This window comes from Cutibacterium sp. LaCa_89, from assembly GCF_058177555.1.
Window position 1 is genome coordinate 572,190 of record NZ_CP190889.1, and the last position, 57,436, is coordinate 629,625.

The window sequence follows — 57,436 nt, forward strand, 5'->3', positions numbered from 1 at the left end:
CTTGAGGTCGATGCCCCACAGCTGCACCTCCCCGGTGGGGATGGCCGGGGCGAGGTAGCCGCACACCGACCAGACCGGGGAGCCCTTGCCCGCCCCCGACGCGCCGACGACGAGGGTCTGGCGTCCGATCACCTGCAGGAACCAGGTGTCTCCCGACAGGGTCCGGCCGGCGGGCACCACACCCACCGTGTCGAGGCTGTCGCGGGTGGTGAGGGTGGCCTCCCGGCCGGAGGCCAGCGCGTTGCGCATCATGAGCTGCACCTCGATGTGTACGTCGTTGACGGGCTGGGTGCGGGCGCTGCTGGCGCCGGCGGCGAGGCGGAGGGCTTCGAGGGCGGCTTCGATGTCCTCGAACACCTGCCCGATGCGGGGACGGACGCGGAGTACGAGGGTGTCGCCGCGAGTCTCGATCTTGGGCAGGTACGGGGCGGTCCACACGGTGACCTGGCGGGGCTCCTTGATCGTCTCAAGGTGGTCACCCACCTTGATGGTGCGGCGCACGTCCTTGGTGACGGTGCGCTGCGACGACAGGCCACACTCGCGGGCGACCTCGTCCCAGTTCTTGCGGGCCCACCTACGCCAACCCCACCGACGCCACGGTCCCGCGATGTACTTGTCGAAGGTGAACGGGTTCGCCAGGGACCACCACGCACCACCCACCAACGGCACCAGCCAGGCCGCGGCAGCAACCCACAACCCGACATGAGTGGTGTAGGAGTCGATCCCGCAGACGATGGCCACCAGGAACCAGGCCATGTAGCAGGTGGCGAACCACCAGCGGCCATGCCACATCCCGCGCAGCAGCCGCCACACGAACACCCCCGTCACCCGCACAGGGCGCCACACAGCCCCAGCCACGGCCACGACGCCAAGACGCCGACGGTCCGGGCTGGGCAGCGTTGCCACGGTCATGATCAGGCCGCCTTGCGCTCAGCGGTCGGGGCCTCGTCGGCGAAGCCAGTGGCGCGGATGGAGTACATGAGCCGCGGGCGCTGGCCGTTGTCGTCGACCCACGGGGTGATCGACAGGCCCTCGGAGACCACCGGGGTGATCGGCAGGTTGGTCTTGTTGGCCGGCGGCACCGGCTGGTGGGCGCACACCAGCTTCACCACCACCGTCTTGTCCCGGTTGCCGGCGTCCGGGTCCATGTCCAACACCGGCGCCTGCCAGATCGGCAGACCGGTCTCCTTGTCGAGCTGCTGCGGCCTGGACCCATCGGGACGCTGAACCGCCTTGTCGAAGTTCCACACCGGCTCCACCGGACCCACCAGGAACGCCCCGGCGGGGAAGACGGCCTCCATGGCCACCAGAATCTTGCGCTGCACTGTCATGACTGTCTCCTCTAGATGTACTGGTTTGAGCCAGTTGAGTCAAGGGATGCTAATGGCCAGTGGGGGGATTGATTTGGAGCTGGGCCCCCGGGCGGTCTGAGAGACTGGGAACATGGATGTCCTGACGGAGCGACAGCACCGGGCCTTGGCCTTCATCGCCGCCGCGAACCAAGGCGGGGCGACTCCAACCCCTGAAGAGCTGGAGCTCTGGCTGACTAACCCCACACCCAGGCGGACCGGGGGAGTCCTGGCTTCGATGGCACGGACGCCGGTGGAAGGGCTGACCGGCATCTTTGGGATCAGCGAGAGTATCGCTGACCATCTTGTCCATATGCGTTGGGCGCGGCGGGTTCGAGGGGGCTTGACGCTGACGTCGTTGGGACTGGCCCTCATGCGCTCGGCGGATGTCGGCGAGGAAGCAGCCGATCGTGTGGTCGTACTGAAGCCGGAAGACCCACTGGCGTATGCGCGCTTGGTCTCGCAGATCAGTGACTTGGGCGACGCTGCCCTCTTGGTTGACCCATATTTGGACGTGGACCAGTTGTTCAAACTCATTCAGAGCACGGGCATAGCGCAGATTTTGATCGGCAATCATGATCGGACCAAGAAGATGCGTACCGGTATCAAAGCGTTCCTCGAGGGGCTGGCCGAGTGTCCCTGTGAGGTGAGAACCAGTGCAGCCCTGCACGATCGGCTCGTTGTAGCAGAAGACGGTCGGGTCTGGACGCTAGGTTCTTCCTTCAGCGGTGTCGCGAACAGCAAGACCTTCACGGTCCTGACCCCCTTGCCGGATAAAGCGGCAGACGCAGTAGCTCAACACATTCGCAGACTGTGGTCAGAGGCTGAGGTTCTTGTGGAGCGCTCTGTGCAGCGAATAGGGCACGAAGGCGAAACGATGCTCGACGAGCGGAACTGCGAGGACCGCCAGAGCGACGAGAAAGCCTGACGGTAGAGACTGAAACCTGAGATGGCACAGTTGCTCAGGGGGGAACCGGGCAAGGGTCGGTTCCCTGAGGCAGGTTACCGAGCCGCGAGCAGGTGGGGTACGTCACGTTGGCCGTGGCTGGCTGTGTGATCAGATGCCGTGGTAGCGCAAGCTCCCGGACTGATACGAGCTCGTTGAGATAGTTGCCTCGTTCCGAGGGCTGGCGTGAGCCAGTTTCCGTAGACTCGTCACCATGGCAACGAGCACAGGTAAGACCGAGCCAGCCAGTCGGCGACTTGCGGCGCAGCTGCGCACTGCCATAGAGACCGGTGAGCTCGCACCTGGAGACAAGCTCCCGTCTGAGCGAAAGCTGGTCGAGACGCACGACGTTGCACGCAACACAGCCCGTGAAGCCGTGCGGCTCTTGGCTGATGAGGGGCTCGTCACTGTGGAGCACGGCAGGGGCGCCTTCGTACGGGTCAAACCTAAGCTGATGCGCTTTGGCTCCTCTCGCTACTCGCACAAGCTCCGCGAGCGAACGGGGCTGTCGCCCTTCCGGGCTGAAGTAGAAGCCCAAGGGCGCGTGCCCAGTGTCAACTGCACCAGCATTGAGCAGGTGCCGGCACCGGGCTTTGTGGTACAGCGCCTCGGTCTGGTCGAGGGGACTCACGTCGTCCGCCGGGAGAATCACTACTTCGCCGACGATGAAGCCGTCCAGATCGGCGTGACGTACATTCCTCTTCCGATTGCCCAGGGCACGCCGCTGCTCCACTCCGCGAACCTAGGCCCGGGCAGCCTGTATGCGCGGTTCGCCGAGAAGGGCCATGAAGTCGTGACCATCCGCGAGGAGATCTCGGCACGCATGGCCACCCCGAGCGAAGTGGAGCAGCTCATGATTCCCGATGGAGTGCCCGTGATCGACGTGGTGCATACGAGCATCGACCAAGATCGGCAGCCCTTCGAAGTCACCACGTTTACGATGCGCGCGGATGTTACTGGCCTCGACTACACCATGCCCGTGGAGGAATGACATGTCCGTTCTGATCCGGTCCCGCGTCGATGCGGATATCCCGGCTCTAGCTGACGTGCTGGTGCGCGTCCATGCGCAGGATGGCTATCCGGTTGAGGGCGTTGCTGATCCGGAGGCTTGGCTTCGCTCTGACCGTATGCTCGGGGCCTGGGTGGCTGAGGTGGCCAGCGAGATCGTCGGACATGTTATGGTGGCAGAACCGAGCGAGGGTGATGAAGCGGCCAAATTGCTTGCACATCGCGACGGCCTCTTGATGGAAGAAATCGCAGTACTGGGTCGACTGTTCGTGGATCCCGCAGCTCGAGGGCAGCACCTAGCTGACCACCTCATGGCCTCGGGTGTTGCTGCAGCGCACGAAGCGGGCCGGAGGGCCGCGCTCGATGTCATGCAAAAGGATCAAGCCGCTATCGCGACCTATCAGCGCCTGGGATGGGTGTCCCTAGGGCGATTCGAGCACGTAATTCCAGGCGGTAGTGAGCCGGCGCTCGCCTTCCATCTACCTGTCTGTTGAGCTCTGTGGTAAACGGGCTCATCCCAGTGAACGGTGGGTGGTGAGGTTGTAGGCAGGGGTCGAGGCCCTCGATGATGGAGGTTCCTACCCCGTCCATACCGAGAGCCTCGATGTGTTCAACGCTACCTTCTGTCGTCCGGATCTGACTACCTTCCTCGGCTTGGCCGACCTCGGCTTGGAGGCGATCGGGCTCCGTCTCGAGGCTGGTCGTGCTGTGATTGAGTGTGTCCCGATTAGCGACGACAGTTGGTGCCATCGCTGCGGATGTCGGGGTGTTCGGCATGGGGTCGTGGACCGTTGGTTGGCGCATATTCCGTTGGGTTGGCGCCCCACGATGCTGCTGGTTCGCCTGCCCAGGTATCGCTGTCGCGGGTGTGGTTGCTGTTGGCGTCACGACCTGGAGTTGGCTGCTGGGCCGCGAGCCAAGATGACTCGTGCCGCGGTCTGCTGGGGGCTGGAAGCACTGGTGGTGGATCGGCTCTCTATCTCGCGGATAGCGGCGGCGCTCGGGGTCGCTTGGGACACCGCGAACACCGCGATCCTCGACGCCGGGCAGCAGTTGCTCATTGAGCATCCTGGCCGTCTGAACGGGATCGAAGTCCTGGGTGTTGATGAGCATGTCTGGCGCCACACTCGGCTGGGCGACAAGTACGTCACGGTCATCATCGACCTCACACCGGTCCGCGATGGCAGCGGTTCGTCCCGGCTGCTCGCGATGATTCCCGGGCGCTCCAAGGCAGTGTTCAGGACTTGGCTCGATCAGCAGTCCCAAGACTTCCGTCAAGGAGTCGAGATCGTGGCGATGGACGGCTTTACTGGGTTCAAGACCGCGGCCGCTGAGGCGATCCCTGATGCGGTCACGGTCATGGACCCTTTCCATGTCGTCAAGCTCGCCGCAGACGCTTTGGACGCGACCCGACAGCGGGTCCAGCAGGAAGTCCATGGGCATCGCGGCCGCAACCATGATGCGCTCTATCAGGCCCGGCGGCTACTCCATACCGGCTTGGATCTGCTCCGACCACGACAGATCGAGCGACTCGAGGACCTGTTCGCCTGCGATGATCACGTCGGCGTCGAGGTGACATGGAGCGTCTATCAGCAGCTGGTCTCGGCTTACCGGAGCAAGGACGCCACAGCCGGGAAGGCCTCGCTCGCCCGCATCATCGAGTCGCTGGCCCACGGGGTCCCCAAGGCTCTGCCCGAGTTGGCAAGACTTGGCAGGACGCTCAACAAGCGCCGCAGCGACGTCCTGGCGTTCTTCGATCATCCCGGCACCAGCAACGGCCCTACCGAAGCGATCAACGGACGGCTCGAGCACCTCCGCGGGACCGCTCTCGGGTTCCGTAACCTGACCAACTACATCCGAAGGGCAATACTCGACACCGGCGGTTTCAGACCCGCCTTCCACCGATGATTGGGAAGAGCCGGTAAACGGGTCTATCCGCAGCGCGCTGTGAACGGCCCTACGTCAGGCTCAGGGACCCGTTCCTGAGCCTGACGTAGGGCCGTGAAGAAATGTCCAACATCAGCAGGAATGAGAACGTCGTGCTCTCGATTCTTAAGTGAATTTAAATCGTCGTGAACTAGGCGGATGGGCCTACTTGTGGGGGAGGGATAGACTGGAGCAGTTCATTGGGTAGGTCGTGATGATTCGGTGGCCCGAGTCCCGTGAAATCGCCAGTTTAGGGCAATAATTCTTGATTACGCGCCCTCGTGAGTCCTTGATTTGGATCCAGCCGCGGTAGTTGTAGACATTTCGAGCCTTATCTTCTTGGACTGATAGGGCCTTCTTGCCTGTCTCGGTGATGAACCAGTTAATGAAGTGCCAGTGATTCGGGTCTCCCGAGGGGTATGCGACAGCTTTCCAGTCCTCAGCATGCTCAGCCTGAATGTGTCGATATCCATACTTGGCGTTCCCGCACTGCAGGTTGGCGGTGTAGACAAGGCGCTCCGGGATTCTCCCCATTGTGAACGTGCTAACAATTTTAGTTTGAGAATCTCTTACGCCGCAGGCACCCATAGGCCAAGATGCTGTGACGACACGGCTCGATCGTGGAGTAATGAAACGAGCGCCTGTCTGAGGGAAAACGATAGTATAAGCCTCTTTCGCCGCGCTCTTGGAAGGCTTCGCTGCCACGGTGGAATGATTGGCTGATTTTGTGTTGCTCTGGCCTGCGGCGGAGGCCGGCAGAGGTTCTGAATTTTGAAATGCCATTGAGGCGATCGCGAAAGCCGTTGATCCTAGGATAATTCCAAAGTTTTTCATCCTCTACTCCTTTGGCGTCTAGGTATGGAGGTCTGCTGTTAGAGAGTCGATGACGATCCCGATTCATCTTTGAAAGGGTGGAACTCCAGCGAGTTGTCGACGCTCGCCAGCGACTCACATTCGTTGGGAATGTGTACGTTGGTGCCCGTCGCCAGTCTGGATTGCACAGAAGGACCCTGTCAAGGACTTGGGGGCTGTGAGAAATTTCCCTACTGACTCAAGGCGCCTTCGGCGCACGTGGCCGGCGGCGGGACCCCGCGACAGGGCCCCGCGCTTCGGTCGCTTCGCTCCCTGTGCGCACCCCATCGCACCCCACCGCTACCGGCCACGAACATGACAGGGCGCCCTGAGCCATGTGGTTCAGGGCGCCCTGGTTCTTTGTTGACTCGACCTACTCGCGCACGACCTTGATCGGGAAGACCTCCGCACGCAGCATGGCCACGGCTTCACGGCAGGCTGTCTCATACTGCTTCTCGGCCTCCGGGGGGTTCCATCTGCCATCGAAGTCTTCGCGGCCCCACAACTCGCCACACTGACGCAGCAACGCCACGAGCTCGGGGGAGAGGCCGTAGTCCTCGGGCGTCATCGCGTACTCGTCAGTGTAGTTCTCCCACAGCGGCCATGGATGGCCGTAGTCGAAGAAGAACCGGATCTCGCGCTCCTCGGCCGGGTACTCACGAGCGGGCAGCGTCGGGCTGCCATCCCACTTCATCATGTGTTGCAGTGTATGGGTCTGGCCGGCCGCGCGCACCCACATTGCGTAGTCGGCCAAGGTGCCGCCACGATCCATGCCGGAGACGCTCGCGGTGGCAAAGTTCTCACCGGCATGGACCGCGCCGGATCGAAAATCGAACACCGGCTTTGGCGCGGGCCCCCGGCGGGCCCCCGAGTTGGAATCGACGGCACCGGAGCACCCGTCGGCAGGCGTGAAACCGCCTCCAAGCGGGGCCAATCCACGGCAGGGAGGCTTTCGCAATGAGAAGGTCAGGGGTTCGAATCCCCTATGCTCCACAAGCACAAACGCCGGTCTGCACGGATCGGCGTTCTGCATTTGCGCACCCCCTACGCACCCCCGTCCTAGTTTTCGAACTCTGGCCCGACCAAGAAGGCGAGCGAATTTAGGTCGGTGAGGGTCATCGCGTAGGGGCACCGCCCAGTCCCCGGATGAACCCGGCCGAACGCGATGGCGTGAACGGGTGCAGTGTTGAACTGTGCGTGCTTGGCCGCATCCAACCAGGCGTCGGCGTCATGGAGCCGGGATGCCGCCGGGCCCTCGATCACGATGGTGAATGGGTTGCGACCGAAGTTCCCGGCATTGAGATAGAGCGTTCCGCCATCGTCAGTGGGCCGCCACTTTGCCGTCTCGACTGCGCCCCAAACGAGCATGTGTCGGTCAAGGTCTCCTTCAGTCACTTGGTTGAAATCTCTGATGAGGTCTGTCGTTCGAGCAATGCCCCGCTCGGGGACCCGCATGGTGCGACCACGGTCCTGCATGTACTGGGGATTGCGGACCAAGTTGCGTAGGAAGGCTCTGAGCTGTCCGTGGCGGACACGTCCGTCGCCTCCATCCGCTTCCCCACGATGTGGATGTGCTCGCGGGGCACGTGCATCCGCCTGCGGGTCCACAGCTACTCGCTCGCCAGCATCTTCAGGGGCGAACGGGCCAGTGAGGACCAACTCGAACTCAGTGCCGTCGTTGTCGACAGTTGGAACCTCCTCCCCCTGCTGCCCAAGTTCTTGCGTGACTTCAGTGGCGGCGGTGCATCCTTCTAGGTGCTGTCGCGACCCGAAACACGGCGCCTTGCCGTCCTTGGCCCGCGCTCGGAAGTAGGCAGGCTGCCCGCATTGCGGGCAAGTCAGCTGCCTGCGGTTGGTGGCGATCCAGTTCGGATCTTGCCGCGCAAAGTCCTCCGCCAAGATGAACTGCCCGTTGGCCAAGACTGCCTGGTGCATGGTGACTCCTTCGTCAACGTCCCTAGCAGTATCGCTGGGAATCGCTGCTACAGCGGGAGATTCAGCTCAATGGCCCATTGAGTCTCGCGAGGCCTGCTGCTTCGGCGGCGGTGCCGAGGTGATGAAGGTAGCGGTTCGTGGTGGCGATGGACTCGTGGCCCATCCACTGCTGAACGGTCCCAGGGTCGACGCTGCGGGCCAGCCAGAGGCAGGCAGCCGTGTGGCGTAGGTCGTGGATGCGGCGTCCTTGGCCAGTGGTCTGCCAGTGGACAGCGCGGAGAACTGCTGAACGGTGGAGCTGGCTCCCGGTGCTCGTCGTGAGGAGCAGGTCGGACGGGAACTTCCCACTGCTGAGCGACAGCACGATGGGAAGGACTCGGTTCGCAGGGGAACACGTCGGGACCGGCGTCCCTTGGTGGACTTCACGCCGACGCCTTCGGGGTCGGATCGTTGGACGCGCAGGGCGGGGGAGTCGCCCAGGGCGATGTCACCAACAGTGAGGGCGCGAGCTTCGGCCCAGCGGAGCCCGGTCCAGCCCATCACGACCAGGATGTCAGCCAGGCGCTCGTCGTACTTCTTCCAGGCCAGGTAGCGCGCTTCCAGTTCGGCCTCGCTCCATGGGCTCATCTCCACGCGTTCGGCCGACGACTTCGGAACCCGGACGCCCGTCACCGGGTTGGACGTGATGAACCGTTCTCGCACGCACCACGAGAAGAAGCTGGACAGGCTGGCGCGGTAGCGGACCACTGAGGACTCTGCCAAGCCCTGCTTGATGAGGCTTTCGAATGAGCGGGAGACCTCACGGGCAGAGATAGCTGCCACGCCCATGTTCTGCATCGACATCGGCATGAGGCGGAGCAAGTCCTGATCGGTCCGGTAGGTCTTATTGGCCACCGTGACCTCTCGAACTTCAAGCCACTGGGCAACCAGGGCACGGGTGCGAACGCGACCGGCACGAGGGTCGATGCCGCCGACCAGGGCGGCTCGTTCGCGGGAAAGCCACTCCGTGGCTTCGCGCTTCGTGTCAAAGGTCTTGCTGGTAACGTGCTGGCGACCCGACTTGAGGACCGCTCGGAAGCGGCCGCTGGGTTCCTTGCGGATGCTCATGCTGCGGCCTTCTGCAACCACTTTTCGACGTCCGCCGCGGCGTAGCGCGGGATGGAGCGGGACAGCCAGATCACGCGAGGACCGACACCCTGCTGACGCCAGCGGCAAAGAGTGGAAGGAGACACCTGGACGATCTTGGCGACCTCAGCGGTCGTCAGCAGTCGTTCAAACTCCTTGACGTTCACGATGCTCCTTGAAGGACGGGCGAGGTGGGTAGGGACGGCTGCGGTGACGCCCAGGGTGGCGGCGCGGGCGACTGGTCTTCCGCCAGCCCTATTCGTCCCTTGGCGAGGTGGTAGGACCGTCGCCACTCCTGCCGTTGGCGGATGCTCTCCAACATGACAAGCCGGTAAGCGTGGGCCTTGCGGGGTTCGTTCTCCCAGGTGAAGCGGCGCGCGCCGTCGTCCATCTGGGTGTCGGCCGCCAGGCGGTCGATTTCCGGAGCTGTGAACCCGGCTTCTTCGAGCACTGCTTGCACGACGGCCTGCCGGTCGGCCCGGTGCTGTTGCAGCGTCTTGCCGGACCACTTGCGGGAGACGAGCACGCGCCGTCCACCGAGCCCGAGCATTTCCCGGTCATGCGCCTTGTGTTGGCAGTGGCCGGGGACAAGACTTGGCCCAGCGTCCTTGGGCTGCACGCCGTAACGCAGCCAGTTGGCGCACCGCTCGTTGCACGGAAGGTAGCGCAGTTCCCGGTGCAGGCGGTCGATGTGCGCCGTCTGGGCGGCAGTCAACTCGTCACCGCAGGTCTCGGCCACTGACTTGGTGAGGTACTTGGTCAGGTAGCGCACGGCGCGGTCAGCGTCGGGACTCGGCGCGACGATGCCCTGGGCGTCGACCTGGGACCCGAAGCGCATGACGTGCATGGGCTTGGCTCCGGGCTCCTCCAGGGCGTCCAGAGCCTGATCCCACGTGGGCAGTAGCTCACCTGTTGTTGGATCCGCATAGCCCAAGGGAGTCCACACGGGCACCGCCGAGTCGTAGACAACGTGGTTGATCGGCGGCCACCACACTTGGAGGTAGACGGCCTTCGCCACCTGGCGCAGCGTTGCCCGGGGGATGGCCCCACGGATGGCGGCATGCAGGTGCGGAGCCAAACGCTTCTGCGGCTCGATGGCCGAGAAGTACTGCACGTTGTATCCGGCACAGCGTCGCAAGGCCTTCCAGAACTGGTCCACGAGCCTCGGGAACATCAGCGCGTCCAGGGCGGCACGCCGGTAGTTGTAGGTGCTCGGGTCTGCTGGCGTGCCGACGCCAGGGATGACCGGGCCGTAGCTCGGAAGCGTCAAGGTGACGAACATCGACGGTCGGTATTCCCGGCCATCCCTGGCAACGAAGGTCGTCCCAACGGTCCGCTGTTCCATCGGCACACGCGGCAGGTCGGGTGCATCACTGCGACGTCGCGTGGAGCGAACCCGTCGGGTGATACCGGCAGTATCAGCGTCTTCAGCGATACCGCCGGTATCAGTCTGGCTCCCGTTGGACCCTGCAGCCTCGGTGATACTGCCGGTATCAGTCGGTTCGGGTTCCTCGGTTCGGTGCCACCCTTCAGCGCACTGCTGCATGCGCAGGAGACGGGCCTTGCGGGCGCAGCTGGGGCACTGTGACTCTCGGGTACTTCCGCAAGGCAGAGCCACCACCTGACTGGTTCCGTCCTCGTGATCGGTGACCCCCTGCAGGACGGGCCGGATGCACGCGCCCTGGGCAATGCCAAGGTCACGCACCATGTCGTCGGTGATCTGGCTCAGGAGTCGTGGATCGGTCATGCGGGACACACCTCCAACAGGTCCGGATCTAGCTGTACTTCCCCGGGAGGTTGTGAACGGGTGAGGTAGCGAAGACCTCCGGGCAGGATGTGGGTTACCACACTCACTCTCCTGACCACGGAGGTCTTCGTGACTCACGCTAACGCACCCTTGACACCGGAAGGGCGTCGTCGTCTTGCTGTTCTCGTCGTGGAACAGGGCTGGTCGTTGCGGCGGGCGGCGGAACGGTTCCAGTGCTCGCCCGCGACGGTGAAGCGGTGGGCCGACAGGTACCGGGCAGGGCTGCCGTTGATCGACCGTAGTTCGAGGCCCACCTCGTCACCGAACCGGCTTTCGCGTAAGACGGAGCATCGGATCGTCGCGTTGCGGTTCACTGGCCGGTGGGGTCCGCACCGGATCGCGTATCACCTGCGGTTGCACCGTTCCACGGTCGGTCGGGTGCTCGCCCGATACAAGATGCCGAAGCTGATCAACATCGACCAGGCCACCGGGCTGCCGGTTCGCCGTCCGAAGCCGAAACGGTATGAGGTCGCCGCGCCGGGCCAGCTCGTGCACGTAGATATCAAGAAACAAGGCCGGATCCCCGACGGCGGCGGGTGGCGTGCCCACGGTCGCGGATTCATGCAGGACCGTCACGCGGGAGTGGCCCGCGACAAGGCAGCCCGTGCCGGGGCAGCCGGCTCTCGCGGCTACCGGTATCTGGACCACGCCGTGGACGACCACTCCCGGATCGCGTACTCACAGATCCTTGACGACGAGCGCAAAGAGACCGCAGCGAGGTTCTGGACCCGCGCGAACGCGTTCTTCGCAGGCCTGGGCGTCACAGTCACCGCGGTGATGACCGACAACGGTTCCTGCTACCGGTCAGGCGCCTTCGCTGACGCGCTCGGCGACGAGGTGAAGCACAAGTGGACCCGGCCATACCGGCCGCAGACCAACGGCAAGGTCGAGCGGTTCAACCGAACCCTCGCCGTCGAGTGGGCCTACGCGAAGCCCTACGCCAGCGAAGCCGAGCGCGCCGCAGCCTACGAGACCTGGCTCCATCACTACAATCACCACAGACCCCACACCGGGATCGGCGGCCAGACTCCCTCAGCCCGCGTTCACAACGTCACGGGGAAGTACAGCTAGGTCCACCCCACCACAAGGCCCGAACCCGTGCCATCCTTGATGGTTTCGGTTCGGGCCTTGTTGCTGTCTTGGGCTCAGGTGATCGTGCCCAAGCGCAAGCGCTGTCTGGATGAGATCGATCAGACCGTGCTGTTGGTGACCGCGCGGGTTGATGACTGGTGAGATCGCCACGCACTTCGACGAGGTTTGTGGGGGTGATGGCCTCCACACACCATCAGCCGGATCACGGAGAAAGTCACCGGTGAACCCACCTAATGGGCGAGCAGACCGCTGGATGCGATCTATCAGGTGATTATCGTCGACGTAATCGTGGTGACGGCCCTGACGGGGCAAGTCAGTAACGCCCCGTTCCATGCCGTGAAGGGCGTCACGGTGAATCGGGCCACGCCATCCTCGCCATCTGAGCTGGCGACGGCACAGCGGGTGCTCGGTTCTGGCTGCAGGTGCAGTTGCGCCTCGATTTGGTGCACTGTGCTTGTTAGCACGGTTCAGGGAGTGTCAGCCGCTGGCCCTGCCATCGTTTGCGCAGCCACCGGTCGTGTGAGGCAACGACGACGGTGCCAGGGTATTGGACGAGTGCATCTTCGAGCGCGGTGACGAGGCTGAGCGAAAAGTGGTTGGCCGGCTCATCCAGCAGCAGGATCTCTGGCGGGTCAGCCAGTACTACTGCGAGGGCAAGGCGACGTTGTTGGCCGACGCTGAGTTCCTGCACACGTCGGTAGTGGTCTCGACTAGTTGTAACCACCACACAGGTTAGGTACATCGGGCTGGTCAGAGACAGCTGTGGCTGGACACGGGCGAGGGCCTCTGGGTGGAGTGTGTTGCTACCACACAAAGCACGACTCCCAAGAGGCCCTCATGACCCACTGTAATGCCTCGTTGTCCGAAACCGGACGTTTGCGCCTGGCCTGCTGCATTGTCGAGGATGGCGGTTCCCTGCGTCGGGCCGCCGAACGCTTCAACGTTAGCGTCACCACGGCCCAACGCTGGGCACAGCGCTACCGCGCCCACGGGCCGGCCGGAATGCGTGATCACTCCAGCCGACCCCACCACCAGCCCCGACGGGTCTGCCGTCGCACGCAACGATGGGTGGTGGGATTGCCCATCACCCACCAGTGGGGCCCAGCACGCATCGCCTACCACCTACGCCACCAGCACCTCAGCGTCTCGACTGTCGGCAAGATCCTGCAACGCTACGGATGCCCACCCCTGACCTGGATCGACAAGGCCACCGGCGCCCGGCTACGCGCCCAGCCCACACCCGTCCGCTACGAACACGACACCCCCGGTTGGCTGGTCCACGTCGACATCAAGAAGCTGGGCCGGATCCCCGACGGCGGCGGCCACCGCATGGTCGGACGCGCCCAAGGAGTACGCAACCGTGGCTGATCCGCCAGCGGGGGTGGGTATCACTACATCTACAACGCCGTCGACGACCGCTCCTGCCTGGCCTACGTCGAGGTCCTCAGCGATGAGCGCAAGGACACCGCCGCCGGGTTGTGGACCAGGGCCCAGGCCTGGTTCGCCAGCCAGGCCATCACCGTCAAGCGGGTCCTGACCGACAACGGCTCCTGCTGCCGGTCCAAAGTCTTCAACAAGGCACTCAAAGACACCCACATCACGCACAAGTACACCCGGCCCTACACGCCCAAGACCAACGGCAGGGTCGAGCGGTTCAACAGGACCCTGGTCGCCGAGTGGGCCTACGCACGGCCCTACGCCAGCGAGACCGACCGCCTGGCCGAACTCCCCGGCTGGCTGCACCACTACAATCACCACCGCGGGCACACCGCGCTCAAAGGCACATCACCCGCCGACCGCGTACCTAACCTGTCCGGCGATTACATCTAGTTCTCGCTCACGGCGTTGACGCTAATGTCTAGAGCGCACTCCAGCTCAAGCATCCTTAGTCCACCGGAAGAGTTCCGCCCGATCAGTGGGTGCTTTGTGCTTCAGGTTGAGGCGAACGAGTCTGATCTCACCGTCACCCGGTGTGACCCATTCCTCTTTGTCACACCCGTGCCGAAGTCAGCTCACAGCCAATTCTTCTTGTGGAAGATCACGTACAGGATCACACCGCTGGCCACCATGCTGAGCAGGCAGTAGAAGTATCCGTATCTCCAGTGCAGTTCTGGCATGTAGTCGAAGTTCATGCCGTAGATCGAACCGATGAGGGTGGGCACGACGAGGATGGCCGCCCATCCGGAGATGATCTTGACGTCCTCGTTGGAGCGTTGGTCGACCAGCGTCGCATTGACCGTCAGGATCTGGGTCAGCAGTTCCCGAATGTCAGTGATCTGGGAGGAGATCCGGGCCAGGTGGTCGGCAACGTCAGCCAGATAGGCCTGCAGCTCGGGTGGCACCTGATGCTTGGCGGACCCGGCGCGCAGGGCAGCGATGATCGGGATGAGCGGGTTGGTGGCGTGCTGCAGGTCGATGGCCTCACGAGACAGGCGGTAGATACGTTCGGGGGCTGCGGAATCCCCACTGAAGACCTGCCTCTCGATCTGTTCGATGTCGAACTGGATGCCGCTGATGACGGGGAAGGTCTGGTCGACGACACCGTCGAGGATGGTGTAGAGCACCGACTCCGGACCGTGGCGCAGCAGCTCCGGGTCACTGGGAAGACGCGGGGTCCACCTCAGGCTCGACAACTCGTCAGGGATGCGCTGCACGATGACGACGACGCAGTTGCGCTGCTTGATGACCTCGGCCTCGACGAAGGCCACATCCTCCATTGAGTCGATGTAGAACGGCGGGTGCAACACCAGGAACAGGGCATCCCCGTGGCGTTCCAGCTTGGGACGCTGGTGGCCTTCCACCAGGTCCTCGGCCAGTAGTGGGTCGAGGCGCATGAGGTCGACAAGGCGCTTGATCTGGGTCCGGTTCGGACTCTGCTCGACGATGATTCCCAGTCGCTCGGGGTGGCCGTCCAGCCAGGACAGCGTCGCTTCGATGTCAGCCTGGTGTTCCGGGTCGGCCGGGACTCCCTGCTCGAACCACTTGATGTCGACGATGCCGGGTTTGGTGTCGGCGATTGGCCTGGTTGCCAATGGTGATGCGCCACCATGGGTGCGCGCACTCGTCGTGACACCCTTCCTTGGCTGAGGTGTTGCTGCCATCGATCGCCTCCTCCGTCATCTGGGCCGCAAGCCTACTGCGTACGGCGTCGATCTCCCTCACGACGACGACGGTCGTCGGGGGTATCGTCGTCAACGTACATGCCAGGAGTGTCGAGGATGATGTTCGTGCCTCCGGCCGCGTCGGACAGCTCGTTGGGTGCGAGCCACTTGGCGAGGTGATAGACGCCGACGGTGACGATGGTGCCCAGGGCGATGCCGCCCAGGGTGAAGGAGTCGCTGAACTTCAGCGAGACGTCACCGACGCCGATGATGATGCCGGCTGCCACCGGGACGAGGTTCACCGGATTGCCGAAATCGACGTTGTTCTCCTTCCAGATCTTGGCGCCCAGAAGGCCGATCATGCCGTAGAGGACGACGGTGATGCCGCCCAGTACCCCACCGGGAGTTGCTGAGATGACGGCACCGAACTTGGGGGAGAAGCCGAACAGGATCGCCACGACCGCAGCCACCACATAGGCGGCCGTGGAGTACACCCTCGTCGCTGCCATCACACCGATGTTCTCCGAATAGGTTGTCGTCGGGCCCGCGCCGAGGAAGGTGGCCAGCATGGAGGTCGCACCGTCAGCGGCGACCGCTCGTCCGACCTGGTGATCGAGGTTCGTGCCGGTCATCTCAGCAACTGCCTTGACGTGACCGGTGTTTTCGGCGATGAGGGCGATGACGACCGGTAGGGCCAGCAGGATGAAGGCCAGGTGGAAGGTCGGAAGGTGGAACCCGACGACGTTGGTGGCCGCGTAATGGGATCCGTTCTGGGCCTGGGGTAGGTACTTCCAGGTGTCCAGGTTCGTCACCGGGGGCAGGCCGATCCATGCTGATTCATGCACGGCTGACCAGTTCACTCGTGGGGCGACGGTGCCGTCGGCGTGATGAAGCGGACCGAACACCAGATCTTCGATCCACGACAACACGTAACCGATGACCAGGGCCAGGAAAATGGCGATGCGGGAGATGAATCCGCGCGGTCCCACCGACAGTGCGATGACCAGCAACATGACGATGAGCGCGGTCCACTGATCGGTGGGCCAATAGGTCTTGGCAACCACCGGGGCGAGGTTGAAGCCGATGAGCATGACGACGGCGCCAGTCACCGTCGGCGGCAGCACCTTGTGCACCACCCGCGAACCGGCTGCCTGGATGATGATGCCGCAGATGAAGAGGGTCAGGCCCACGCACAACAGGGCGCCCGAGACGTCATTGGGTTTGCCGCCGGAGGCGTAGATGGCCGTCGCCACGCCGGGGAAGGCTGCCGAGGAGCCGAGGTAGGACGGCACCTCATGCTTGGTCACGAAGATGAAGACGAGGGTCGCGACACCCGACATCATCACTGCCAGCTGCGGGTTGAGGCCCATGAGGACGGGGAAGACGAAAGTTGCCCCGAACATCGCCACCACGTGCTGGGCTCCCAGCCCGATGGTTCGTCCCCATCCGAGCCTCTCGTCGGGAGCCACCACCTCACCTGGCTCCAGTACACCGCCGTTGTGCAGCTTCCAGATCATGGGCGTCCTTCCGGGTTGGTTCCCTTCCGGACCCTCAGCGTATCTGCTCGACGAGCAAATCCCCGTCGGGCGTCCGATGACCGACTCAGATCCAGGAGCGGAACCACATCCGTGCCAGCCATGCCTTTCGGGTCATGAGGCTGTCGGTGAGGATGGGATAGATGAAGGCGAAATCGGCCGCGACCAAGGCCATGACCGTGCCAACGACGATTGCACCGATGCGGCGTCGGCTGGTGGCCTTGGCCGGGCCAAGGATCTGACCGAGCCAGATCGCCAGGATTGTCACCGTGAACGGAATGATGCAGATGGCGTAGAAGAAGAACAGCGGACGATCGTCGTAGCGGAACCACGGGATCCACGTCGACATCATGGCGATGATCGGCAGGGTGAACCGCCAGTCACGGGCGAAGATCCACCAGATCACCGCGGCCACCAGGGCGATGGCTGCGAACCACCACAGCACGGGGGTGCCGGTCGCGGAGATGACACGCAGGCAGGTGTCACCGACGGCCTCGCAACCCTGCTGGCCCGGCTTGATGTCGTTGACTGCGTCAATTCCGAGTGGTCGCTGGTTGATCAACCATCCGGATGGATTCGAGGCGTAGACGTGGGTCTGCGTCATCATGTACGAGCCGGTGTGGAAGTCGTACATCTGCTGGTGATAGTCCCACAGCGCGGCCAGGGGTTTCCCGATCACCTTGGACAGACCCGGATCAGGATTCGGGCCGGCCCAGGATTTTCCGAGAACCATGTGTGGGTAGACCGAGAGCCACCGCGCCCACGTGGCGATGTAGCTGCCCACGGCCACGACGACCATGTAGAGGAAGGCCGGTATCCCGTCGCGCAGGAAGGACCACCAGGCCTTCCTGCCAGCACCGGCCAGTCGACGCGCCGACCAGTCCCAGATGACCGAGACGATGCCCATCGTCGCCAGCACGAACACGGAATTCCACTTGGTGGCGCAGGCCAGACCGAACATGACCCCTGCCACCAGGCGCCACGGCCGCCACCCCTGGGCTGGACCGAGCACCCCGTCGAGATGGGGTTTGCCGACGGCTCTCAGATGATCAGCCAGATGATGACGGAACCAGTCCCGGTCAGCCGCCACCGCAGACACACCTGCCACCAGGAAGAAGGCCTGGAAGATGTCGAGCAGTCCGACCCGGCTCATGACGAATGCCAAGCCGTCGAGGGTGAGCAGGATGCCAGCAATGGCGCCCACCATCGTGGACCGGGAGAGACGTCGAGCCAACCGGATCGTCATGAGGACGAGCAGGGACCCGAATACCACGGAGGCGAATCGCCAACCGAAGGAATTGAAACCGAACAGTTGCTCCCCGATCGCGATGAGCCACTTTCCCATCGGGGGATGGACGACGAACTCGGCGTCGGGAGTCCAGGCGTTCGTGATCCCGTTGACGATGCCGGCATTGGCCTTCGCAGCGTCAGGCCAGGTGCCTTCGTATCCTTGTTGGAGCATCGTCCAGGCGTCCTTGGGGTAGTAGGTCTCGTCGAAGACGAGGTTCCTCGGGAAGCCGACATTCCACACCCGCAGCAGGAAAGCCACTGCGGTGATGAGGGCCGTGACGATCCAGCTCGTGTACTCATCGGTCATTCGGCCGTCGTCGAGACGCTCGATGGTCGACAAGGATCTTCTCGCTGCTGCCACATCGCCATGGTAGAGGGTTGGTGAGACGCCACCGTCGGTCCGGCGTGGGACGATGGTCAGGTGAACCAGGCACAACCGGGACGAGTCATCCTTGCGGGCACCCCCATCGGGGACCGCCGTAGCGCCTCACCTGCCCTCGTCGAGACCTTGCGTGACGCCCGCATCATCGCTGCTGAGGACACCCGACGACTGCGCGATCTGCTGCGCCGCCTTGACGTCGAGACCTCTGCCCGCGTGGTGTCCTATTTCGAGGGCAATGAATCGGCCCGAACCTCCGAGCTCATTGAGTGTCTTCGTGACGGGGACGACGTCGTTGTCGCCACCGATGCGGGGATGCCCTCGGTGTCCGACCCGGGATACCGGCTCGTCACCGCCGCCATTGAATACGACATCGCCGTCACCTCGGTCCCCGGACCCACCGCCGTGACGACAGCCCTGGCCATCTCGGGAATGCCGACCGACCGGTTCTGCTTCGAGGGATTCCTGCCGCGCAAGTCGGGGGAGAGGCGTCGTCGCCTGGCTGAACTTGCCGACGAACCGCGCACCACTGTCGTCTACGAGGCTCCCCATCGGCTCGCCGATCTGCTCGACGATGCCGCTGAGATCCTCGGCACCGACCGACGCGCTGCGGTGTGCCGGGAATTGACGAAGACCTACGAGGAGGTTCGTCGCGGCGGTCTGGCAGAGCTGGCTGAATGGGCTCGCGAGAACGCCCGCGGCGAGATCACCATCGTCATCGAGGGAGCCAGGGGGAACTCCGTGAGTCTTGACGAGGCCGTCGAGATGGTCGCCGAGCTCACCGACGACGGAATCAAGCCGTCCAAGGCCGTCGCCCAGGTGGCACGGGCCACCGGTGTCGACCGACATGAGCTCTACGACGCCGTCCAGAATGCCTCGACCGACCAGGAGGAATCGTGAACGAAGCCATCCATGAGGTACTGGCCGAGGCTGGCCTGCCGCCCCTGCCCGAGCCATTGGCCGCCCCTCTGGTGGACTCCCACACCCACCTCGACACGGTGGCCGACATCGTCCACCTCGATCCCGCCATCAGTCTGGCCGCCGCTCGTGAGGTCGGGGTAACCCACATTGCTCAAATCGGGTGCGACGTGGAGGGGTCCGAGTTCGCCGAGGAACTGGCGCGAACCCACAAGAACGTCATTGCGGCGGTGGCGATCCATCCCAATGACGCCGCCCGTCTGGGACGCAAGAAGATCGGCGATGCCCTCAAGCGCATCGATGACCTTGCCAGCGCCGGCGGCCACGTCCGGGCCATCGGCGAGACTGGCATCGACCACTTCGGCACGACTGACGACGAGGGCCAGGCCCTCCAACGGGAGGTCTTCGCCGCCCACATCGCCCTGGCCCATGAGCACGGTCTCACCCTTGCGATCCACATGCGTGATGCCCGCAACGGTGGTGAGGGAGACGGTCCGACCCAGGGCCGACAGGCCCACGAAGACGTCGTCGACGTTCTCGACTCAGAAGGTTGGCCGGAGCGGGTCATCATGCACTGCTATTCCGGTGATGCCGACCTGGCCCGGATCTGCCTGGGGCACGGGGCATACCTGTCGTTCTCCGGGACGATCACTTTCAACTCTGCCGGCCCTCAGCGCGACGCCCTGGCGATCGCTCCCGACGACCGCATCCTCGTCGAGACCGACGCACCGTTCCTGACCCCGGTGCCACGCCGCGGCAAGCGCAACGGTCCCTACCTGCTGCCGCACACCGCCCGTTTCGTGGCACAGCAGCGTGGGTGGGACGAGACGCGCGCCTGCCAACAGCTCACTGACAACGCCTTTTCCGCTTATGGAGGTGCCTGGTGACCGAAACCGGATTGCTCGATCCCGCGTCGATCCGACGCATTGCCGGTCAGATCGGCCTGAGACCGACGAAAACCCGGGGGCAGAACTTCGTCCACGACGCCAACACGGTGCGTCGTATCGTCTCCTTGGCTCAGGTGGGTCCCGACGACCGTGTCATCGAGGTCGGTCCAGGCCTGGGATCACTGACCCTCGGCCTGCTTGAGACCGGCGCCCAGGTCGTCGCTGTCGAGATCGACGAGGTACTGGCCACCCAGCTTCCCGACACGGTGGCCGAGCGGACGCCAGAGGCTGCCGACAGGCTGGAGGTCATCCTCTCCGACGCCCTCGGCGTCGATGCCGTCCCCGGTGCCGATCCGACCGCGTTGGTGGCGAACCTGCCCTACAACGTCGCTGTCCCGGTGTTGCTGCACATGCTGGCGATCTGTCCGCAGTGGTCGACGGGTGTCGTCATGGTGCAGTCGGAGGTGGCCGACCGTCTGGTGGCCGCTCCCGGATCCAAGATCTACGGGGTTCCCAGCGCCAAACTGGCCTGGTATGCCGAGGCGACCCGGGTGGGAAATGTCCCCCCGACGGTCTTCTGGCCGGTGCCCAACGTAGATTCCGGGTTGGTCCGGATCACGAGGAGACGTCCTCCCCAGATCGATGGACGAGCCCCTGAGGCCACTCGCTCCCAGGTCTTCCGCGTGGTCGATGCCGCCTTTGCGTCTCGTCGCAAGATGCTGAGATCAGCGCTGGCCGGGATGTGCGGCGGATCGGCGGCTGCCTCCGACCTCATCGGCGCTGTCGGGATCGACCCGACGGTGCGCGGAGAGGCCCTTGACATCGTGGACTTGACCCGTGTTGCGGAGGCGTTGGCCCAGGCCGGCGTCCTCGGCGATCCGGGTCAGGTGTGAACTCCTGCCGGTACGGTAAGCACATGATGATGGACGATCCGTTCGACTTGCTCCGTCCCACGACCGTGACGGTGCGGGTCAGCGCCAAGGTCAATCTGGCGCTGGGGGTCGGCAGCCTCGCGCCTGACGGTTTCCACCCGCTGGCAACGGTCTTCGAAGCGATCGGGATTCACGACGACGTAACGGTGACCCGTCGCGACGACAAACGCATCACCCTCACCGTCTCGGGAGAGGATGCCGACCAGGTTCCCACTGACGAGACCAACCTCGCCTGGCGGGCCGTGGAGATGGTGCGTGAGGAATTCGCTCTGGAGCGGGGGGAGCGCGATCATGGCGTCGATATTCACATCGACAAGTCCATTCCGGTCGCCGGAGGCATGGCAGGTGGGTCCGCTGACGCCGCCGGAGCCCTGCTTGCCGCAGCCGCCCTGTGTCGTCTTCCCGATTCTCCTGAGAGTCTGCAGCCGCTGGCCGCGCAGCTAGGCTCCGACGTGCCCTTCTGCCTCATGGGCGGGGTGGCGCTGGGCCGAGGGCGAGGGGACCGTCTGGCTCCGGTGATTTGTCGTGGCCGTCATCACTGGGTCATCGCCACCTCGAACCAGGGACTGTCCACCCCAGCCGTCTACCGACGTTTCGACGAGATGGGCGGGAACCCCGGGGGAGAGGCAGTTCCTAACGACCTCATCTCAGCCCTCACGCGGGGAGATCTCGACGCGGTCGCGGCCACCATGAGCAATGATCTTCAGGCCCCCGCTGTTGACCTGCGTCCCGAACTCGGCGAGGTGCTGGAAGTCGGGAAGGAAGCTGGAGCTCTCACCGCCCTCGTCTCGGGTTCCGGACCCACCTGCGCCTTCCTCGTGCGCGACTCCGCCGGGGCCAAGAAGGTCAGCGGGGCCGTGTCCGCCCTACCGCAGGTCAATCGCACCAGGGCGGCCCGCGGCCCGGCCTCCGGCGCTCAGGTGTTGCCGGGGCCGGTGGGGAGCTTCGCATGATGACCTCCCACCAGCACCAGGACCCGAAGGACGCCGTCGACGTCATCATCGCGGCATGGGCGAGGGAGCGACCCGACCTGCCCGTCGAGGTGATGGAGGTGTGGTCGCGCGTCACCAGGCTGGCACGTCGCCTTGATCGAGACCGGTCCAAAGCATTCTCACAATGGGACCTGGAGGGCTGGGAATTCGACGTCCTGGCAGCCCTGCGACGCTCCGGGGAGCCCTATCAGCTCAGCCCCGGACGGCTCCTCAGCGAGCTTGAGGTCGCCTCGGGGACGATGACGAATCGGATCACCAGACTGTCAGACCGTGGCCTGGTGTGTCGTCTGCCTCACCCCAAGGACGGTCGCGGGGTCATCGTCGAGCTCACCGATGCCGGACGAAATCGGGTCGACGGAGCTCTGGCAGCCTTGTTGGAATCCGAGGGACGTCTCCTCGACTCGATGGACCCGCAGGCCGTTGAGCAACTGGGCCGGGGACTGCGCGCGGTGCTGGCTCGTCAGGAAGAGCTGGACTGATCCTCTCCCCGCTCGCTGTGGCGGGTGAGACGCGGGTTTTCCGACACCCGTGTCAGCCCGTTGAAGGCCAGGTCGACGAGGTGAGCGGCGACGACTTCCTTGGCTGGTGCCCGGGTGTCGATCCAGGCCTGTCCTGCCATGCCCACCATCCCGGTGAGTGCCGGGGCATAAAGGGGTGAGAAGGAGGCGTCGAAGCCGTGACGGTTGAAGTTGTCGGCGAGAATCCCTTCCGCCCAGGAAGCGACGTCAGAAAGGATCGAGGCGTAGGAGCCGGTCGTTGATCCGACCGAGGAATCTCGGGAGATGATGCGAAATCCATCGGGGCGATCATCGATGTAGTCCAGCAGGGCCAGCACCGCGGACTCCAGGGTGCGGCGTGGTCCCTGCTTCGGGCGGGTCATCGCGGCATTGAGGGAATCCTGCAGCAGGCGCACCTCCCGATCGACGACAACGGCGTAGAGCCCGTCCTTGGACCCGAAGTGCTCGTAGACGACGGGTTTCGAAACTCCTGCGGTGGCAGCGATCTCCTCGACGGAGGTGCCCGCGACGCCGTTGTCGGCGAAGAGACGACGCGCCACGCTGATGAGCTGCTCGCGGCGCTGTCCGCTGGTCATCCGGGCCCGTGGGTGCCTGGAAGATCGGGATGCGGGCGTAGACGTCATAGCATCGAGCCTACTCAGGCCCGTTGCGTGGCCGAATCGCGGTCCATGCTCTAGGGTTGGGGGACTCGGTTTGCCGAGCGTTCCCCGGTTGGTCTGCCGGCAGGGCCCGCCTGACTTTGAATCAGGATCAGCGACGCAGGTTCGACTCCTGCCCGGGGAGCTCATCCACCCTGTCGTACCTCCTCACGGTGCGGTGCGACCGCGTGACGGCTACAGTTGGCCCTGCATGCCGCATCCGAACTGGGAGAGCACCGTGACGTCCAGCCCGTCCACTGACCGAACCGAGATCGACGGAGTGGCCGCCGTCATCGTGCTGGCTGCTGGCGGTGGCACCCGCATGAAGTCCTCGAAGTCCAAACTGCTCCACGAGGTTGCCGGTCGACCCATGCTGTCGTGGGCCGTAGGAGCGGCACGCGGACTCAACCCAGAGCATCTCGTCGTGGTCGTCGGACATCGTCGCGATCAGGTAGAGGCCCATCTGGCTGATGACGCCCCCGACGTCACCACCGCTGTTCAGGCCGAGCAGAAAGGCACCGGCCACGCCGTCGCCTGTGGTCTCGAGGGGCTGGGCCAACTTCACGGCGAGGTCGTCGTCACCTATGGTGACGTCCCGATGCTCACCGGAGAAACCCTCCAACAGATGGTCGAGGTCCACCGCGAGCGTCGCAATCTCGTCACCGTCCTCACTGCCGAGGTCGATGATCCCACTGGCTATGGGCGCATCCTCCGCGACGGAGAGACCGTCGTCGGGATCGTCGAGCACAAGGACGCCGACGAGGCTCAGAGGGCCGTTCGAGAGATCAACTCCGGCATATACGTCTTTGACGCCGAGGCCCTGCGTGACGGCGTCTCCAAACTGTCCAGCGACAACGCTCAGGGCGAGTATTACCTCACCGACGTCGTCACCATGGCTGCCGATGGCACCGTCGAGGTTCCTGGTCGCGGTCGCGTCGGTGCCTTCCGTACTGACGACGTCTGGCAGACCGAGGGAGTCAATGACCGGGTACAGCTGGCCCGCATGAATGCCGAGGTCAACCGACGCATCGTCACCGCATGGATGCGGTCCGGGGTCACCGTTATCGATCCGTCCTCCACCTGGATCCAGCCGGATGTCGATCTCGCCAATGACGTCACCTTGTATCCAGACGTTTTCCTCAGCGGAGCCACGACGATCGCCTCCGGAGCCACCATCGGACCGGATGTCACCGTCACCGACTCCGAGATTCGGGAAGGGGCCACCGTCACCCGGTCCGAGATCACCCTCGCGGTCGTCGGTGAGGGAGTACGCGTCGGCCCGTTCTCCAACATCCGCCCCGGCTCCGTCCTCGACCGCGACGCCAAGGTCGGAGCCTTCGTCGAGACCAAGAACACTCACGTCGGAACCGAGGCTGCCATACCCCACATGGCCTACGTCGGCGATTCCGAGGTGACCGCAGGATCCTCCGTCGTTGCCGGATCCGTCCTCTGCCGGGAGTGCGCCACTCCCGCCACCGACTCGGACGTCATGTCCGACAGCCAAGACGACACCCTCAACCCGGAGGCTGACCAGTGAGTGGAACCACCCGTCCGAACAACAAGCACCTCATGATCTGCTCAGGACGGGCCTATCCCGAACTTGCCGAGCAGATCGCCGCCGAACTCGGCGTCGACCTCGTCCCCTCGCGTCAGGTCACCTACGCCAACTCCGAGATCTACGTGCAGTTCCAGGAGTCCGTGCGTGGTTGCGACGCTTTCGTCATCCAGTCCCACAGCGCCCCGGTGAACGAGGCCATGATGGAGCAGCTCATCATGATCGACGCCCTCAAGAGGGCATCGGCCAAGCGCATCACCGTGGTTTCCCCGTTCTACCCCTACGCCCGCCAGGACAAGAAGCACCTGGGCCGCGAGCCCATCTCCGCTCGCCTCATGGCCGACCTCTACCAGGCCGCCGGTGCTGACCGGATCATGTCGGTGGACCTGCACGCCGCCCAGATCCAGGGGTTCTTCGATGGGCCGGTCGATCACCTGTGGGCCTTGCCGGTGCTCGCCGACTACGTCGCCTCCAAGTACGACAACTCCGACATGGTCGTCGTCTCCCCGGATGCCGGCCGTGTGCGTCTGGCCGACATGTGGACCGACAAGATTGGCTGTCAGCTGGCCATCATCCACAAGCGTCGCGACCCGAACAAGGCCAACGAGACGACCACCCATGAGGTCGTCGGCGAGGTCGAGGGCAAGACCTGCCTGCTCGTCGACGACATGGTCGACACCGCCGGCACGATGTGCCAAGCTGCCTCGGCCCTCAAGAAGCACGGTGCCAAGCGCGTCATCGCAGCCGCCACTCACCCGATCCTGTCGGATCCTGCCGCCGAGCGCATCAACAATTCCCCGATCGAGGAGCTCATCGTCACCAACACGCTCAGGATTCGTGACGACATCAACATCCCCTCGATGACGGTGTTGTCCATCGCCCCGCTCATCGCGAAGGCGATCCAGGAGGTCTTCGAGGACGGGTCGGTCACCAGCCTGTTCCGCTGACACGACAGCTCAGCCGCCCATGGCACCGCTTGTGCTGTGGGCGGCTTTGCATTTGGGAAACGACGTCGTCGTGCCGTACAGTGGCCTTGCTTGGCGAGGGACCGCAAGGTCCGTGATCGACTGGCCGCCCGATTGGGCATCCTCTCGTCGAGCCGTTTCACGTCAACGAGAAGGAGAAACTGCCATGGCAGACATCATTCACCTCAAGGCTGAAGAGCGTACCGAGTTCGGTAAGGGCGCTGCCCGTCGCATTCGTCGTGACGGCAAGGTCCCTGCCGTCATGTACAGCCACGACCACGAACCGATCCACGTGACCCTCGAGGGCCACGCCACCCTTCTCGCCCTGCGTACCGAGAACCCGCTGCTGTCGATCGAGATTGAGGGCAAGGAGCCCAAGCTCGCCCTGCCGAAGGACGTCCAGCGTGACGTCCTCAAGGGCTTCGTCCGTCACGTCGACCTGCTGTCCGTGCGTCGTGGCGAGAAGGTCGACGTCAACGTCGCCCTGCGTATCGCCGGTGAGTCTGCTCCTGGCACCATCGCCATGACCGAGTTCAACGAGATCGAGGTCGAGGCTGACCTGCTCAACATCCCGGAGTCCATCGAGATCGACGTCACCGGTCTCGAGGCCGGCACCACCATCTACCTCGGCGACGTCAAGCTGCCCGAGGGCACCACCCTCAAGGGTGACCCGGAGGCCGTTGCAGCCACCGTCGTCTTCCCGGAGACCGAACCTGTTGAGGACGCGGAGTCCGAGGGTGAGGGCGCCGAGGGCGAGGAGAAGGCCGAGGACGAGTGAGCCCTTCCTGGCTCGTGATCGGGCTCGGCAACCCGGGCCCGCGCTATGACGGCACCCGACACAACGTCGGGGCAGACGTCATCACCGAGTTGTGCCGTCGGGCCGGCGAGAAGCTCTCGTCGGCCCGCGGGCAGGGGGCCGAGCTGGCTCGCACCCGCATCGGCTCGGCTGGTCTCGGTGTTCCGGCTGCGGACGCCCAGATCGTCACCTTGATGCGCAGCCGTACCTACATGAACGAGTCGGGTATCGCCGTCCGCAAGGTTGCGGGCTTCTCAGGTATCACCCCCGACCATCTCATCGTCATCCATGACGAGATCGATCTCGACCCGGGCCGTCTGCGCCTCAAAAGCGGTGGCGGAGACAACGGACACAACGGGTTGAAGTCCATTCGCGCCCATCTCCACACCGGTGACTTCATCCGGGTGAGGGTTGGCGTCGGTCGTCCTCCGGGCCGTCAGGATCCCGCTGATTGGGTATTGGCCCGGGTTCCTGCCAAGCAGCGCGCTGACATGGATGTTCAGGTGGCTCTGGCTGCCGACGCCGTCGAGACGATCATCACCCACGGACTGACGGCGGCCCAGAACCGTTTCAATTCCTGACGCTCACCAGCTCGACGGAGGCTGGATCTGCGGAAACTGCGGCATGAAGGGCAGCTGGCCCAACTTGTCGGGGCGTGCCCGCAACCATTCCGAGAGCTGATCACGTCGGCGCACCAACTCGGGGCCTCCCTCGCCCCTGGCGATGCGGTGCTGCGCGAGCGCGGCTTCCGTGACAGCAGTGATGGTCCGTTCCTGACTGCGCTTCGCAGCCTTGCCGTGCTTGCCCGAATCAGCGAGCACGGCGCGACGCTTGCCCGGATCCGCGATCATGTCCGCCTCGGCGGGAGTCAGCAGGCCGGCCTCGACCATGAGCGGAAGCTGGGAGCGCACTGCCTCGGACTCCTTGCGACGGTTACGAGTCGTCATGACGACAGTGCCGATGAACACGGGGACGAAGAGCACCACGTAGATGAGGACCATCGCCGTCAGTTCGCCGTTGACGCCCAGCCCCATGGCACTTGCCACCAGCGTCGGACCACCGTTCCACAGACCATGCATCAGGCAGGCGACGAGATAGCCCAGAACGACCTTCCAGAATCCGCCCTTGTTGCGCCAGGCCCACACGCCGACCGCCGTCGCGGTGGTGTAGAGCGGGTGGCCGAAGACACCGAACCCGGTGCGCACCAGGGCCATGACGACGATGTCGCCCGTCCCCTCAGCGGTCGCGAAATATCCCAAGTTCTCCACGAAGGCGAAGCCCAGGGCACACACCCCGGCGTAGAAGATGTGGTCGGTGAGAGAGGTGAGTTCCAGCTTGCGCAGTCCAGTGACGAGCAGCACGAAGACTGAGGCCTTGGCGAACTCCTCGACGAGTGGCGCGACGACGGCGGCGGTGCCGAATTCGCTGGCAGGAATGGCTGCCTCGACGAGCATGGAGAAGATGACGGCTGCTGACCCTCCCCAGATCAGTGCCATCACGGTGAGACGGGCGGGTTCTGGCTCCCACTTGTCGAGCCATCGGTAGCACAGCAGGCACACGATGAGGGCAGCAGTCGACGGGATCGCGCCGAGGATGAAGTATGGCGGCGATCCGGCGCCGATGACGGCCACCATGAGGAGGATGACGAACGCTCCCAGAATGGTGATGACGATCGGCAGGATTCCGCCGCGTCGAACTGGTTTGGGGGCAAGTGGATACTGCATGGGTGGGGTGCTCACGTCGACATGCTATGGGTTGGCGAGTCAGGGAGACCAGCGCAGAACGTGACGGTCGGGCAGCCGTCGGTGCCATCACGTACCCTGTCTTGGTGACTTCTGGCGGATTGACCTCCCTTCTTTCCCGCGAGCCGGTGCTCTCCCATTCCGTGGAGGACGCTCTGACCCGGCGTATCCCCACTCTCGACCTGCATGTGGCTCCGTCTGCCCGTCCGGCCGTGGCGGCTGTGCTCAGCCAGGCGCTCACTGGTTCCGGACGGTTGCCGGTGCTGTTGGTGACGAGCACCTTCCGGGAGGCTGAAGAGTCGGTGGCCACCCTGGAGACGTGGCTCGGCCCCGATGACGTCTGTTACTACCCATCCTGGGAGACACTGCCCCACGAGAGGTTGAGCCCCCGCACTGACACCGTTGGTCGACGGATGGAGGTGCTGCGCCGATTGTGCGGCACAGAAGGAGAGGTGCCGCAAGTCGTCGTCGCCCCGGTGCGATCCCTGCTTCAGCCCCAGGTGGCCGGGCTGGGCCGCATCAAGCCCGTCCGTCTGGCTGTGGGGGAGGAGCATGATCTCACCGATCTGGCGGCAGAGCTCGTCAATGCCGCCTACAGCCGGGTCGACATGGTGGAACGCCGAGGCGAATTCGCGGTACGCGGCGGCATCGTCGATGTCTTCCCGCCGGTGCTGGAGCACCCGGTTCGTATCGATTTCTTCGGTGACGAGATCGAGGAGATGACCTCCTTCGCGGTGGCCGATCAGCGATCCACCGACGAAACCCACCAGGAGCTCATCTGCGCTCCGTGTCGTGAGCTCACCCTCACCGACGAGGTCCGATCCAGGGCCAGGACCCTGTTACCGGACCACCCCGAGCTGGCGGACATGCTGGAGAGGATCGCCGACGGTCAGGCTGTCGAGGGGATGGAAGCTCTCATGTCCGCACTCGTTGACGAGATGGAGCTTCTCGTTGACGTCCTCCCTGAGAACGCCATGGTCGTCCTCTCGGACCCCGAAATGGTGCGATCCCGAGCCGCAGACCTGGTTCGCACCTCCGAGGAGTTCCTGGGGGCTGGGTGGGCGGCAGCCGCAGGGGGTGGTCAGGCCCCCATCGACCTGGCAGCCTCCGGCTACCGCAGCTTGGCTCACGTGAGGGCCCACTGCCTGGAGCGCGGCATGGCATGGTGGTCGATGTCCTCCTTCGCCCTGGACGCCCCCGCTACGGATGCCCTTGCTGACGACGACGTGGTCACGAGTGCCCCGCACACCGTCAACCCGCATCTGGAGGCCGTCGAGCCGTGGCGTGGAGACGTCGAGGCAGCCATCAAGGATCTGACCGGCAGACTCAATGAGGGCTGGACGGTCGTGTTGTGCGCCGAGGGTGAAGGCATCGCCAAGCGCATGACGGAGTTGCTCGGTGAACACGACGTGGCAGCCAAGATCGTTGACGAGGTCGATGCCGAGATCACCGAGCCGTGTGTCCAGGTCGTCCGGCTGCATCAGCGTCACGGTTTCGCCGCGGATTCCCTCAAACTGTTGGTGGCCTCCACCGGGGACCTTGCTGATTCCCAGGCTCCAGCCGTCAGTGGCGAGCGGCGCATGCCCCGACGCCGTCGCAATCAGATCCAGCCGCTTGAGCTTAAGTCCGGCGACCTCGTCGTCCATGAGCAGCACGGTGTGGGCCGATACGTGGAGATGGTGCAGCGCACCGTCGGTGGTGCTACCCGCGAGTACCTCGTCATCGAGTACGCCCCCTCCAAGAAGGGTCAGCCCGGCGACCGTCTCTTCGTCCCCGTCAACTCTCTGGACCAGGTGACCCGCTACGTCGGTGGTGATGCCCCCAGCCTGGACCGGATGGGTGGCACCGACTGGCGCAAGCGCAAGTCCCGAGCCCGCAAGGCAGTCCGTGAGATCGCCGCTGAACTCATCAAACTCTATGCCGCCCGGCAGGCCACCAAGGGCCACGCCTTCGGCCCCGACACCGCCTGGCAGCGGGAGCTGGAGGACGCCTTCGCCTACGTCGAGACCCCTGATCAGCTCACCACCATCGCCGACGTCAAGCACGACATGGAACAGGTCGTCCCGATGGACCGCCTGGTCTGTGGCGACGTCGGTTACGGCAAGACTGAGATCGCGGTGCGCGCTGCCTTCAAGGCCGTCCAGGACGGCAAACAGGTGGCCGTGCTGGTGCCAACTACCCTTTTGGTGCAGCAGCACTTCCAGACCTTCACCGAGCGATACGCGGGGTTCCCGGTCAAGGTCGCGGCCCTGTCTCGATTCCAGACCGATGCCGAGGCTCGCGAGACCTTGGAGGGGATCAAGCGCGGCACGGTTGACGTCGTCGTCGGCACCCATCGCCTACTGGCCAAGGAGGTCGAGTTCAAGGATCTCGGCCTGGTCATCGTCGACGAGGAACAGCGCTTCGGTGTCGAGCACAAGGAGGCCCTCAAGCGCATGAGGGTCAACGTCGACGTGCTGGCGATGAGCGCCACCCCGATCCCGCGCACCCTGGAAATGGCGGTGACCGGTATCCGTGAGATGAGCACGATCGCCACGCCGCCGGAGGAGCGTCATCCGGTGCTCACCTTCGCCGGCCCCTACGACGAGGGTCAGGTGGTTGCGGCCATCCGTCGCGAGTTGGCTCGTGAGGGTCAGGTCTTCTACATCCACAACCGGGTGCAGTCCATCGAGAAGACGGCGGCCAAACTGCGCGAGCTCGTCCCGGAGGCACGGATCGTCACCGCCCACGGCCAGATGAACGAGAAGCAGCTCGAGCAGATCATGGTGGACTTCTGGGAGCGTCGCGCCGATGTGCTGGTCTGCACCACCATCGTCGAGTCGGGTATCGACATCTCCACGGCCAACACCCTGCTCATCGATCGCGCCGACCGTATGGGCCTGTCTCAGCTGCACCAGTTGCGCGGTCGTGTTGGTCGCTCCCGGGAGCGCGGCTACGCCTACTTCCTCTACCCGGCTGACAAGCCGCTCTCCCAGACCGCCCACGATCGCCTGGCGACGATGGCCGCCCATACCGATCTGGGTGCCGGTATGGCTATCGCCATGAAGGACCTCGAGATTCGCGGCGCCGGAAACCTGTTGGGCGGCGAGCAGTCCGGTCACATCGCTGACGTCGGATTTGATCTCTACATCCGTCTGGTGGGTGACGCCGTCGCGGAGTTCCGTGGTGACGCCAGTGCCGCCGACGAACCCGAAATGCGCATCGAACTCCCGGTCGACGCCAACCTGCCAGTTGAGTACGTCGAGACCGAGCGGCTTCGTCTGGAGATGTACAAGAGGTTGGCCGAGGTGCGCAGCGACGAGGAGGTCGACGCCATCGCCGCCGAGCTCGTCGATCGCTACGGTCCGATGCCCGAGCCGGTACAGGCCCTCCTCGGGGTGGCTCGGTTCCGTCTCATGTGTCGCAGGGCAGGTATCCACGAGGTGGTCCCGTCGGGACGTAACATCCGGTTTTTCCCGGTCCATTTGCCGGAGTCGCGCGTGATGCGACTCAAGAGGCTGTATCCGGGGTCAGTGGTCAAGGAGACGGCTGGGCTTGTCATGGTTCCCAAACCGACTACCGCGCGGATCGGGGGGCAGTCTCTGGCAGGTCAGGAACTGCTCGACTGGGCTACCGGTCTCGTGGCCGGGGTGTTGGACACCAACGACGGGGCTGTGCCACGTTCTTGACCAGTCGAGTTAGGGTATGCTGACATCGGAACACAAGATAAGTCCATGGTTTTCTCGAGGTTGAGAGGATATAGAGATTATGCAGAATAAAATTGGACGGGTCATGTCTGCGGCTGTGATCGCCGGATGCGCCTTGGGGTCGATTTCTGTGCCAGCGTTTGCTGAAGGTAGTTTCAAATCGCATCTCAGTAGCGTCAGAGTGGGGTTTGAAACGCGGTCTTGGCACGACAATGCAAACGATAATGCTAAAACGATTGTCTGGCACAATGGTAAGTGTTCCGCGAAATCCATCACTTGGGGCTTGCATAAGGATAGGTGGGTTCTTCCAGATATTGCAAGAGGGAATAAGGCGCTGCTGTGCAAGTATTCAGCTACTCACACGGGTTGGGGAATACAGCCTGCTGGTGACTATCACCTGACGGTGGAGGGGATTGATGGCGGCTCAGTGGTGTCGCTCCCCTCGATGACGATCAGCTATTGATGTTTCACGAGTGCTGAGTGCCATGAAACGCGCACTGCTGGAATCTGAAGTGACGATCGAAGGAGTTTATTTTTCCTATGGTCGACACGGTGAGATTTTCCATGGGTTCGACTGTGAGCTTCATAGCGGGAAAACTGTCCTTCTGGGTCCTAATGGTGCTGGGAAGTCGACGTTGTTTCGAATCATGGCAGGAATCCTTAAACCGTCTGCTGGACGGGTAATCCTGCCTGATTCCCCAGGACCCGTGTCGCCCTCACGGTCACAGGTCGCACTCATGCCCCAGGATGTCCCACCGATACCCGGACTCCGTGTCGATGAACAGGTGGCCTATTCCGGCTGGCTAGCGGGCCTGTCGCGTCGAGATGCGCAGAGTCGAGCCGTGGGGGTACTGGCAGCAGTCAATCTCTCTGACAAGGCGTCCTCGCGGGCCTCGCGCCTGTCAGGAGGACAGCTACGCCGTGTCGGTCTTGCTCAAGCTTTGGTGGTGAACCCGCAGGTTCTCCTGCTGGACGAGCCAACCGCAGGTCTCGACCCAGCCCAACGCCATTCCTTCCGAGAGGTTCTCAAGTCGGTGCCATCTGGAGACCAAGTCGTCGTCGTGTCAACCCATCTGGTCGATGACATCGAGGACCTTTACGACCGTGTGGTCGTCATGAATGAGGGTTGCGTCATCTTCGCAGGAACGCCCGATGAGTTCATCAATCTTTCGGAACCGGGTCCCAATCGCGCCGAACGTTCCTACCTTGGCCTCGTCGGATCGGAGCGGGCATGACCTGGTTGACGCGCATCCGGATCTCACCAGGCATCTGGTTGGCACCGGTCATGGCTCTCACCTCCATGACATACTTCGACGCTCCGGCCGCCCAGGGATACGCCCTCGCATCAGCCACCCGCGACGCCTACAGTCTGCTGCTTGTCGCTGCGCTCTCATGTGCTGCCGGTGCCTGGGAAGGTCATCGACTCCAAACGGGTGGGGTGCTATCCGGAGTAGCGCGTCGGTCTCGGTTCGCGATCATGGCAGCCCCATGGGCCTCTGCGGTGGTTGTTCCCACCGTCTTGGACGTAGTGATCTTCATCCGTGACGGGGCGTTCACCAGCATTGACGCCGTGCCCGTCATCGTGACGACCATCGGCACTGTGTGGGTGTGGGCCTTGGCTGGAATGGCGGTCGGAGTCGCTGTGCGTCCCGCACTGTCGGTGCCGCTCAGTCTCACGGTTCCGGTCTTGTGGCTCATCATGCTTCCAGCCAGCGAAACCTTGTGGATGCGACATTTGACCGGAGGCTGGCCCTCATGTTGCGGCGTCAACAGCACGCTGTCGTGGCGTGCCATTTTAGCGACGTGGACGGTGCTCGCCAGCGTGCTGGCGGCAAGTCTCCTCGTGTTGTGGACACGTGGTCGTGCCGTGGGTCCGGGTCCTCGTATGGTCGCCGGATTAGTGGCCGTTCTGGTCGCGAGTGGCCTGGTGGGTGGTGCCAGCATGGTTCGGGGGATGGGCCCCGATCCCATCGCGCCGCGAACCCATGGTTTGCACTGTGACGTGGTGGCCAAGGTAAAGGTCTGTGTGTGGCCCGAACATGAGCCTGCCGCGGCTAGGTTCAAGACCGTTGTGGCCACAGTGGTTCCGGTCTGGCGTCAGGCAGGCGTTACACTGCCCGAGGTCATCACCGAGGTCAGCCCCCCCGGATTCCGCATCATCGCGTTCGCGTGATGGCCGAGACGCGTACATCTATCTTGGGCAACCATCCCCAGCTCCGGACGACCTGCTGGGGGCCTTGACGAGTGATCTTGCCACGGCACCATGTCTGGAACGGGAGAACGCCGAGATCCCGGCGTGGGCTACGGCCGACCAAGGGCGTTACCGAGCGTGGCTGCAGCTGTCGGGTGCACGGGCCTTGGGTCTATCGGAGAAGGACGTGAGGGATGGGAACATTCCTACAGACCAGTGGCACTGGGCGCAGAAAGTCCTTACGCAGCCTGCTGCCCAGCAGACGAAGGCGGTGAACATTGTTGCCACTAGGCTGTCCTCGTGCCGGTGAAGGTGGTTGGGCCAGTTCGGCGGTGAGGTGCCATGATTTGGTGGTGTAAAAACCGCGGCGTCGCGGTTGTGCTGGCGTGCTCGGTCAGTATGGCAGTCTTGGTGGTCCTCACCGGAAATTCGATTCGCGATATTCCGGTCATCTTCGGAGGGGTCGCACTGCGGGCACCACTGGTGTTCTTCGGGTCCCTTGTCGTCATTGTGGCTCACGGCTGGTCGGTGGCCAGGAATCCGGTCGAGTTGGAGTTGAGATCTCGGCGTCCGGTGCGTTGGGCTGATGTTGGGCTTATGGTTGCCGCAGCCCTGCCTCTGCTGGCCACCATCGTGTGTCCCGGCCTTATCGAGGTGGGTTTGGTGATCTCGCGCAATGCCGTGATCGGTATGGGACTGACCCTCCTGTGTGCGCGTTTCATGTCGCGGGGGCTTGCCTCGATGCCTGCTGTGGGTATGTTCCTGATCGGAGTGCTAACGGGACGCGGATACGGCCACGAAGCGTGGTGGAACTGGGTTGTCAGCTCTAGCGCGAGTCCGGTGGGAGCGGCGTGGTTCCTCGGGTCCGTCATCGCCGGGTCGGCTGCCACACTCACGGGTCGGGCGCGGAAGCCGAGAGTCTCGTCGTAGGATGCTGCTGACAGGCTTCTTCGCCGTGCCGAGGGCGCGGCACCGAATTCAGGAGGGTTGCCCCATGGCATTGTCGCGTCCCATGCCGATCCGCATGGTCGCTGTCGCAGTGACCGGATTCCTCGGTATAGCAGGGTTGTCCGGGTGCGCGAGCTCCCCCAACACCGCGGCCACGGTGGGGGGCACAACGGTGTCGATGAAGTCGATCGATGAGGCAGCGGATCACTGCTCGAAGTACATCAATCCCAGCACGGAGCTCACCCCTCGCCAGGCCATCTCCTCGACGGTCATTCGTGGTGCCGTCGCCCAGGAGATCCTGGACAACCGCGGGGAGAAACTCTCCAATGCCCAGCGCGACCAGGTCATCGCCCGCAATGGCATGACGGCACTCACCTCCGACCCGGTCTGCCATGCGATGGTCCGTGACTTCGCAGGCCTGTTCCATCTGTTCGACCGCGAGGGTGAGAAGAAGGCCATGGCCGACCTGGCCGCGGTCGAGGTCAAGACGAATCCGCGGTTGGGCACCTGGGACGCCAAGAACCTTGCGGTCCACGGGAGTTCCTCGCTGTCGGACCCCTTCACCTCTCGCTCCTGATCCTGATGGCGTCGGACGACTCCCGACCGAGGGCTGATTTCTCCGACCTCGTCGCCGTCATGGCGAGGTTGCGCGACGAGTGCCCGTGGGATCGCAGCCAGACCCATCGCTCCCTCGTGACCTATTTGGTCGAGGAGACCGGAGAGGTCGTCGATGCCATTGAGGCCGGCACTGACGACGACCTCGTCGAGGAATTGGGCGACCTATTGCTCCAGGTGGTCTTTCACGCGCGCATCGCGGAGGAGGAGGGCGTCTTCAACATTGACGAGGTCGTCGGTGGGATCGTTGCCAAACTCGTGACCCGTCATCCTTATGTCTTCTCGGACGAGGACGTTCCCGAGGACCTCGACGCCGCATGGGAGGCGCGCAAGGCAGCGGCCAAGGGACGCACCTCCAGCCTCGATGGCATCGCGCACTCGCTGTCGAGCGTGGCCCGCAGCGCCAAGGTCATCTCACGGGCTCGCAACCGTGGCGTGGACGTTGAACTGCCTGAGGAACCCATCACCGCCGAGCAGACCGGAGATGAACTCCTGACCCTCATCGCCCGTGCCCAGGCTAGCGGCGTCGACGCTGACCAAGCTCTGCGCGACCAGTTGCGCAGGCTAGAGAGCGACATCCGGGACGCCGAGGGACACTGAACCATACGCAGTATTGCCTGAGGGGAATTCCTTTGTGATGAGGAGAGGAGACCTCGATGGATCCGCGCAGCCTCCGCCCATCGAGGACTAGACGATCGTCGTGAGTATCGACGCCGCCCCCGAGATTACCTACACAATCGACATCGATCGACATCGCCAGGAAGGCCACCAAGACCTGATGGTCTCTTTCCGCCGAGCCTCATGTGGTGTTGAGGTTCCAACATCACTACCGTTGACCGAGAAACGGAAGAGGTGAACGATGCGACGAACCCTGACAACGATGCTCGTCGCCGTCGTCACCATGTCTGCATTGACCGGATGCAAGGGCAGCGACAATGACCCCGCTGGTCTGACCGAGGTCTCGGACGTGCCGGAAGCTCCTGCATCTACGGTGTCCCCGATCTCCTCGGGGCGAAAACCAACTCCGGAGGAGATCAATCCGAACGCCGATGCGGCGGCAACACCGCGCAGGGGAGGCATGAACAGATACCTGCCAGGCCTGACTGGGATCGTCAGTGATCGCGTCGTCACCGGGAACACCTCCCAGGCCATCACCGTCAAGGCCGGAACCGTCACCGACTACTACTTCCTGTGCGACACCACTGACGCTCAAATCACGGTGACCGAGAACGACGACTCGGCCAAGTCCACCTCGTGTCATGAGGGCTACGCCCATCTCGGCTACGGCAAGCGGACACAGAACGAGAAGATCGACCTGCTGATCGAGGCTCCTGCCGACGTCACCTACGAATTCGTCATCACCGAAAACCCTCTGACGGCCACGACGACAAGTGACGGGGTGCCCTGAAATACCGCTGGTTGGCAGGCTTCGATACGCTTTGGGGTGGACGCAAAGATCCTCTCTGAAAGGTTGGTCCATGGCAACCATCGAATTCATCGAAGCCCGTGAGATCCTCGACTCCCGCGGCAACCCGACCGTTGAGGTCGAGATGATCCTCGACGACGGCACCGAGGCCCGCGCTGCGGTTCCCTCCGGCGCGTCGACCGGTCAGTTCGAGGCCGTTGAGCTGCGCGACGGCGACAAGGAGCGCTACTCCGGCAAGGGCGTTCTCAAGGCTGTTGAGAACGTCAACGAGAAGATCGCCGAGGAGGTGCTCGGCTGCGACGCCAGCGAGCAGCGCATCATCGACCAGATCATGATCGAGCTCGACGGCTCTGACAACAAGGGCGAGCTGGGCGCCAACGCCATCCTCGGTGTCTCCCTGGCCGCCGCTCATGCTGCCGCTGACTCGGCTGACCTTCCTCTCTATCAATACCTGGGCGGACCGAACTCCCACGTGCTCCCCGTTCCGATGATGAACATCCTCAACGGTGGCGCTCACGCCGACTCTGACGTCGACATCCAGGAGTTCATGATCGCTCCGATCGGCGCTGAGTCCTTCAAGCAGGCTTACGAGTGGGGCGCTGCCGTCTACCACTCCCTCAAGAAGGTCCTCAAGGACAAGGGTCTTGCCACCGGCCTGGGAGACGAGGGCGGTTTCGCCCCGAACCTGCCCAGCAACGCCGCTGCCCTGGACCTCATCCTCGACGCCATCAAGGCTGCCGGCTTCGAGCCCGGCAAGGACGTCGCCCTCGCTCTCGACGTCGCTGCCTCCGAGTTCTTCGAGGACGGCAAGTACAGCTTCGAGGGTCAGGCCAAGTCCTCCGCCGAGATGATCGAGTACTACGAGGGTCTCGTCGCCAAGTACCCGCTGGTCTCCATCGAGGATCCGCTGGACGAGGAGGACTGGGACGGCTGGGCTGAGTTCACCAAGAAGCTCGGCGACAAGATCCAGATCGTCGGCGACGACCTGTTCGTCACCAATCCGAAGCGCCTCGCCAAGGGCATCGAGACCAAGGCCGCCAACGCCCTGCTCGTCAAGGTCAACCAGATCGGCTCCCTCTCGGAGACCATCGACGCCGTCGAGCTGGCCCACCGTAACGGCTACCGCTGCATGATGTCGCACCGTTCCGGTGAGACCGAGGACACCACCATCGCCGATCTTGCCGTCGCCCTGTCGACCGGCCAGATCAAGTCCGGTGCCCCGGCCCGTGGCGAGCGCATCGCCAAGTACAACCAGTTGCTGCGCATCGAGGAGGAGCTGGGCGACTCCGCTGAGTACGCCGGCGCTTCTGCCTTCCCGCGTTTCAACGCCTGAGATTGACTGACGACGGCTCGGCCCGGCCCCCACGGGGCCGGGCCGAGCCATGTCTTGACCGGGCCAGCCACCGAAGATGCAAACGGGAATCATTCTAGGGTATCCTGTATGGGCTCACTGGGAAGGAGCTCTGATGCACCCCACTCGCACCCTCGGAGCGCTGTCGGCGGCCTTGGCCGCTGCGGTTCTCTTCGCCGGGGCACCGGCCGGTCACGCCGGACCCGACGACGGCAAGGTCGTCATGACCGAGGCCCACGTCGACGCCCCCAAGACGTACTGGGAGGACGGCCATTTCGTCCTCAAGAACGAGGCGCACATGAAGGCGGTCCCGCTCGACGGCACTGTCAACTGGATCGGCCGTGGCTACAGCACCCTGTTGCGCCCCGAGCAGAAGTTCATGTTCACCGTTCCCGATGACCCGGCCTTCGCGCCCTTGTCCGACCACGGCCGACGCTGGTACGCCGCCCCCCACATTGCCGGTGACCACAACACCCCGATCTGGGCCGGATTCGGCGCTGACGACAAGATTCCGGCCGACACCTTCCGTGACGGGTCCTTCTCGCTCGATGTCGTTGGGTTCTCCGGGCCCGGACGGATGGAGGCCTTCAACGCCTGGGACCACTCGTTGAATCGCCTGCTGTCGAGCCACGACCCCAGCTACCGGTCCGCCTACCTCACGCCTGGCAACCACACGCACAACGTCACCGCCTTCACCAAGCCCGGTCGCTACGTCGTCGACTACCGGACGACCGCTCGGGGTAAGGACGGACGTCTCATCGCCTCGAAGACCTCGACCCTGGTGTGGCAGGTCGGCGGTACTCGCCCGGCCGACAAGGCGACGACGCCGCTCGAGGACCGCTTCGCAGCAGCGCACTCGGGCAAGTCGAACACTCCGTACACATTCACGATGAAGCCGCACACCGGCCGTGACAAGCCCGCCGACGACCAGCTCACCGACCTCGTCTTTGACGCCGGTGACGCCGCCGCCGAGGGCACGGTGACCTTCTTCCTCGACGGGTTCCATCTGGCCGAGGTGCCGGTCCACGGAGGACGTGCCACCTGGAGCGAGATGATCGGCTCGGGAACCTCCAAGTTCCAGGCGGTCTTCGTGCCGGCCGCAGGGTCCACTGCTCCGCGGTGGGCCTCCAGCCAGCTCGCCTACCAGTTTGGTCAGAAATCCGCCTCGACGACGTCGGCCACGGGCCTGGATGCTCTGCCGACGCCCCACTCCCAGGATCCGGCGCCAGCCTTCGACCTCAAGGAGTACATGCCGACCAAGGCGGTGAAGTGGAGTGTCGACGTCACTCCCGGCAAGCCTGACGAGGACAGCGACAAGCCCTTCGTCACCCGGATCAAGCTCTCCGACCCCCGGTACCGGGCGAATATCGACGGCGGCTACTACGACGCGCCGGACGCGAAGTACTCGACCTGTCAGGTGTACGGGGTGACCGACGAGCACGGCGAGTTGACGGTCTTGAACGATGGTGACGTCTGTGGCGGTTACTACCTCAAGCTCAAGATCGCTCCCCACGCCCTCGTCAAGGCCTCCGGAGGATCGATCGACGTCACCGTGCCGTTGCCGAAGAACTCGTTGACCCTGCATCGCAACGGTGAGCTCCACATGAGTGATGCGGGGGCGACCGCGGCTCCCACGTCGGCCCCGACCGTGACCCCGACTCCGAGCCTCACTCCGGCTCCGGCACCCTCTGCGTCCACTTCTGCGTCCTCCTCGGTGCTCACTGCGCCGGTCCTGCTCGAGCATGGGCACGTCGACCTCAAGGCGACCTTTGACGGCGGTCGGCTCGGGGCGGTCGTGGGTGATGACACCCTCAGCCACGCCAAGCAGTCGGTGGACCGGTCCATCGGTTCGGTTGCCCTGGCGGTGCCCAACTCGGCTCGTCGACGCCGTCCGACGGCCGGGGTCATGGCTGACCCGCGGTTCGATTTCCTCGGCAAGAAGGGCGGCCTCGTCCACATGCTGCCGCAGGTCAATGACAACGTCCACGTGTGGCCCGGGTGGTCGACGAACGCCTTGGCCGGCACCGGGGCGGGACCGGCGACCCTCAAGCTCGAGCCTGCCGTGCTTCCGACCGGGGGTGCCTACGACGTCTTCACGGCCGATTCGCTGACCGGAAGTCTTGACCACCTCATCGATTCGCGGCACGGTCGAGTGTCCATGACGATCCCGGAACCGACCCACGCGCACGCCTCATGGGCGTTCAGCAAGCCGGGTGCCTACCTGCTCAAGGCGAGCTACACCAGCCGTGTGGGAGGCCACGAGGTCTCCAGTCTGCCCGAGTGCCTCACCTTCCTCGTGGGTGACGAGGCCATCGCCGCCCACCGCGCTGGTCGGACGCCGTCGTGCCCGGCGACCACCTCGCCTGGGCCGAGCGCCTCGAGTCCGGTCGCACCTGGGCCGAGCGCGTCCAGTCCGGTCTCGCCCTCGGCTCCGTCCGTGACGGCCACGCATCCGGCCCCTGTGTCGTCTGCGACGCACTCTTCGGTTCCTGTGTCGTCCGTGACGGCGGCCGACCGGCCGATGGCCCCGACGAGTGCGCAGGGTGCGACTCACGGCATGCGTCTCGCACTTCCCCGCACTGGGGTCTGAGAGAACGCCGCACCTGTCGCAGCGGACCGCCCCCCGCCCCGTGAGGACACCTCCTCGGGGCGGGGGCGGTTGGTTGTCGCCCGTATCGGCTGGTGTGCGTCATGATGGAGGCGATGGCGGGCCTTCCTGGCTCCCGTTACCCGGCCCCGAAGCACAGGGGCGGGTGCGCAGGAGCGCGACGTCGAGCCCCCTCGTGGCGCAGCGCATCGCCAAGTACAACCGGTTGCTGCGCATCGAGAAGAAGCTGGGTGACCCTGCCGAGTCCGCCGGCGCTACTACCGTCCCGTGTTTTAGGCCTGATTGACGTCACAAGGTGCTGATCCCGACACCTGACATGATACGACCGCCCGGTGTTTCCGGGGCGGTCGTGTCATGATGGACCACGATGGCCAGCACACCGAGCAACCGAAATCGCCCGTCCGGACGGTCCCAGCGACCGGACGGAGGACGGACGCGCTCATCCTCCCCGAACCGTTCCGGCCCGAGGAACCGCGGTAACTACGAGCGCACAACCCGCACGGAGCCGCCGCGAAACCACGCTCCCAGGGATGAGGAACCTCGTCGATTCGGTCTGACGCTGCGGGCAGTCGTCATGGGAGCTGCGGTCCTGCTGGTGCTCGTCATGATCACGCCCAGTCTGGGTATTTTCTTCTCCCAGCGCTCCCAGATCTCCCGCATCCAGGACGACGAGGCCGAAGCACGTGCCTCCATCTCGACGCTCCAGGACGAGGTCAGGAGGTGGCACGATCCTGACTATGTACGCGCACAGGCGCGAGCTCAACTCGGTTGGGTGATGCCGGGAGAGACCGGCTACCAGGTCATCGCGGAGAACGGCAAGGTCATCGGATCGACGACCTCATTGGACGAGAAGGACCCCGCGACCGAGGCCAGCGCTGATGTCCACTGGTGGAGGCAAGCCGCTGAATCCATCCAGGACGTTGACCATCCCGCACCGCCCACCGCCACCCCGAGAGCGATGATCACACCTACTCCCTCGGTGAAGCCGTCCTTCCCGAGCCCCTCCCATCGATGAGGTGACCATGCTTGAAGAATTCACCGAGGACGACCGCCAGGCCGTTCGGGACCAGCTTGGTCGCGAGCCACGAGGTGTCGCTGGCGTGGCCTGGCGATGTGGCTGCGGGAAGCCCGCGGTCATTGCGACCGAGCCCAGGCTGCCGAATGGCACTCCCTTCCCGACGACCTACTACCTGACCTGCCCCCGTGCAGCCTCCCTCATCGGCACCCTCGAGTCCTCCGGACTGATGGCCCGGATGACCGAACGACTTGGTGAGGACGAGGGACTCGCCGAGCAGTACCGACGCGCCCACCAGGCCTACCTTGCCGACCGCACTCGGATTGGTGAGGAGGCCGGTCTAGACCCCGTCTCCGAGATCGATGGGGTCTCTGCCGGCGGCATGCCGACCCGCGTCAAGTGCCTGCATGCCCTGGCTGGGCACGCCCTGGCTGCCGGCCCAGGCGTCAACCCCTTTGGTGACGAAGTCGTCGAGGAGCTGGGAGAGTTCTGGTGCAACCCATGCTCGCCCGAACACCACGACCCGGAGTGACAGGAGGACGACATGACTGACGATCGCACCGTCGCAGCCATTGACTGCGGGACGAATTCCATCCGCCTGCTGATTGCTTCGGCCAGCCCCGACGGACATCTCGTCGAGCAGGCCAGGGATTTGGAGCTGGTCAGACTCGGCCAGGGGGTCGACACCACCGGGGCCTTCCACCCTGACGCACTGGAACGCACGTTCACGGCTTGCCGAACCTTCGCCCGGGCCATCACCGAACACCACTGCGACGACGTTCGCTTTGTCGCGACCTCGGCCGCCCGCGACGTCTCCAACCGGGATGAGTTCTTCGCCGGGGTACACAAGGCCCTTGGCGTCGACGCGGAGGTCATCGCGGGCAGCGAGGAGGCAGGTCTGTCCTTCGCCGGCGCGATGTCGGGGATCGAGGTGAGCGAGGAGCCCGTCCTCGTCATCGACTGTGGCGGAGGCTCCACAGAGCTGGTGCTGGGCCATGGCACCAAGATCGATTCCCAGGTGAGCCTCAACATCGGCTCCGTGCGGCTGCGAGAACGCTTCCTGCACGACGATCCGCCCACCGCCGAACAAATCGACGAGGCACGCACTTACGTCCGGGAGATGCTCACTGAGTGCCCTGTCGACATGGCCACCGCACACACCGTCGTCGGGGTCGCCGGAACCGTCACGAGTCTTTCAGCGATCAATCAGGGGCTGACGGAGTACGACCGAGCCAAGGTTCACCGTTCGGTGCTGACAGCCGATCAGGTGGCGGGCCTGGCAGACACACTGCTTGCGTCGACGGTCGACGAGGTCGAGCAGATGGGGCCGTTGAAGCGACGCCGTGCCGAGGTTCTCTGCGGCGGTGCTCTTATCATTGACGAGGTGTGCCATCGGACGACGGCGGGGGAACTCGTCGTCTCGGAGACCGATATCCTTGACGGCATGGCGCTGGCGATGCTGGCGCAGGGGAGGTGACGTTCTCCCTGGCCCCCGTAGCCCAACGGCAGAGGCAGACGGCTTAAACCCGTCCCAGTGCGGGTTCGAATCCCGTCGGGGGTACCCGAAGATGCACCAGCTATGCGGTGTGTACGACCCCAGTCGTCGGGGTGGTCCGAATGTCGTCCCGCATACGGGGAAGGTTTCACGTCCTCGCGGCGTTGTTTACAGTAGAGGTCACCACGATTTTCACAGGAGGATCCCATGGCCAACCCGGTCTTCAGCCGAGCTGAGGCTTTCCAGCCGCACGGCAATCCCTATGGTCAGCCAGCGTACGCTGGCCAGGGCTACGGGCCGCAGTACGGCATGTCTGGACAGCCCGGTGCCGAGTGGGGGGCTCTGTCACACGACGACATGCACGAGCAGCGCGCTGAGCGTGCGATGACCTTTGACGACGTCTTGGGTCGCACCGGCTTGGTACTGCTTATCATCGCTGCCATCGGCGCCGTGAGCTTCACCTTGATCGGGCCGAACGTCATGGCCAGTGGTGCTGCCCTGTTGGTGGGCTCAATCGCCGCATTCATCACGGCCATGATCGTGAGTACTCGCCGCAAGGTCCCCGTCGGGGGCGTCATCTTCTACTGTCTGTGCGAAGGCCTTGTCCTGGGTACCATGTCGGCCATTTTCGAGGCCATGTACCCGGGAATCGTCGTGCAGGCCGTCCTGGGCACCTTTGCCGCCGCTGGCGTGACCTTGGCTGGCTACAAGTTCTTCAACATCCAGGTGACGCCGCGATTCCGTCAGATCGTCATCATCTCGACCTTCGGCTTTGCCATCGCGATGCTCATCAATATCGTGCTGATGCTCTTCGGGATCCATCTCGGTCTGGCCAGCTTCGGTCCCATCGGCATTCTGTGCTCCGCCGTGGGCGTTGTGCTGGCTGCCATGAACCTCGTGATGGATTTCGACTACGCCGAGCAGGGGGTGCGTAACCAGGCTCCCGTCTCCGAGTCTTGGCGAGCTGCCTTCGGCATCGCCGTGACGATGGTGTGGCTCTATACCGAGATTCTGCGGATCCTCAGCTACTTCCGTTCTGAGTGACGTGAGCGTCAGAAGGGGCCCGGTGATGACCGGGCCCCTTCGTCATGCTCAGGTACTGGGAACGTCGCGCAGATGGGTCTCGAGGCACATCCGGGTTGCCGCTCCCCAGGAGAGTCGACGCCATCGCCACAGAGGAATCCATTGGGCCGACTGGGTGGTGCCGCCGACGTCGATGACATAGGGATCAGTCGGGTCCTCACTCGTTGCCGAGTAGATGATCCGCAGTGCGTGGAAGTCTTCCAACACCCCGGAGGGAGACCGACCAATCCAGTGGTCGGACTGCAAGTCGATGATGCGGTTGAGCCGGACCCGCTGCCCGGACTCCTCCATGACCTCTCGGGTGACGGCTTGAGCTGGGGACTCTCCAGGCTCCAGACCACCACCGGGGAGGGCCCACAGGCCCGGTACGGCGGTACGGGGAGAGCACTCGGTGCCCAGCAGTCCTCGACGCGACCGCACGACGGCGTAGGCGGCGATGCGTTGATAGGGACGAACCGGTTCGCCGGCCTGGCGGTCGTCAGACAGATCCGGCACGCCATCGCGGGTGCGGGGCGGCTGGGAAGTAGATGTTCTGGGGCCGACATGGGCCGTGACGACGATCTCGTCGTCCACCCGATCAGCGGACAAGTACTCCTTGATGACGAGGCCGTGGCGCCACAGTTCAACGTGCGGATTCATACCGTGACGGACGCGGAAGGCATGGGTCTGCCCACTGCCTGGCGTTCCGACCGCAGTAATGAGCACACTTTCATTCAACCACCTTGGTCCTAGGAAGCGGTCCGGCTCCGTGATGAGCTGAATCACGCAGGAGACTTTTTCGGGCTATTTGAGCTTGTCAGTGACGTCGACGCCCTTGGTGTCGAAGGCCGTCGCGACGCCGTTGATGCTTATGCGGATGACAGGGACTTCGAGCTTCTTGTCCAAGGAGATGGCCCACGCCATGTCTGACGGCGTTTCACTGGTTCCGGCGGCCGCCCGCTCCATGATGCCGACGAGGACTTCTGGTTTCAGGACGGCGGGGGAGAAGGTCGCAGTGGCATCTCCCTTGCGCTGGATGGCCCATGCTGGCATGTCGGCGGAGCGGGTACGCCGCATGACGATGCCAGACGTCGCGGTGGGGGTGTCGGCCATGACTCCCTTGTCGGGCTGGTAACTGATCTGGCCGACCTCCTTGGCGCCCGCGACGGCGTCGGCCAAGGCCTCCGCCATGCCAGTCGTGGTGGCGAAGTCAATGTGGTTGATGACCGACCCGTTCCGTCGGAAGAACACCGTCTGACTCTCTGGCTTGGTCGACACTGTCATGAGGACGGTGCCCTCGTTGTACTCGACGATCTGCAAGTTCTGGTTCATGTGAGACCCGGAGATCTCAGCTGCCTTGCTGAGGATCTCCGGCATCTTCTCGACGGCGAAGTTGTCGGGGTGGAAGGGCCGCGACGCCGTCTGCGTGCTGTGGGTCGCGGAAGAATCGATCTTCCCGTTCTGCCAGGTCCACACCGTGGGAGAACCGCCAGCCTGGACAGTGATGCTCAGGGCCGTCTTGGTGATGTCCACCTTGGTGACAGGGCCATTGTCCGAGGCCGCTACCAGCTCGTCGATGATCGTTCGGGTGTGGATGCCATCGAGGGGAGATATCGACGGAGTGACCTTTGAGGAGGGGACGAGAGCAGTACGGCTGGGTTCGTCCGAGGGGGTGGTGGGGGACGACGAGTGACATGCTGCACACAGACATAGGGCAATCCCGCTGACGACCACGCCGGCAACTCGGCGGATCCCTTTGACTCGAAACGTCACGGGTCGAGTCTATGGGCAGGGGAGTAGGGGACTGACGACTACCTTCCGTGGCGACGCAGCTGGAGGTTGGCCTGTCTTGATTTGCGTTGGGGGTGTGGTTGTGGCAGTGTTGTCTCTCGGCCTGGCGCCTGGTGGGTGTGGGCTGGTGGGAGTGCTGATGGTCCTGTTGTGGGATTGTTGGTGACACGATTTGACGGTTGTTTGATGAGTGTTTAGGCTTCTGCGGGTTCCCTTGTTGGAGGGGGCTGGGAATGACTGGATGGTTTTCTTGATGGTGATTTCCCTGGTGAATTCCTGGATTTGACATTCAGGATTGATCCGGTAAAGTTGATCGGGTCGCTGCTTTTCGGAGTGGTGGCACGGTTTCGGCTGGTTTTGCTGGCTGATCTTGAAACCGCGGGTTTTGCGGGGTTGGGGTTGGTGTGGTAGGGTCGGTCGGGTCGCCTTGGGGTGGTCCTGCTGGTTAAGCGGTGGGGTTGTTCTGGTGGGTGTGATGCTTGAGAACTCAACAGTGTGTCTTTGATAGTCAATGATTTTTTGATGCATCTATGGATGTGTCGGATTTGTTTATGAATTCCTTTGTGATTCTGGACATGGACTGAATTTTTTTGGTCAGTGTTTGGGGTTAGTGTTTTGGATTCTCTTGTGACACCGTTGCCTGCATTGTGTGTGTGGGTGGGTGATATTTTTTCATTGGAGAGTTTGATCCTGGCTCAGGACGAACGCTGGCGGCGTGCTTAACACATGCAAGTCGAACGGAAAGGCCCCTTTGGGGGTACTCGAGTGGCGAACGGGTGAGTAACACGTGAGTAACCTGCCCTTGACTTCGGGATAACTTCAGGAAACTGGGGCTAATACCGGATAGGAATCCTTGCTGCATGGTGGGGGTTGGAAAGCTTCGGCGGTTTTGGATGGACTCGCGGCTTATCAGCTTGTTGGTGGGGTAGTGGCTTACCAAGGCTTTGACGGGTAGCCGGCCTGAGAGGGCGACCGGCCACATTGGGACTGAGATACGGCCCAGACTCCTACGGGAGGCAGCAGTGGGGAATATTGCACAATGGGCGGAAGCCTGATGCAGCAACGCCGCGTGCGGGATGACGGCCTTCGGGTTGTAAACCGCTTTCAGCAGGGGCGAAGCTTTTGTGACGGTACCTGCAGAAGAAGCACCGGCTAACTACGTGCCAGCAGCCGCGGTGATACGTAGGGTGCGAGCGTTGTCCGGATTTATTGGGCGTAAAGAGCTCGTAGGTGGTTGATTGCGTCGGAAGTGAAAACTTGGGGCTTAACCCTGAGCGTGCTTTCGATACGGGTTGACTTGAGGAAGGTAGGGGAGAATGGAATTCCTGGTGGAGCGGTGGAATGCGCAGATATCAGGAGGAACACCAGTGGCGAAGGCGGTTCTCTGGACCTTTCCTGACGCTGAGGAGCGAAAGCGTGGGGAGCGAACAGGCTTAGATACCCTGGTAGTCCACGCTGTAAACGGTGGGTACTAGGTGTGGGGTCCATTCCACGGATTCCGTGCCGTAGCTAACGCATTAAGTACCCCGCCTGGGGAGTACGGCCGCAAGGCTAAAACTCAAAGGAATTGACGGGGCCCCGCACAAGCGGCGGAGCATGCGGATTAATTCGATGCAACGCGAAGAACCTTACCTGGGTTTGACATGGACTGGGAGTGCTCAGAGATGGGTATGCCTCCTTGTGGGGCTGGTTCACAGGTGGTGCATGGCTGTCGTCAGCTCGTGTCGTGAGATGTTGGGTTAAGTCCCGCAACGAGCGCAACCCTCGTTCACTGTTGCCAGCACGTTATGGTGGGGACTCAGTGGAGACCGCCGGGGTCAACTCGGAGGAAGGTGGGGATGACGTCAAGTCATCATGCCCCTTATGTCCAGGGCTTCACGCATGCTACAATGGCCGGTACAAAGAGTTGCGAGCCTGTGAGGGTGAGCGAATCTCGGAAAGCCGGTCTCAGTTCGGATTGGGGTCTGCAACTCGACCCTATGAAGTCGGAGTCGCTAGTAATCGCAGATCAGCAACGCTGCGGTGAATACGTTCCCGGGGCTTGTACACACCGCCCGTCAAGTCATGAAAGTCGGTAACACCCGAAGCCGGTGGCCTAACCTGTGTGGGGGAGCCGTCGAAGGTGGGACTGGTAATTAGGACTAAGTCGTAACAAGGTAGCCGTACCGGAAGGTGCGGCTGGATCACCTCCTTTCTAAGGAGCACTTCATTGTCAGGACTCATCATTGCTGTGTGGCTCGTTGTGAGTCGTTGGTGGATGGGTTAGCTTCTTGTGGAACATTGGCGTGTTCATCTTGTGGTGGACGGTCTGGGGCATGCTGTTGGGGTTCTGGGGTATCACACTGGTGTGTGGTGGCCTGGTGCGGTGATGCTGCGTCTGCTGTGTGGTGGGTGTGGTGTTGATTCGTGTGGTGGTTGAGAACTGTATAGTGGATGCGAGCATCTTAATTTTTTGTGTCTTGTGTTGTTGTGCAAGTTGTTAAGTGCGATCGGTGGATGCCTTGGCACCAAGAGCCGATGAAGGACGTTGTAACCTGCGATAAGCCCTGGGGAGTTGGTAAACGAGCTGTGATCCGGGGGTGTCCGAATGGGGAAACCTGGAATGTCCGGAGTAGTGTCCGGTGACCCTGCCCTGAATGTATAGGGGTGTGGGAGGTAACGCGGGGAAGTGAAACATCTTAGTACCCGTAGGAAGAGAAAACAACCGTGATTCCGTGAGTAGTGGCGAGCGAAAGTGGATGAGGCTAAACCGTGTGTGTGTTCAAGCCGGCAGGTGTTGCATGTGCGGGGTTGTGGGGGCCTTTGGGTTCTGCTGCCGCAGGATTGGCCAGTGATAAATGTTGCGTGAAGGTGAAGCGTCTGGGAAGGCGTACCGGAGTGGGTGAGAGTCCCGTAACTGTAAGCGTGGCACTGGTGAGGGTTACCCCAAGTAGCGTGGAACTCGTGGAATTTCGCGTGAATCTGGCGGGACCACCCGTCAAGCCTAAATACTCCTTGGTGACCGATAGTGGATCAGTACCGTGAGGGAATGGTGAAAAGTACCCCGGGAGGGGAGTGAAATAGTACCTGAAACCGGTCGCATACAAGCCGTCAGAGCCTTGTGGGGTGATGGCGTGCCTTTTGAAGAATGAGCCTGCGAGTTAGTGATGCGTGGCGAGGTTAACCTGTGTGGGGGAGTCGTAGCGAAAGCGAGTCCGATAAGGGCGTGAGTCGCGTGTTCTAGACCCGAAGCGGTGTGATCTATCCATGGCCAGGATGAAGCGTCGGTAAGACGTCGTGGAGGTCCGAACCCACTTCAGTTGAAAATGGAGGGGATGAGCTGTGGATAGGGGTGAAAGGCCAATCAAACACCGTGATAGCTGGTTCTCCCCGAAATGCATTTAGGTGCAGCGTTGCGTGGTTCTTGTCGGAGGTAGAGCACTGGATGGTCTAGGGGGCCTATCAGCTTACCGAAATCAGCCAAACTCCGAATGCCGGCAAGTGGAGCGTAGCAGTGAGACGGCGGGGGATAAGCTTCGTCGTCGAGAGGGAAACAGCCCAGATCATCAGCTAAGGCCCCTAAGTGGTAACTCAGTGGAAAAGGATGTGGAGTTGCGTAGACAGCCAGGAGGTTGGCTTGGAAGCAGCCATCCTTGAAAGAGTGCGTAATAGCTCACTGGTCAAGTGATTCCGCGCCGACAATGTAGCGGGGCTTAAGTTATCCGCCGAAGCTGTGGCAGATCTCCTTTGTGGGGGTTTGGGTAGGGGAGCGTCCTGTGCGAGGTGAAGCTGCCGGGTGACCGTGTGGTGGATTGTGCGGGAGTGAGAATGCAGGCATGAGTAGCGAATGACGGGTGGAAAACCCGTCCGCCGATTATCCAAGGGTTCCAGGGTCAAGTTAATCTGCCCTGGGTGAGTCGGGACCTAAGGCGAGGCCGACAGGCGTAGTCGATGGATAACCAGTTGATATTCTGGTACCGGCTTGTCACCGTCCGTGTCGAGGTGTGTGATGCTAAGCGTGCGAGCCTGCCATTGTGATGTCTTTGATGTTGTGGTGGTGTGGTGAGTGTGTGAACCGATCATGTAGTAGGCAAGCTGCGGAGGGACGCAGGGAGGTAGCTCATCCCCGGCGATGGTTGTCCGGGGCTAAATGTGTGGACCGTCTGGTAGGTAAATCCGCCAGGGTTGTGGTTGAGGCATGATGGCGAGCCCACGGAACGTGGGTGAGTGAGTGATCCTGTACTGTCGAGAAAATCTTCGTGAGCGAGGTGGCTGGTCCGCCCGTACCCTAAACCGACACTGGTGGATAGGTAGAGTATACCGAGGCGATCGAGATCATCATGGTGAAGGAACTCGGCAAAATGCCCCCGTAACTTCGGGATAAGGGGGACCTGAACTGTCAAGGCTTTTACAGCTGGTAGCGGTGAGGGGCGCAGAGACCAGGGGGAAACGACTGTTTACCAAAAACACAGGTCCGTGCGAAGTTGTAAGACGATGTATACGGACTGACTCCTGCCCGGTGCTGGAAGGTTAAGGGGAACTGTTAGCGTTGGCGAAGCGGTGAACTTAAGCCCCAGTAAACGGCGGTGGTAACTATAACCATCCTAAGGTAGCGAAATTCCTTGTCGGGTAAGTTCCGACCTGCACGAATGGAGTAACGATTTCCCTACTGTCTCCACCATGAACTCGGTGAAATTGCATTACGAGTAAAGATGCTCGTTACGCGCAGCAGGACGGAAAGACCCCGGGACCTTTACTATAGTTTGGTATTGGTGATTGGGACGACTTGTGTAGGATAGGTGGGAGACTGTGAAGCGGCCACGCCAGTGGTTGTGGAGTCATTGTTGAAATACCACTCTGGTCGTTCTGGTTATCTAACTTTGGGCCGTGATCCGGTTCAGGGACAGTGCCTGATGGGTAGTTTGACTGGGGCGGTCGCCTCCTAAAAGGTAACGGAGGCGCCCAAAGGTTCCCTCATCCTGGTTGGTAATCAGGTGTCGAGTGTAAGTGCACAAGGGGGCTTGACTGTGAGACTGACAGGTCGAGCAGGGACGAAAGTCGGGACTAGTGATCTGACGGTGGCTTGTGGACGCGCCGTCACTCAACGGATAAAAGGTACCCCGGGGATAACAGGCTGATCTTGCCCGAGCGCTCATAGCGACGGCATGGTTTGGCACCTCGATGTCGGCTCGTCGCATCCTGGGGCTGGAGTCGGTCCCAAGGGTTGGGCTGTTCGCCCATTAAAGCGGCACGCGAGCTGGGTTCAGAACGTCGTGAGACAGTTCGGTCCCTATCCGCTGCGCGCGGAGGAATCTTGAGAAGGGCTGTCCTTAGTACGAGAGGACCGGGACGGACTGACCTCTGGTGTGCCAGTTGTTCTGCCAAGAGCATGGCTGGTTGGCTACGTCGGGTTGTGATAACCGCTGAAAGCATCTAAGCGGGAAGCACGCTTCAAGATGAGGGTTCCTGCAGATGAATCTGGTAAGGTCTCCGGTAGACGACCGGGTTGATAGGCCAGGCGTGGACGCATCGTAAGGTGTGGAGCTGACTGGTACTAATAGACCGAGGACTTACAAACACACACTTTCACGTCCAAGAAGAATTGTGATGATCGCATCCACTGTACGGCTCCCAGCCCCCACGCGGGGGTTGCGCCAAGCCTGACTGGCCCCATAGTTTTTCCGGTGGCCTTGGCGGAAGGGAAACACCCGGTCCCATACCGAACCCGGTAGTTAAGCCTTCCAGCGCTGATGGTACTGCACGAGGGATCGTGTGGGAGAGTAGGACGCCGCCGGAATTTATTTTTCAATAGCTCCGGGCGGAACATTTTCGAGTGTTCCGCCCGGAGCTTTTCTGTATACCCGCATCACTGCCGGTACATGTCGACATGTACCGGCAGTGATGCGTTGGGTGGACGTTGATTCAGTGTGGTGGGGATACTGCTGGGTTGCCGTCGACATGGAGCATTGTCAGGTGGTTGTTCTCGCTGGAGACTTCGACGAATCCAGCCTTGCGATAAATCGTCATGGCTGGTTCATTCGCAGCGTCGACGCTGAGGCTCACGGAATGGATGCTATGACGCCGGCATTCGTCGAGGAGGCTGTCCAAGAGGTACCTGCCGTGGCCCTGACCACGTCGCTGAGGAGAAATGGCGATGGTCAGTTCTGGAATACCCGGGGCGACGAAACCATAACCGGGATCGGAGGCCGGCAGGTCACGCAACCAGACAGCCCCGATGGGGGAGCCAGCGACGAGGCAGATCATCCCGATCTGGTCTGGGGTCCAGCCGTCGATGTAGTGGGCGATGGCTGGATTGGTTCGGCATTCCTTGATGTCGAGTGGTTCCGATACCCCGCCGGCCGCATGCCGCAGCACATGGACCATGAACGGCAGGTCGGCTGTGGTTGCGCGTCGTGTTATGGCCATGGCGTCAGGGTATCGACCGGTGACGACGGTCCTTGACCCAGCTGCAAAAATGGATTCGTGGTGACGAGTGCGAAGCGAATACGGGGTAGGAGGATTCCCCGACGCTCTGCCCCTCGCGTCTTTGCCAGAGCGTGTTTGACGATCCACTCCGTTTTGCCGTTCCCGCTGTCAGGGCTCCCCGTCACCTTCATCGGCTACTGCATCATCAACGGGCTCGGGTTCCTCATCGACATGAGCCTGTTAGCCGTTTTCTTTCGCGGCGTCGGACTGCCGTACCCAATTTCGGTATCGCTGGGATACGGATTGTCGGCCATCTACTCCTTCTTCGTCAATAGGTGGCTGAATTTTCAGTCTCATGGCGATCTGGGTCGTCAGAGCGGTCGTTACGTCATCACGATGGTGACCAATTACGTCTGTCTCACCCTGGGATTCTCGTCCCTTTTGGAGCACATAGGGGTCCATTTCGAACTTGCTCGCTTCACCGCTGCGTGTGTTGAGGGGCTTTACGTCTATTTCATGTTGAGCCTTTGGGTGTTCCCGAAGTCTGGAAGGCGAAAATTGGCGTAACTAGCCGTGTCCTGCATCCTTTGAGGTTCTGACGGTGGCATAGTGGGCAGGTCAACCTACGGAAGAAGTGGAGTATGTCTGACTTATCGAGCGCATCAGCGCCGGCCCAGCCGTCAGGGTCATCAGTACGTGAATTGACGCTCCGGGGCATTATCCTCGGCGGCCTCATGACGTTGGTTTTCACCGCGGCGAACGTATATCTCGGCCTCAAGGTCGGCCTGACCTTCGCCACGTCAATTCCGGCCGCTGTCATCTCGATGGCCGTGTTGCGCCACTTCAAGGGACACTCCGTCGCAGAGAACAACATCGTCCAGACGATTGCCTCTGCTGCTGGAACCCTTTCGGCAATCATCTTCGTGCTACCCGGCCTCATCATGGTCGGTTGGTGGACGGGATTCCCGTACTGGACCACCCTCGCGATCTGCTTGGTGGGCGGCATCCTCGGCGTCATGTATTCCATCCCGCTGCGACGAGCTCTTGTCACCGGATCTGATCTTCCTTACCCGGAGGGCGTCGCTGGTGCTGAGGTCCTCAAGGTTGGTGACTCCGCCGGAACAACCGACGCCAACAAGGTGGGCCTACGCGTCATCATCGTCGGCTCCTTGGTGTCGGCCGGGTATGCGCTGCTGTCCGACCTCAAGCTGGTGAAGTCAGCCCTCACCAAGCTGTTCAAGGTAGGCAACAGCAGTGGCTCGATGGTTGGCGTCAGCATGTCGATGGCCCTCATCGGCGTTGGTCATCTCGTCGGTATCGCCGTCGCCGCAGCCATGCTCGTCGGCATCATCATCTCCTACGGAGCGATACTGCCATGGCGAGTCTCCGGCAAGGTTGGCGGCAACCTCGACGTCATCCAGGAGGTCTTCACCAGTGACGTGCGCTTCGTTGGCGCCGGCACGATTGGTGTGGCGGCCATCTGGACTCTCATCAAGGTCATCGGCCCCATCACCAAGGGCATCCGCGACTCCGTTCGCTCCTCCAAGACCCGTCACAAGGGCGGCGAGGTTCCGCTGACCGAGCGTGACCTGCCGGTGTCGGTCGTCCTGACCGTCGTACTGCTCTCCATGGTCCCGATCGGTTTCATGCTGTGGGGTTTTGCCCGCGACATGGTGGTCTCGAAGTCCATGACCGGCGTCATCATCGTCAGTCTGGTCTTCATCCTGCTCGTCGGCCTGGCCGTTGCGTCCGTCTGTGGCTACATGGCTGGTCTCATTGGTGCGTCGAACAGCCCGATCTCCGGTGTCGGCATCCTCGTCGTCCTGGTGGCCGCTCTGCTCATCAAGCTCACCTACGGTGCCGTTGGTGGCGACGAGACCGTCAAATTGGTGGCCTACACCCTGTTCACGGCGTCGATCGTCTTCGGTATCGCGACGATCTCGAATGACAACCTCCAGGACCTCAAGACCGGCCAGCTGGTTGGATCCACACCGTGGAAACAGCAGGTCGCCCTTATCATTGGCGTCGTCTTCGGATCGGCGATCATCCCGCCCGTCATGCAGCTCATGCAGACCGCCTTCGGATTCCAGGGTGCCCCGGGCGCCGGACCGAACGCTCTGCAGGCCCCGCAGGCCACTCTCATCTCGTTCTTGGCCACCGGCGTCTTCGGCGGCTCCCTGGACTGGGGCCTGATGGGAATTGGCGCACTGGTCGGCATTGGCGTCATCATCGTCGACGAGATTCTCACCCACACCTCCAAGAAGTTCTCACTTCCCCCGCTGGCTGTCGGCATGGGTATGTACCTGCCGATGACCCTGTCGCTGACCATCCCGATCGGGGCTGGCCTCGGTTGGCTGTTCGACAAATGGGCTGCCCACACCGGTGGCGACGTCGAGGGCAAGAAGCGGACCGGCATCCTGTTGGCCACCGGACTCATCGTCGGTGAATCCATTTTCGGCGTCATCTATGCGGCGCTCATCGCTGCCGCGGGCTCCGAGGACGTCATCGCCATTGCTCCGGAGTCGTGGGACAGTGGTGCTGGAATCGTCGGCATGATCATTTTCGTGGCTGCCATTGCGATTCTGTACCAGTGGACCAAGCGCGAGGCGCGTGAGCGTGTCGAGGCCTGATCCGGAAAGACGTCTGGGGTCACCGGGATTGTCCGGTGGCCCCTGTGCCTTTCCATGACGGCGTCATCGTGTGCGTCGCACCAACCGGATGAGTCCTTCTGCCGAGAACATCACGACGGCCACCCAGACCAGGGAGAACCCGACCCAGCGCTGCCAAGGCATCTGCTCGCCGAAGAGGAACAGCCCGACCAAGAACTGCAGGAGCGGTGAGATGTACTGCAGGATTCCTAGCGTCGTCAGGCTGATGCGGGAGGCCGCGAAGGCGAACATCAACAGGGGAACAGCGGTCAGGATGCCGGCGCTCACCAACAGCAGGCTGTAGGAGCCGGTGAAGGTGGATTTCCCGCGGGCAACGCCCCACCCGATGTACACCAGGGCCAGAGGAGTGGTCGCCAGAGTTTCGACAATGAGCCCGACAGCGGGTTTCACCGCCACTCCGAGCACTTTCTTGACCAGGCCGTAGAGTCCGAAACTCATTGCCAGTCCCAGCGAGATGAGGGGTGTGGAGGAATGCCCCACCATGAGGACGACGACGGCGACGATGCCGATTCCGAAAGCCATCCATTGGGCCGGACTGAGTCGTTCCCGCAGGACCAGCACACCCAGCAAGGCCGAGACGAGGGGGTTGATAAAGTACCCCATCGCGGCGTCAAGGGTGTGACCGGCATTGACGGACCAGACGTAGAGGGTCCAGTTGATCAGGACCAGGTGGCCGGCCAGCACGAGACCCCACAGACTGCGGCGGTCGTGGGCCAGGGCGGCGAGCCGATGCCAACCCTTCTCTATCGTCAGCAGGATGGCGCAGAAGGCGAAGGACCACACCACGCGGTGGGCGATGATCTCGAAGGCTCCTGAACGCTCCAGCAACCGGAAGTAAAGGGGGAAGAATCCCCACATGAGGTAGAGGGCGATACCGGTCGTCAGTCCTCGTCTTGCCTCGATGTCGTTATGCACCCGGGGATCATGTCACGGTCACCGGGTGCATGCGCACATCTGCCGCAGGGCGGACGTCAGGGAAGTTGAGCCAGCTCCTCGTCGGTTAGGGAAAGATCGACGGCCTTGAAGGAGTCAAGGATCGTTTCCGAGCGGTGGGATCCCGGGATCGGGATGACGTGATCGCCCTGGGCCAGCTCCCACGCCAGAATGACTTGGGCCCGACTGATTCCACGGGCATCAGCGACGCGCTGGAAGGCGGCGAAGGCGTCCTCCTCGAGGGGACGACGGTAACCGCCAAGTGGGCTCCACGCGACGAATGCCAGGTCGAGCTCACCGCAGAGCTCCACCTCGGGCCGCGAGGACAGGAATCCGGGGGAGAACTGGTTCTGCACGGCCACCAGACGATCGCCGAGAATGTTCTGGGCCATCCGGATCTGGTCGGGGTTGGCGTTCGAGATGCCAGCGGTTCGGGCCAAACCGTCGTCGAGGATGCCCGCCAGGGTCCTCACCATCTTCTCGTACTCGACCTTCGGGTCGGGACGGTGCAGGTAGAGCAGGTCGATCTGGTCCGTGTGCAGGGCGTCGGCCGAGAGCTTGGCGTCACGGCGTAGCCGCTCCGGGGATCCGTCGACGTCCCAGACGGCCTCACCGGCGTCATTGAAGCAGCGGAAGTGGCCAACCTTGGTGGCCACCGAGATCGTCGAGCGGTCACCATTCCAGGATTCCAGGGCATCAGCGACGAGCTTCTCGCCGTACTGCTCCTCGCCGCCGGACTCGTAGTAGGCCCATGCGGTGTCGATGTGGGTGCACCCGGCGTCCAGGACGTCATGGAGGACCTTGATCGCGGTCTCGCGGTCCGGGCGACCTTCGATCGACAACGGCATCGATCCGTAAGCGATGGCAGAGGTTCGGAAGGGTCCAATCTTGCGGTACTTCATGTGTTCAATCCTCCTCAGGGGGTGGTCATGTCCATCATGCTCGCGCGAGGC

Annotated in this window: 50 protein-coding genes, 2 tRNA genes, 3 rRNA genes and 2 pseudogenes (2 of these 57 only partly in view); 37 read left to right on the plus strand and 20 right to left on the minus strand. The window is 63.0% G+C overall.

What is annotated here, in order from left to right; genetic code table 11:
• Both ACP8LP_RS02580 and ACP8LP_RS02585 read right to left on the minus strand, forming a co-directional pair.
• A protein-coding gene (locus tag ACP8LP_RS02580; protein WP_016667077.1) for an FtsK/SpoIIIE domain-containing protein crosses the window boundary here: on the minus strand, window positions 1–912 show its 5' portion. 792 nt of this gene lie to the left of the window's left edge; the window shows 912 of its 1,704 coding nt (coding positions 1–912); its start codon is at window positions 910–912; its stop codon lies off the left edge, out of view.
• A gap of 2 nt (window positions 913–914) precedes the next feature.
• Window positions 915–1,331 carry a plasmid replication, integration and excision activator gene (locus tag ACP8LP_RS02585; protein WP_484483263.1) on the minus strand — a complete coding sequence of 139 codons (417 nt, stop codon included), beginning with the start codon at window positions 1,329–1,331 and terminating at the stop codon, window positions 915–917.
• A gap of 112 nt (window positions 1,332–1,443) precedes the next feature.
• Here ACP8LP_RS02585 and ACP8LP_RS02590 point away from each other — a divergent pair, with 112 nt between their 5' ends.
• The 4 genes from ACP8LP_RS02590 to ACP8LP_RS02605 all read left to right on the plus strand — a co-directional run bounded on the left by ACP8LP_RS02590 (window position 1,444) and on the right by ACP8LP_RS02605 (window position 5,211).
• Entirely contained in the window at window positions 1,444–2,277 is an 834-nt protein-coding gene (locus ACP8LP_RS02590; protein ID WP_016667079.1) for a hypothetical protein, read from the plus strand.
• Between the two features lie 232 nt (window positions 2,278–2,509).
• Window positions 2,510–3,286: a GntR family transcriptional regulator gene (locus ACP8LP_RS02595; RefSeq protein WP_016667080.1), complete on the plus strand. Its 777-nt coding sequence runs from the start codon at window positions 2,510–2,512 to the stop codon at window positions 3,284–3,286.
• A 1-nt stretch (window position 3,287) separates the two neighbouring features.
• The gene (locus ACP8LP_RS02600) at window positions 3,288–3,797 is read left to right on the plus strand and encodes a GNAT family N-acetyltransferase (RefSeq protein ID WP_016667081.1); all 510 of its coding nucleotides are present in this window, start codon (window positions 3,288–3,290) and stop codon (window positions 3,795–3,797) included.
• Window positions 3,798–3,909: 112 nt separating this feature from the next.
• The gene (locus tag ACP8LP_RS02605; protein ID WP_221268287.1) at window positions 3,910–5,211 is read left to right on the plus strand and encodes an ISL3 family transposase; all 1,302 of its coding nucleotides are present in this window, start codon (window positions 3,910–3,912) and stop codon (window positions 5,209–5,211) included.
• 1,243 nt (window positions 5,212–6,454) lie between these two features.
• Here the strand turns inward: ACP8LP_RS02605 and ACP8LP_RS02610 are convergent.
• From ACP8LP_RS02610 to ACP8LP_RS02635, 6 genes and pseudogenes are all read right to left on the minus strand, one after another.
• Entirely contained in the window at window positions 6,455–6,919 is a 465-nt protein-coding gene (locus ACP8LP_RS02610; protein WP_147612086.1) for a hypothetical protein, read from the minus strand.
• Window positions 6,920–7,140: 221 nt separating this feature from the next.
• Window positions 7,141–8,016, minus strand: coding sequence for a competence protein CoiA family protein (locus ACP8LP_RS02615; protein WP_016667084.1), 876 nt, complete (start codon window positions 8,014–8,016; stop codon window positions 7,141–7,143).
• A gap of 61 nt (window positions 8,017–8,077) precedes the next feature.
• Window positions 8,078–8,380, minus strand: coding sequence for a tyrosine-type recombinase/integrase (locus ACP8LP_RS02620; protein WP_196768460.1), 303 nt, complete (start codon window positions 8,378–8,380; stop codon window positions 8,078–8,080).
• 671 nt (window positions 8,381–9,051) lie between these two features.
• A pseudogene (locus tag ACP8LP_RS02625) lies at window positions 9,052–9,123 on the minus strand (hypothetical protein); the annotation flags it as partial.
• Window positions 9,120–9,308 carry a helix-turn-helix transcriptional regulator gene (locus tag ACP8LP_RS02630; protein ID WP_016667086.1) on the minus strand — a complete coding sequence of 63 codons (189 nt, stop codon included), beginning with the start codon at window positions 9,306–9,308 and terminating at the stop codon, window positions 9,120–9,122. The pseudogene ACP8LP_RS02625 and the gene ACP8LP_RS02630, both read right to left, overlap by 4 nt.
• Window positions 9,305–10,888, minus strand: a complete 1,584-nt coding sequence (locus ACP8LP_RS02635; protein WP_016667087.1) for a replication initiator — start codon at window positions 10,886–10,888, stop codon at window positions 9,305–9,307. The genes ACP8LP_RS02630 and ACP8LP_RS02635 overlap by 4 nt, the downstream gene beginning before the upstream one ends.
• A gap of 129 nt (window positions 10,889–11,017) precedes the next feature.
• On the opposite strand from ACP8LP_RS02635, the gene ACP8LP_RS02640 reads away from it, so the two are divergent.
• Entirely contained in the window at window positions 11,018–12,019 is a 1,002-nt protein-coding gene (locus ACP8LP_RS02640; protein WP_036976485.1) for an IS481 family transposase, read from the plus strand.
• A 478-nt stretch (window positions 12,020–12,497) separates the two neighbouring features.
• Here the strand turns inward: ACP8LP_RS02640 and ACP8LP_RS02645 are convergent, their stop codons facing one another.
• Entirely contained in the window at window positions 12,498–12,782 is a 285-nt protein-coding gene (locus ACP8LP_RS02645) for an ATP-binding cassette domain-containing protein (RefSeq protein ID WP_237726209.1), read from the minus strand.
• Window positions 12,783–12,877: 95 nt separating this feature from the next.
• Between ACP8LP_RS02645 and ACP8LP_RS02650 the strand changes: the two are divergent.
• Window positions 12,878–13,870: pseudogene (locus ACP8LP_RS02650) on the plus strand (IS481 family transposase).
• Between the two features lie 182 nt (window positions 13,871–14,052).
• On the opposite strand, the gene ACP8LP_RS02655 reads toward ACP8LP_RS02650, so the two are convergent.
• From ACP8LP_RS02655 to ACP8LP_RS02665, 3 genes are all read right to left on the minus strand, one after another.
• A complete protein-coding gene (locus ACP8LP_RS02655; protein WP_334353510.1) occupies window positions 14,053–15,072 on the minus strand; it encodes a magnesium and cobalt transport protein CorA in 1,020 nt (339 codons plus the stop codon).
• A 101-nt stretch (window positions 15,073–15,173) separates the two neighbouring features.
• The gene (locus tag ACP8LP_RS02660) at window positions 15,174–16,658 is read right to left on the minus strand and encodes a uracil-xanthine permease family protein (RefSeq protein ID WP_484483264.1); all 1,485 of its coding nucleotides are present in this window, start codon (window positions 16,656–16,658) and stop codon (window positions 15,174–15,176) included.
• Window positions 16,659–16,743: 85 nt separating this feature from the next.
• On the minus strand, window positions 16,744–18,273 hold the full coding sequence (locus ACP8LP_RS02665) for a dolichyl-phosphate-mannose--protein mannosyltransferase (protein WP_484483353.1): 1,530 nt from the start codon (window positions 18,271–18,273) through the stop codon (window positions 16,744–16,746).
• A gap of 114 nt (window positions 18,274–18,387) precedes the next feature.
• Between ACP8LP_RS02665 and rsmI the strand changes: the two genes are divergently transcribed.
• The 5 genes from rsmI to ACP8LP_RS02690 are packed head-to-tail and all read left to right on the plus strand — an operon-like array spanning window position 18,388 to window position 22,553.
• Window positions 18,388–19,245: a 16S rRNA (cytidine(1402)-2'-O)-methyltransferase gene (rsmI, locus tag ACP8LP_RS02670; RefSeq protein ID WP_016667095.1), complete on the plus strand. Its 858-nt coding sequence runs from the start codon at window positions 18,388–18,390 to the stop codon at window positions 19,243–19,245.
• Entirely contained in the window at window positions 19,242–20,150 is a 909-nt protein-coding gene (locus tag ACP8LP_RS02675; protein WP_016667096.1) for a TatD family hydrolase, read from the plus strand. Before rsmI ends, ACP8LP_RS02675 begins: the two co-directional genes overlap by 4 nt.
• Window positions 20,147–21,043 (plus strand): 16S rRNA (adenine(1518)-N(6)/adenine(1519)-N(6))-dimethyltransferase RsmA, encoded by an 897-nt coding sequence (gene rsmA / locus ACP8LP_RS02680; protein WP_016667097.1) that lies wholly within the window; start codon window positions 20,147–20,149, stop codon window positions 21,041–21,043. The genes ACP8LP_RS02675 and rsmA overlap by 4 nt, the downstream gene beginning before the upstream one ends.
• A 23-nt stretch (window positions 21,044–21,066) precedes the next feature.
• Complete coding sequence (locus ACP8LP_RS02685) at window positions 21,067–22,035, plus strand: 4-(cytidine 5'-diphospho)-2-C-methyl-D-erythritol kinase (protein WP_187117026.1); 969 nt, start codon at window positions 21,067–21,069, stop codon at window positions 22,033–22,035.
• Entirely contained in the window at window positions 22,032–22,553 is a 522-nt protein-coding gene (locus ACP8LP_RS02690) for a MarR family winged helix-turn-helix transcriptional regulator (RefSeq protein ID WP_484483265.1), read from the plus strand. The genes ACP8LP_RS02685 and ACP8LP_RS02690 overlap by 4 nt, the downstream gene beginning before the upstream one ends.
• On the opposite strand, the gene ACP8LP_RS02695 is transcribed toward ACP8LP_RS02690, so the two are convergent.
• Complete coding sequence (locus ACP8LP_RS02695) at window positions 22,535–23,167, minus strand: TetR/AcrR family transcriptional regulator (protein ID WP_036975773.1); 633 nt, start codon at window positions 23,165–23,167, stop codon at window positions 22,535–22,537. The genes ACP8LP_RS02690 and ACP8LP_RS02695 overlap by 19 nt on opposite strands.
• Window positions 23,168–23,296: 129 nt before the next feature.
• On the opposite strand from ACP8LP_RS02695, the gene ACP8LP_RS02700 reads away from it, so the two are divergent.
• The 5 genes from ACP8LP_RS02700 to pth all read left to right on the plus strand — a co-directional run bounded on the left by ACP8LP_RS02700 (window position 23,297) and on the right by pth (window position 27,127).
• Window positions 23,297–23,375, plus strand: a tRNA-Gln gene (locus tag ACP8LP_RS02700).
• A gap of 93 nt (window positions 23,376–23,468) precedes the next feature.
• On the plus strand, window positions 23,469–24,767 hold the full coding sequence (gene glmU, locus ACP8LP_RS02705; RefSeq protein ID WP_016667101.1) for a bifunctional UDP-N-acetylglucosamine diphosphorylase/glucosamine-1-phosphate N-acetyltransferase GlmU: 1,299 nt from the start codon (window positions 23,469–23,471) through the stop codon (window positions 24,765–24,767).
• Window positions 24,764–25,732 carry a ribose-phosphate diphosphokinase gene (locus ACP8LP_RS02710; RefSeq protein WP_016667102.1) on the plus strand — a complete coding sequence of 323 codons (969 nt, stop codon included), beginning with the start codon at window positions 24,764–24,766 and terminating at the stop codon, window positions 25,730–25,732. Before glmU ends, ACP8LP_RS02710 begins: the two co-directional genes overlap by 4 nt.
• Window positions 25,733–25,916: 184 nt before the next feature.
• Entirely contained in the window at window positions 25,917–26,528 is a 612-nt protein-coding gene (locus tag ACP8LP_RS02715; RefSeq protein ID WP_016667103.1) for a 50S ribosomal protein L25/general stress protein Ctc, read from the plus strand.
• The gene (pth, locus tag ACP8LP_RS02720; protein ID WP_016667104.1) at window positions 26,525–27,127 is read left to right on the plus strand and encodes an aminoacyl-tRNA hydrolase; all 603 of its coding nucleotides are present in this window, start codon (window positions 26,525–26,527) and stop codon (window positions 27,125–27,127) included. Before ACP8LP_RS02715 ends, pth begins: the two co-directional genes overlap by 4 nt.
• 3 nt (window positions 27,128–27,130) lie before the next feature.
• Here the strand turns inward: pth and ACP8LP_RS02725 are convergent, their stop codons facing one another.
• A complete protein-coding gene (locus tag ACP8LP_RS02725) occupies window positions 27,131–28,270 on the minus strand; it encodes a PrsW family intramembrane metalloprotease (protein ID WP_016667105.1) in 1,140 nt (379 codons plus the stop codon).
• Between the two features lie 26 nt (window positions 28,271–28,296).
• On the opposite strand from ACP8LP_RS02725, the gene mfd reads away from it, so the two are divergent.
• From mfd to ACP8LP_RS02805, 16 genes are all read left to right on the plus strand, one after another.
• Window positions 28,297–31,956: a transcription-repair coupling factor gene (gene mfd / locus ACP8LP_RS02730; RefSeq protein ID WP_202711737.1), complete on the plus strand. Its 3,660-nt coding sequence runs from the start codon at window positions 28,297–28,299 to the stop codon at window positions 31,954–31,956.
• 103 nt (window positions 31,957–32,059) lie between these two features.
• Entirely contained in the window at window positions 32,060–32,437 is a 378-nt protein-coding gene (locus tag ACP8LP_RS02735) for a hypothetical protein (RefSeq protein ID WP_147612087.1), read from the plus strand.
• A gap of 49 nt (window positions 32,438–32,486) precedes the next feature.
• Window positions 32,487–33,209, plus strand: coding sequence for an ATP-binding cassette domain-containing protein (locus tag ACP8LP_RS02740; RefSeq protein WP_036976493.1), 723 nt, complete (start codon window positions 32,487–32,489; stop codon window positions 33,207–33,209).
• Window positions 33,206–34,147 (plus strand): DUF7224 domain-containing protein, encoded by a 942-nt coding sequence (locus ACP8LP_RS02745; protein ID WP_484483266.1) that lies wholly within the window; start codon window positions 33,206–33,208, stop codon window positions 34,145–34,147. Before ACP8LP_RS02740 ends, ACP8LP_RS02745 begins: the two co-directional genes overlap by 4 nt.
• A gap of 417 nt (window positions 34,148–34,564) precedes the next feature.
• The gene (locus tag ACP8LP_RS02750) at window positions 34,565–35,095 is read left to right on the plus strand and encodes a hypothetical protein (protein WP_237721689.1); all 531 of its coding nucleotides are present in this window, start codon (window positions 34,565–34,567) and stop codon (window positions 35,093–35,095) included.
• 64 nt (window positions 35,096–35,159) lie between these two features.
• Complete coding sequence (locus tag ACP8LP_RS02755) at window positions 35,160–35,690, plus strand: hypothetical protein (RefSeq protein ID WP_016667111.1); 531 nt, start codon at window positions 35,160–35,162, stop codon at window positions 35,688–35,690.
• Between the two features lie 5 nt (window positions 35,691–35,695).
• Window positions 35,696–36,328 carry a nucleoside triphosphate pyrophosphohydrolase gene (locus tag ACP8LP_RS02760; RefSeq protein WP_016667112.1) on the plus strand — a complete coding sequence of 211 codons (633 nt, stop codon included), beginning with the start codon at window positions 35,696–35,698 and terminating at the stop codon, window positions 36,326–36,328.
• Window positions 36,329–36,587: 259 nt separating this feature from the next.
• Complete coding sequence (locus ACP8LP_RS02765; RefSeq protein WP_016667113.1) at window positions 36,588–37,136, plus strand: hypothetical protein; 549 nt, start codon at window positions 36,588–36,590, stop codon at window positions 37,134–37,136.
• Window positions 37,137–37,206: 70 nt separating this feature from the next.
• A complete protein-coding gene (eno, locus tag ACP8LP_RS02770; RefSeq protein ID WP_004810888.1) occupies window positions 37,207–38,487 on the plus strand; it encodes a phosphopyruvate hydratase in 1,281 nt (426 codons plus the stop codon).
• Between the two features lie 133 nt (window positions 38,488–38,620).
• Entirely contained in the window at window positions 38,621–41,095 is a 2,475-nt protein-coding gene (locus ACP8LP_RS02775; RefSeq protein WP_063279931.1) for a choice-of-anchor M domain-containing protein, read from the plus strand.
• A gap of 163 nt (window positions 41,096–41,258) precedes the next feature.
• The gene (locus ACP8LP_RS02780) at window positions 41,259–41,399 is read left to right on the plus strand and encodes a hypothetical protein (protein WP_256998377.1); all 141 of its coding nucleotides are present in this window, start codon (window positions 41,259–41,261) and stop codon (window positions 41,397–41,399) included.
• A gap of 288 nt (window positions 41,400–41,687) precedes the next feature.
• A complete protein-coding gene (locus ACP8LP_RS02785) occupies window positions 41,688–42,128 on the plus strand; it encodes an FtsB family cell division protein (RefSeq protein ID WP_063279932.1) in 441 nt (146 codons plus the stop codon).
• Between the two features lie 7 nt (window positions 42,129–42,135).
• Window positions 42,136–42,660 carry a DUF501 domain-containing protein gene (locus tag ACP8LP_RS02790; protein WP_063279929.1) on the plus strand — a complete coding sequence of 175 codons (525 nt, stop codon included), beginning with the start codon at window positions 42,136–42,138 and terminating at the stop codon, window positions 42,658–42,660.
• A 12-nt stretch (window positions 42,661–42,672) separates the two neighbouring features.
• Window positions 42,673–43,605, plus strand: a complete 933-nt coding sequence (locus ACP8LP_RS02795) for a Ppx/GppA phosphatase family protein (protein WP_063279928.1) — start codon at window positions 42,673–42,675, stop codon at window positions 43,603–43,605.
• Window positions 43,606–43,616: 11 nt separating this feature from the next.
• Window positions 43,617–43,689 (plus strand) — tRNA-Leu (locus tag ACP8LP_RS02800).
• Between the two features lie 141 nt (window positions 43,690–43,830).
• On the plus strand, window positions 43,831–44,667 hold the full coding sequence (locus tag ACP8LP_RS02805; protein ID WP_016667120.1) for a Bax inhibitor-1/YccA family protein: 837 nt from the start codon (window positions 43,831–43,833) through the stop codon (window positions 44,665–44,667).
• Window positions 44,668–44,715: 48 nt separating this feature from the next.
• Here the strand turns inward: ACP8LP_RS02805 and ACP8LP_RS02810 are convergent, their stop codons facing one another.
• Together ACP8LP_RS02810 and ACP8LP_RS02815 are read right to left on the minus strand one after the other, a co-directional pair.
• Window positions 44,716–45,345, minus strand: coding sequence for an NUDIX hydrolase (locus ACP8LP_RS02810; protein ID WP_171023518.1), 630 nt, complete (start codon window positions 45,343–45,345; stop codon window positions 44,716–44,718).
• Between the two features lie 144 nt (window positions 45,346–45,489).
• Window positions 45,490–46,299: a hypothetical protein gene (locus ACP8LP_RS02815; RefSeq protein WP_036976499.1), complete on the minus strand. Its 810-nt coding sequence runs from the start codon at window positions 46,297–46,299 to the stop codon at window positions 45,490–45,492.
• 849 nt (window positions 46,300–47,148) lie between these two features.
• Between ACP8LP_RS02815 and ACP8LP_RS02820 the strand changes: the two genes are divergently transcribed.
• From ACP8LP_RS02820 to rrf, 3 genes are all read left to right on the plus strand, one after another.
• Window positions 47,149–48,670 (plus strand): 16S ribosomal RNA (locus ACP8LP_RS02820).
• A gap of 275 nt (window positions 48,671–48,945) precedes the next feature.
• A 23S ribosomal RNA gene (locus tag ACP8LP_RS02825) occupies window positions 48,946–52,033 on the plus strand.
• Window positions 52,034–52,135: 102 nt separating this feature from the next.
• Window positions 52,136–52,252: ribosomal RNA gene (gene rrf / locus ACP8LP_RS02830) — 5S ribosomal RNA — on the plus strand.
• Together the 16S, 23S and 5S rRNA genes form the textbook arrangement of a ribosomal RNA operon.
• 125 nt (window positions 52,253–52,377) lie before the next feature.
• Here rrf and ACP8LP_RS02835 read toward each other — a convergent pair.
• Window positions 52,378–52,881, minus strand: a complete 504-nt coding sequence (locus ACP8LP_RS02835) for a GNAT family N-acetyltransferase (RefSeq protein WP_063279729.1) — start codon at window positions 52,879–52,881, stop codon at window positions 52,378–52,380.
• 135 nt (window positions 52,882–53,016) lie between these two features.
• Here ACP8LP_RS02835 and ACP8LP_RS02840 point away from each other — a divergent pair, with 135 nt between their 5' ends.
• Complete coding sequence (locus ACP8LP_RS02840) at window positions 53,017–53,448, plus strand: GtrA family protein (protein WP_063279728.1); 432 nt, start codon at window positions 53,017–53,019, stop codon at window positions 53,446–53,448.
• Between the two features lie 134 nt (window positions 53,449–53,582).
• Window positions 53,583–55,511 carry an OPT family oligopeptide transporter gene (locus ACP8LP_RS02845; RefSeq protein ID WP_171023521.1) on the plus strand — a complete coding sequence of 643 codons (1,929 nt, stop codon included), beginning with the start codon at window positions 53,583–53,585 and terminating at the stop codon, window positions 55,509–55,511.
• Window positions 55,512–55,574: 63 nt separating this feature from the next.
• Here ACP8LP_RS02845 and rarD read toward each other — a convergent pair whose 3' ends face one another.
• The 3 genes in view from rarD to msrA are tightly spaced (at most 56 nt apart) and all read right to left on the minus strand, a layout consistent with a single transcriptional unit that may run on beyond the window.
• Entirely contained in the window at window positions 55,575–56,465 is an 891-nt protein-coding gene (gene rarD / locus ACP8LP_RS02850; RefSeq protein WP_063279726.1) for an EamA family transporter RarD, read from the minus strand.
• Window positions 56,466–56,521: 56 nt separating this feature from the next.
• Complete coding sequence (locus ACP8LP_RS02855; RefSeq protein ID WP_063279725.1) at window positions 56,522–57,385, minus strand: aldo/keto reductase; 864 nt, start codon at window positions 57,383–57,385, stop codon at window positions 56,522–56,524.
• Window positions 57,386–57,419: 34 nt separating this feature from the next.
• Window positions 57,420–57,436, minus strand: partial view of a peptide-methionine (S)-S-oxide reductase MsrA gene (msrA, locus tag ACP8LP_RS02860; RefSeq protein WP_016667128.1) — the end only. 616 nt of this gene lie beyond the right edge of the window; only the last 17 of its 633 coding nucleotides appear in the window; its start codon lies beyond the right edge, outside the window; the stop codon is at window positions 57,420–57,422.

Excerpts from the sequence above, each read along its gene's own strand:
- ACP8LP_RS02685 (WP_187117026.1), top strand. The coding sequence starts at position 21,067 with ATGATGATGGACGATCCGTTCGACTTGCTCCGTCCCACGACCGTGACG.
- ACP8LP_RS02765 (WP_016667113.1), top strand. The coding sequence starts at position 36,588 with ATGCGACGAACCCTGACAACGATGCTCGTCGCCGTCGTCACCATGTCT.
- ACP8LP_RS02805 (WP_016667120.1), top strand. The coding sequence starts at position 43,831 with ATGGCCAACCCGGTCTTCAGCCGAGCTGAGGCTTTCCAGCCGCACGGC.
- ACP8LP_RS02665 (WP_484483353.1), bottom strand. The coding sequence starts at position 18,273 with ATGACCGATGAGTACACGAGCTGGATCGTCACGGCCCTCATCACCGCA.
- ACP8LP_RS02785 (WP_063279932.1), top strand. The coding sequence starts at position 41,688 with ATGGGAGCTGCGGTCCTGCTGGTGCTCGTCATGATCACGCCCAGTCTG.
- ACP8LP_RS02775 (WP_063279931.1), top strand. The coding sequence starts at position 38,621 with ATGCACCCCACTCGCACCCTCGGAGCGCTGTCGGCGGCCTTGGCCGCT.
- ACP8LP_RS02590 (WP_016667079.1), top strand. The coding sequence starts at position 1,444 with ATGGATGTCCTGACGGAGCGACAGCACCGGGCCTTGGCCTTCATCGCC.
- ACP8LP_RS02660 (WP_484483264.1), bottom strand. The coding sequence starts at position 16,658 with ATGATCTGGAAGCTGCACAACGGCGGTGTACTGGAGCCAGGTGAGGTG.
- ACP8LP_RS02690 (WP_484483265.1), top strand. The coding sequence starts at position 22,032 with ATGATGACCTCCCACCAGCACCAGGACCCGAAGGACGCCGTCGACGTC.
- ACP8LP_RS02600 (WP_016667081.1), top strand. The coding sequence starts at position 3,288 with ATGTCCGTTCTGATCCGGTCCCGCGTCGATGCGGATATCCCGGCTCTA.
- ACP8LP_RS02585 (WP_484483263.1), bottom strand. The coding sequence starts at position 1,331 with ATGACAGTGCAGCGCAAGATTCTGGTGGCCATGGAGGCCGTCTTCCCC.
- ACP8LP_RS02715 (WP_016667103.1), top strand. The coding sequence starts at position 25,917 with ATGGCAGACATCATTCACCTCAAGGCTGAAGAGCGTACCGAGTTCGGT.
- ACP8LP_RS02695 (WP_036975773.1), bottom strand. The coding sequence starts at position 23,167 with ATGACCAGCGGACAGCGCCGCGAGCAGCTCATCAGCGTGGCGCGTCGT.
- ACP8LP_RS02790 (WP_063279929.1), top strand. The coding sequence starts at position 42,136 with ATGCTTGAAGAATTCACCGAGGACGACCGCCAGGCCGTTCGGGACCAG.
- ACP8LP_RS02795 (WP_063279928.1), top strand. The coding sequence starts at position 42,673 with ATGACTGACGATCGCACCGTCGCAGCCATTGACTGCGGGACGAATTCC.
- ACP8LP_RS02595 (WP_016667080.1), top strand. The coding sequence starts at position 2,510 with ATGGCAACGAGCACAGGTAAGACCGAGCCAGCCAGTCGGCGACTTGCG.
- mfd (WP_202711737.1), top strand. The coding sequence starts at position 28,297 with ATGGGTTGGCGAGTCAGGGAGACCAGCGCAGAACGTGACGGTCGGGCA.
- eno (WP_004810888.1), top strand. The coding sequence starts at position 37,207 with ATGGCAACCATCGAATTCATCGAAGCCCGTGAGATCCTCGACTCCCGC.
- ACP8LP_RS02725 (WP_016667105.1), bottom strand. The coding sequence starts at position 28,270 with ATGCAGTATCCACTTGCCCCCAAACCAGTTCGACGCGGCGGAATCCTG.
- ACP8LP_RS02810 (WP_171023518.1), bottom strand. The coding sequence starts at position 45,345 with ATGAATCCGCACGTTGAACTGTGGCGCCACGGCCTCGTCATCAAGGAG.
- ACP8LP_RS02760 (WP_016667112.1), top strand. The coding sequence starts at position 35,696 with ATGGCGTCGGACGACTCCCGACCGAGGGCTGATTTCTCCGACCTCGTC.
- ACP8LP_RS02835 (WP_063279729.1), bottom strand. The coding sequence starts at position 52,881 with ATGGCCATAACACGACGCGCAACCACAGCCGACCTGCCGTTCATGGTC.
- ACP8LP_RS02755 (WP_016667111.1), top strand. The coding sequence starts at position 35,160 with ATGGCATTGTCGCGTCCCATGCCGATCCGCATGGTCGCTGTCGCAGTG.
- ACP8LP_RS02645 (WP_237726209.1), bottom strand. The coding sequence starts at position 12,782 with ATGTACCTAACCTGTGTGGTGGTTACAACTAGTCGAGACCACTACCGA.
- ACP8LP_RS02855 (WP_063279725.1), bottom strand. The coding sequence starts at position 57,385 with ATGAAGTACCGCAAGATTGGACCCTTCCGAACCTCTGCCATCGCTTAC.
- ACP8LP_RS02635 (WP_016667087.1), bottom strand. The coding sequence starts at position 10,888 with ATGACCGATCCACGACTCCTGAGCCAGATCACCGACGACATGGTGCGT.
- ACP8LP_RS02745 (WP_484483266.1), top strand. The coding sequence starts at position 33,206 with ATGACCTGGTTGACGCGCATCCGGATCTCACCAGGCATCTGGTTGGCA.
- ACP8LP_RS02750 (WP_237721689.1), top strand. The coding sequence starts at position 34,565 with ATGGCAGTCTTGGTGGTCCTCACCGGAAATTCGATTCGCGATATTCCG.
- ACP8LP_RS02735 (WP_147612087.1), top strand. The coding sequence starts at position 32,060 with ATGTCTGCGGCTGTGATCGCCGGATGCGCCTTGGGGTCGATTTCTGTG.
- ACP8LP_RS02615 (WP_016667084.1), bottom strand. The coding sequence starts at position 8,016 with ATGCACCAGGCAGTCTTGGCCAACGGGCAGTTCATCTTGGCGGAGGAC.